Raw genomic sequence first — 53483 nt, 5'->3', positions numbered from 1 at the left:
CACCAACTTCTTGTATGATAGCACTCACAGCTGAGGATAACTCTTCATCACTCATTTGAGCAGGAAGATAAGGCATATAAAAAGCAATTTCATCAAGTTCTACTTGCATTAAATCATCACGACCTGCCACTTTATATTGTACGATTGAATCATTTCTACTTTTTACTTGTTTTTGGATTATTTTGATGACATCTTCATCGCTTAACTCTTTTCTTTCATCTACTTCTATTTGTTTAAACGCAGATGTTAAAAGTCTTAATGCATCTCTTTTTTTTGTATCTTTTGCTTTCATAGCAGTCTTTACATCTTGGTTAATTGTTTCTCTTAATAACATGGGTACAGCCTTTGTCTTGGAACTAAATTTGCTAGAAGTATAACGAAACAAAGACTAGAATCAAAGAGATATGAATGATAAAAAACTTACTCACCACTATGACACTATTTTGTGCTATACTTTTTTTAAATGGATGTACAGCAGGATTAACTGAGCCTGAGATAAATTTTGAACCACCTCCTTATGTTGAACAGATGCCAGCTAAAGAAGATAAACGAGATTATACTTCAACTGGAAGTATTTTCGGTCAAGGTGAAAATCCTTTGTTTTCAGATCATAAAGCTATGCACAAACATGATATAGTAACAGTAATTATTTCTGAAGCTGCACAAAGTTCTAGTACAGCTGCTAAAGCTTTAACTGAAGATGACACGATGACTTTGGGTGGAGGTGTATTTACTTCTCCTGGTGCTAATGGAGCTGTGAATTCTGCTGTAAACACGCTCAATGGCTTTTCAAACATAGGTTTTGGATCAACAAGTGGTAGCGCTTTTTCAGGCGCAGGAAGTGCAACAAATGATGCTTCATTTACTACAACTGTTTCGGCAAGAATCGTAAAGGTCCTGAGTAATGGAAATTATTTTATCTCTGGTAGTAGAGAAATTTTAATTGATAAACAAAAACAGATAATTAAATTAAGTGGTGTAATTCGTCCATATGATATAGATCAAAACAATAATATTAATTCAGCTCAGATGAGTGAAGCAAAGATACTTTATAAAACACAAGGGGATATTGACCGTGCAACAGAACAAGGTTGGGGAACAAAAATTATACAAGCGGCTTGGCCATTCTAGTTTACTTTTAGTATTAGTATTGACAGCACTTATTTCACAACTGCGTGCAGAATCCTTTGCAGATTTTCGTCGAGACCAATCAAGTGGATTTAAAAACTATAAAGAAGAAAATGATCGTATATTTACTTCTTACTTAAAGTCTGATTGGGAAGCGTATTATCTCAAAGATCCTCTCTCTACATATAAAGAAAAAAAACCTCGCGAGATTTACCCTGCTAGAAACATTGTTGTGAAGAAACAAGGTCCACGTGTTAATATCGAAGTTGAAAAAAAGAAAGCACACCTTGAAACAGTAATTCCAGTTGTAGCAAAAAAAGATATTAATTTTGATTTTTTTGGTACGAAAATAGCTTTAAATATTCCCCAAGGGATGGAAAAGGCAAAGTTTTATCCTCAATCAAAAGAGGGGGTTAGCGCATATTTTGATACTGTTGTACTCTCTCCTTATGAATCTTTAATAAAAAATATAAAAAATATTTCATATGATTTGAACCTCAATGATTGGGGAAAGTATATGTTGATTACAAAGTTAAGTGATGCTATCTTTGTAAACCAAGATGAATCTAGGTTACTGTCATGGTTTATATTTAACAAGCTTGGCTATGCGGTTCGTGTTGGTTTAGCTAACAGACACGTTGTAGTAATGCATTACAGTGAAAAAACTATATACGCAACACCAAACTACAATATTGCAAAGAAGAAGTTTTACATAGTTTCTAACTATACCAAAGGAAATGCAGGTAAAGTTTTTACCTATAAACAAAACTATCCAGAGGCAGATAAGCCATTAGATTTATCGATGAAGTCTTTACCAAAATTTGTACAAAAGAGAATGGAAAAAACATTACACTTTATGCAGTACGGTGAAAGATACGATATAAAATATACTTACAATCAAAACCTAATCGATTTTATGGCTACATACCCACAGGCTGATTATGAAACATTTTTTAATGCCCCTCTTGATAACTCTTCATATAGAGAAATAGCTGCAGAGTTAAAAAAATATATCAATGCTAAGCAAGCAAGTGTAACGCTTAATTTTGTTTTAAATTTTGTTCAAAACGCATTTAAGTATGAAGTTGATTCTCAGCAGTTTGGTCGAGAAAAAGTAATGTTTGCACAAGAAACACTTTACTATGATAAATCAGATTGTGAAGACAGGGCAATATTATTTTCTTATCTTGTTAAAGAATTATTTCACATTGATGTAGTGGGCGTAAAGTACAAAGATCATATGGCAACTGCTTTATACATTCCAATTAAAGGTGATGGAGTTAAGATTTATAATAAAAAGTATATTATTGCAGACCCAACATATGTTAACGCTTCTATTGGTCAAAGTATGCCTAAGTATAGAAAGATTAAACCTAATAGCTTTATTTTTGTAAAGCGAAAAAAAGAAAAAGAATAGAAGATTGATTATTCTCAAGGTTACTTTGACGGTAAGCCCTTGAGAATATTAAAGGAAATTCAGTTTAGTAATTAAATGCTACTTTATATGTTGGATCATCTTCTTCGTAAGAACAGTGTGGTCCAGCAAGTTTGAGGATAGCTTTACAGTCAGCTGACAAGTGACGAAGAAGTAAATTTTTCCCTGCTTCTTCGTATTTTTTTGTAATCATATCAATTGCTTCAACACCAGATGCATCCATAACTCTTGCTTCTTTAAAGTCAATCACAACTTTAAGAGGATCATTAGCTATATCGAAATTATCGCCAAATGTAGTAGCACTACCAAAGAAAAGTGGACCATCAAGTTCATAGACTTTTGTTCCATCTTCTTCTGTATGCTCTTTTGACCAAATTTTTGCATGCTTCCAAGCGAAAGCAAGTGCAGACATAATAACACCAGCTATTACTGCAATAGCTAAATCTTCAACCACAGTAATAATTGTTACGGCTACCATTACAAAGGCATCAGTACGTGGCATTTTGTTGAGTCTAGAGAAGCTTGACCATTCAAATGTACCGATACTTACCATGAACATGATTCCAACAAGAACTGCAACCGGAATGGCATTTAAAACACCACTCATTGAAACAACAAGGATGATAAGACCAACTGCTGCTACAAATGAGGAAAGACGTCCAATACCACCAGAAGTGTAGTTAATGATTGATTGACCGATCATCGCACAACCAGCCATACCACCAAAGAAACCACATGTGACATTTCCAGTTCCTAAAGCAATACACTCTTTGTTAGCAGAACCACGTGTATTACTAAGTTCATCTAAAACAGAAAGTGTAAGAAGTGATTCGATGACTCCAACCATTGCAACTATTACAGCATAAGGAAGAACAAGTAAAATTGCATCAAAAGAAAAGAGATACATAGGCATTTCAAAAGCAGGCATTTGCCCAGTGTATTTACTCATATCATCTAAGCCACTTAAAAGTAGTGTATTTGCACCAGTTAGGTAAACTCCTAAAGTTATAGCAACTATTGCTACGAGACCAGCTGGAATTGCTTTTGTAAACTTTGGTAATATAAACATAATGGCCATAGTTGCGGCTACAAGAAGATACATCATATACCCTTGACCTTCAAAGAATGTAAACTGAGCAGTACCGATAACAATCGCTAAACCATTTACAAATCCATGAATAGCAGGAGTAGGAACAAGACGAATAAATTTACCAAGTTTGAGTGCTCCAATTGCTATTTGAATAAGTCCAGCTATAACAGTGGCAAGAAGTATATAATGAAGAATTCCCATTGCAATAGCATCTTTATCAAGCCCTTGTGCTGATAAAATACCATTTGCTTCAAGTGATAAACCAACAAGTACAACGGCAACAGAACCAGTAGCTCCTGAAACCATTCCTGGCTTTCCACCAATAAGGGCAGTAATAAGACCTAGAATAAATGCAGTGTAAAGTCCGACTATCGGACTAACACCTGCAATAACAGAAAATGCTATGGCTTCAGGAACTAAAGCAACGGCTACAACGAGACCAGAGAGAATATCATTTTTAATATTACTTGCTGAATATTTTTTTAAATCAAACAATTTTAGTACCTTAAAATAGAATATTTATTATTTGCGAATTATATCTAACTGGCTATAAATATTTACTTTTTAATCTCCAATTTACTTAACTAATTGTAAATTATTAAATTTATTTAATAGTTTAGAACATTTACCGATAGTATTAATTGCTTATATATTTAAAAGGTGTACTATGCAATTATCAACATCCCTTCAAAATACTTTTCCTATCCCATTAGGTACAATATTATCACAGCAAACTTCTATTACTCCAACAGAACAAATAAATGAAAAAACAAATTCAATAAATAAAAATGCATATGACTATTTTGATTTAGGTACTGATTTAAGCCAAAATATGACAACTGATTTAACACAAGAAAAGACTAATAAAGAGCTTGTAAATTATCTTACTAGTTTAATGAATAATTCAACTAGTGAAGGTAAAAATAACTTAAATGCTTTTGATACAAAATATAGCTCTACACTTTTTTTTCAACTTACAAAAGTAGAGTCACTTGGAAGTAAAATAACATCTGAGCTAATGCTTGAGTATGAAAATCATAAAGCTATTTCATATGAAGAACTTGATAATTTTACGATCATAGGCTATGGTGGAGAAAAAATCTCCAACATGAATAGAGATGAAGTATTTGAATTTTTAGGAGATGATGCAGAAAAATTAATTAAGAGATTTGGAACAGTAATTGGTGTTGATTTTGATGATAGACAAAAACAATATGCTCATGAACAAGCCACACAGGAATATATTCCTGATCCAGATAAGATAAAGTACTTCAATAACTTTGAAGAGATTACTAAAGATGAAGATTACAAAATAAGATTAAATGAGTTTAAAAATCTCTACTCATTGAGTGATGAGTTTTCTCAAACACAAGAGTTTAAAGAGAATTATGAAGTTTACCAAGAACAAGTATCTCAAACAATTAAAGAAGCACATAAAAATAAACAAGATATTAAAGATTACGTAGGAGCAGAAAGTTTTATAACTTCTGAAGTAGTAAAAAATAGTTATTCAAGATCAGAAGTGATTGAAGACTATACCAATAGAAGAGATGCCCTACAAGAACTCTTACAATCAGATAGAGATGATTCTAGTCGGAATATTGGTGCTACCTATGTTAAAAAAATAGAGGATGCTATTTCTATGTATGACACAATGGTAAAAGATTTAAAAGATATGTGGGGATATGGAAACCTAGATATTAACAATTAATAATATTTATTAATTTAAGAATTGTTTAAGTTCTATTTAGTGATAATATATGAAATATTTATTCAAAAGGTATTTTAATAAATAGGAGTTACCATGAAAAAAATCATATCCATTTTCTTAGTTCTTAGTGCAACACTTTTTGCTAGTACAGCCTATATAATTCAAGTTGTTTCTGTTACCGACGGCTATACTTTATTATAATATTTCTACTAAGTCTGATAATATAAGTGTCTCTACACCTAAACAGATTGTTTCAGAACTAGTAGAAATAGATTATACTAACAAGGTATCAGAACCGATTAAAATAGATTTTACAGAGAAAGTACTAGAAATTAAAGCAAAAATAGATGATAAAAAATATATTTTATCTAGCTCAAATGTTGGTACCTATCAAATATCGCTATATAGTTATTCTCAAGGAGTGGATACAAATCAGACAGAATCTTTATTTTGTATATTAAAACTAAGAGAAGAAGATCTTGTATTTACATTAGCTATCAGTAAAATACAGATTAAATATGCAGATGAGTTATTTATTAGCGTAACAACAGATAAAGTACATACAGTTATAGAAGATGCCTATATATTGAAAAATATAGAAGGAAATATACAGTACTCTTTAGAATTAATTTTATATGATGATTATGTGGATTTGGCATTAAACAAGTTAGGTAAAAAATTAAAACCCAATTTAATTATAAACCCTAATATTAAAAATAATTTAACACGTTTATCTTTCCCTAAAGATGAGGGTTTCCCCACAGAGCTTGCTGATACTGAGAAGTTGATAAAACCAACTCAATTTAAAATGTTACAAAAGTAGCAAAAATAAAATAACACTCGTTGTCTAATATATTTAGGAGAGCGTTTAATTATTTTTTGCTGTTTCTTTTTCTCTAAGTTTATCTTTTTTACTCTTTTTCTTTCCCTTTACCGGGGCAGGGCCTTTTTCTTTTTTTCTTACTTCAGCACTTAATTCAAAACTTTCAATCGTTTCACGCTTAAGTGTAATATTTGAGCGCTTTTCTATAAGTGTAAAATGAGCTTCACTTTCATAATCTATAAAAGAGATGGCTAAACCAGATTTTCCTGCACGAGCAGTTCTTCCAATACGGTGAATATAATCAGTAGGAGAACGTGGAAGGTCAAAGTTAATTACACAAGAGATATCATCTATATCTAAACCACGAGAAACTAAGTCAGTGGTGAAGAGTATATTTATTTTTTTGTCTTTAAACGCTTGTAAGGTTATATTTCTTTCTTCTTGATCTAAGTCTCCATGAAAAGATTGGGCATTCAATCCATGCTTCTTAAATTTCATAGCAATGTTATCTGTTGCACGTTTATTTGCCATAAAAACTAAAGTTTGCCCTAGTTTTTCTTCTTTAATGAGATGTCTTAAAAGTGGGGAACGGTTTTCATTATTTACTAAGATAACTCTTTGTTTTATTTTATCTACTGTTTCTTCTTCACCCTCAATACTTACATTGACAGGGTGTGGAGTAATACGACTTGCAATGTTTAAGACTTTTTCGGGGTAGGTTGCTGAAAAAAGAAGATTTTGACGTTCTTTAGGAATTTCTTGTAAAATAGCGTCAAGTTCCTCTGCAAATCCTAAATCAAGCATTTTATCTGCTTCATCTAAAACTAAAAATTCTAAATGAGATAAGTTCATTTGCTTTTTAGAGAAGATATCAAGAAGTCTTCCTGAAGTGGCTACAACAATATCACAACCTTGTTGTACATCATAGAGTTGTTGTCCAATTCCTTCACCACCAATAAAAGATACAACTTTTACTTTTTGACTTAAATAGGTACTAAAAGTTTCAAAAGTTTGGCTAATTTGAAGCGTTAGTTCTCTTGTTGGAGTTAAAACAAGAACTCTAATTCTTGACTTTTTATAATCGTCTTTTGCTTTTCTTTGCTGAAGTAGTTCCAAAATAGGCAGAACAAAACTAGCACTTTTTCCAGTTCCAGTTTGTGCTTTAGCCATAATGTCTTCACCCTCAAGGATAAGCGGTATGACTTTTTCTTGGATAGGAGTTGGTGTGATTATATTATTTAATACAAGGGCTTTATTTATATTAGCAGATAATTTTAATTGTGAAAATGATGGCATAGCTTCATCCTAAAATAGTTTGTGCCATTGTAGCTAATGCGTACTAAAACTGTTCATAATTTCTCGATATGGGTCTCTTTTAAAAACACCTAATAATTTGACTTCATCTGCGAAAAATCTTAATTCTTCCAAGGCAAGTTTTAATCTGTTTTCATCTATATGAGCATCAATGTCTACATGAAATTGGCTTGCATCCATACATCCAGTCATAGAATAACTTTCAAGTTTAATGAGATTAATTCCATTTGTTGCAAAACCACCTAAAGCTTTATATAAAAATGAAGGTATATTTCTAACATTAAATACAAGCGACGTAATATAAGGGATATTTTTATCGTAAGTTGGAATGATATTTTCTTTTGAAAGGATGAGAAATCTTGTGGTATTACCTTTATAATCGCCAAAATCATTATCTAATATTTCTAAATCATATAACTGTGCAGCTAGATTTGATGCAACAGCAGCATGCTGTTTATCGTTAAGCTCTTTTAACTCTTGAGCTGCACCTGCAGTATCAAATTTTGCAATTACTTCAAACTTATGTTCTCTTAACTTTTTATGGCATTGGGCAAGGGCTTGGGGGTGGGATGAAACATACTTTATATCTTCAATGCTTGCACCCTTTAAAGCTACTAAACAGTGGTTTACAGCTTCAAAGTGCTCATCTAAAATATGTAATGACATCTTAGGTATTAATCTGTATATCTCTTCTACTCTACCAGCTGAAGAGTTTTCAATAGGTATCATTGCTAAATCTGCTTTGCCATTTTCAACTAATTGTAATGCATCTTGAAAAGTATCGCATGCGATAGCTAACGAGTCAGGAAAAACATTTTTATACGCAAGGTGAGAATAAGCACCTTGAATACCTTGATAAGCAATGATTTTATTTTTCATTTTAAACCTACTCTAGAGAAGTTAGTTGTTCTTGAACCTTCACTTGTTTTGTTTTTGCATCTTCAAGTGCTTCACGATTTTTTGCTAAAACATCTTCTGGTGCATTTGCTACAAATCTTTCATTTTTAAGCATACCACCAACTTTATCTATCTCTTTTTGCAGTTTTTCATCTTGTTTTGTAAGTTTAGCGATGATAGAACTTAAATCAATTGAGTCAGTTGGTATAAAAGTCTCACAAGTATCAGCAATATCACTTACTGAGTTTTCTATTTTTATGTCTGTAAATTCTACATCTGTAACTTTTGCAAGTCTAAGAATAAATGGAAGCATCGCAGTTTTATCTTGCTCACTTATCCCATCAATTTTTACAAATGCTTTTTCAATTTTTTGGTTTGCTAAATCAACAAGAACCTTCGCACGACGAATTGATACAATCGCATCCATGATGATTTCAAATTTACGTTCTTCTTTCTCTCTCTTTTTTGTTTTATGAGGATATGGCATTAGCATGATAGATTCGCCAGTCTCAAGTGAAGTTCCAGAAAGCTCATGGTAAAGATACTCTGTAATGAACGGCATAAATGGGTGAAGTAACTTCATAGCTTCTTTAAAAATAGCTCCAAGTTCTACAATAGAGTCTTTGTCAGCTTTAGAAAGCTCAATTCCCCAACCACAAAATTCATTCCAGATAAATTTATAAAGAACAAGTGCCGCATCATTGAATTTATACTCATCCATATATGAACGAACTTCTTTAGTAGCAAAATTTAGACGAGATGCCATATACTTTCCAAGATCTGTCTCTAAACAAAATCCACTTAAGTCTGGAAAAGTTTCAACATTCATTTGTAGGTATTTACTTGCATTGTAAAGTTTGTTCGTAAAGTTACGGTTTTGCTCTAGTTTATCTGTACTCATACGGATATCACGACCTTGAGCTGCAGAAACTGCTAAAGTGAAACGTAAGATGTCAGCAGAGTAAGTATTTACCATATCAAGAGGATCAATTACATTACCCTTTGATTTAGACATCTTGTCGCCTTTTTCATCACGCACTAGAGCATGAAGATAAATATGATTAAATGGAAGTTGACCGTTAAAGTGTTCACCCATCATCATCATTCTAGCTACCCAGAAAAACAAAATATCAAAACCAGTGATAAGAAGCGTATTTGGATAAAAGTCTTTCATATCATTTGATTGAAACAATTTATCCATTTCTGTATCACCATTTCCCCAACCTAGAGTTGAAAAAGGCCATAGAGCAGATGAGAACCATGTATCTAAAACATCAGGATCTTGAGTTAGATTTTTACTAGAACATTTGGGACAGTTTGAAGGCGCATCTTCTTGTGAAGCAAACTCATGATCACAATCATCACAGTAAAAGATTGGAATCTGATGTCCCCACCATAATTGACGAGATATACACCAATCACGTAGTTCACCCATCCAAGAGTTGTATGAGTTTATCCAATGAGGTGGAAAAAATGTAGCTTCACCAGCATTTGTTTTAGCGATTGATTTATCAGCTACTTCTTTGCGTAAAAACCATTGTCTAGATATGTATGGCTCAACAATATTTTTACATCTGTAACAATGTCCAACTTGATGTTTATGATCTTCTATCTTCACCATAAAACCTTCTTCTTCAAGACGTTTTACAATGATTTCACGAGCTTGTATTCGCTCTAAACCTTTAAATTCACCAGCATAATCATTTAAAATACCTTTTTCATCAAACACTGTGATAAATTCTAAATCATGACGTTTTCCAACTTCATAATCGTTTTGATCATGTGCCGGAGTTACTTTAACAACACCCGTTCCAAAATCCATGTCAACATGAGTGTCGGCGATGATAGTTACTTCACGATCAAGCAATGGAAGACGAATTTTTTTACCTAGTAAAGCGGTGTAACGTGTATCATCAGGATGAACCATAACCGCGGTATCGCCAAAGTATGTTTCAGGTCTTGTCGTAGCTACTTCAACGTGACCACTTCCATCAGCAAAAGGGTACTTGATGTGGTAAAACTTCCCATCATGATCTTCATGTTCTACTTCGATATCACTAAGTGCGCCATCATGTGTACACCAGTTCACCATGTAGTTTCCACGAATTATGAGACCTTCGTTATAGAGATGAAGGAAAGATTCTTTTACAGATTTTTGTAAACCCTTATCCATAGTAAAACGCTCTCTCTCCCATGAAGGAGAAACACCCATATGACGAAGTTGTTCTGTCATAATTCCGGCAGATTCTTCTTTCCAAGCCCACACACGTTCGAGAAATTTCTCACGTCCAAGTTCTTCTTTTGTAGTTCCTTCAGCTAGAAGTTGTTTCTCTACAACATTTTGTGTAGCGATTCCTGCATGGTCTGTTCCTGGTTGCCAAAGAGTTTTGTAACCATCCATACGTTTGTAACGAGTGATGATATCTTGAAGTGTGAATGTAAGTGCATGACCAATGTGTAGACGACCAGTGACATTTGGTGGTGGCATCATAATAGAGAAGTTTTTTCCCTCTTGTTGAATCGCTTTGTTTGCGTCAACTTCGAAGTACTTTCGCTCTTCCCATATTTTATAAAACTTGTTTTCTGTATTTTGTGGTTCGTAAGCTTCTGATGCCATATAATTACCTTAAAATTTCTAATTTAATTCGCGATTATATCTAAAGTGAGGAAAGTGTTTGCTTAGAGTGGGGTTTTAGTCTATCCCTGTGATTCTTTTTTTGATTTTTATCTTATCTTTATACATATTTTTATCTGCATGTTCAATGACGGAAGCTAACAAATCACCTTTCTTAAATTCGTAGGTACCTATGGAAAAACTTATTCTAAATGAGTGCTCTTTAGTTTTTAATTTTTTTGCAATGATCTTTTCTCTAATTGCATCAATCTTTTTAAAAGCTGCATCTTGGTGGACCCCTTGGGCACAAAGAACAATGAACTCATCCCCACCATATCGCACAACATTTTCTTTAGCAGATTTAAGTTGGTTTGCCATAAAAACTAAAACTTTATCTCCGACAACGTGACCATGAGTATCGTTTACAAGTTTAAAAAAATTTAAATCAATCATAACTAAAGTACCGTCTTTGGTAAAACTGTCAGAACTATTATCAATAAACTTATCATGCATCCATTTTCTATTGTACGCATGTGTTAATTCATCTCTATATACAGCTTCTTTAAGTTTTTCAATTTCTTGTCTCAATTCGTTAGTTTCTTGTAAAACTTGAGTTAAAAGAGCTTCATCTTTATCCTTGATGGCGGTAATAGCTTTATTTGTATTGGTACTTAGTTTTTTTGCATTATCTAAATTTCTATCATCGAAGATTTGAGCTATTTGAATTTTTTGATTTAAAAGTGTATTTGTTAATTTTTCTTCATCCTCTAAAGGTGTTCCATGTGTTGTAGCATGTTTTTCAAAAAAAGATTTATATATGCTTGGAGTAACAATACTTATATTATGGACTGAGTCTATAGTTTCATTTGAGATGATTTTCAATATATCGTTATTATTTTCCATTATATAAATTACCTTTAATATTAGTTGTAAATAATTATATCACAAAAAATAATATTTGTTATATTTGTAAAGACAATTTGTGGATAATATTGAAAATTTGTGACTTCAGAGATAAGTTTAAAATAGAAGAGGTATAATCTCATTCTTAAAATCCAAATGTAGGAAGTATTTATATGCCACTATCACGTCTTAATAAAGAACAATATGCAGCGGCAACTTCCTCAGACTCTGAGAATCTAATCATCGCTTCAGCGGGTACTGGAAAAACATCTACCATTGTGGGTAGAATAGGGCATCTTTTAGGTTCTGGAGTTAAACCACAAGAAATTTTACTTCTTACTTTTACAAACAAGGCTGCCGCAGAGATGGTTGAGCGTGTAGCTGAGTATTTTGGTAAAGATGTAGCTTCAAAAATTGATGCAGGTACTTTTCATGCCGTGTCCTATAGATGGTTGAAAAAACAAGATCAAAAAGTTGTTCTAAAACAGCAACGTGAACTTAAAACTCTTTTTAGAAGTGTATTTGAAAAACGAAACTTTATGAATATAGAAGCAGAAGTTACACCTTATGGTGGTAATTATTTGTATGATGTATATTCTTTTTACCAAAACACAGAACTTGAACGTGATTTTGAAGCTTGGGTTGGCGAAAAATATGAAGAGCATCAACAATTTGCAATGATATATGCAGATATTGTTGATGAGTTTGAGGCTTTAAAAAAAGAGTATGGCTTTGTAAATTTTAATGATTTACTTCTAAATTTTAGAGATATTTGTAAAACAAAAGACTTAGGTTATAAAGAAGTCTTAGTTGATGAGTACCAAGATACAAATGCACTTCAAGGTACACTTATAGATGCAATAAAACCACCATCACTCTTTTGTGTTGGGGATTATGATCAGAGTATTTACGCTTTTAATGGTGCAGACATTTCCATAATTGGTTCATTTTCTACAAAATTTCCAGATGCAAAAGTGCATACACTAACAAAAAATTATCGCTCTACTTTACCTATTCTTTCTCTTGCGACAAAGGTAATAGAACATAATGAAAGAATCTATCCTAAACAGTTAGAGGTAACAAGGAATGCACCTGCCCAAGCACCAAAACTTTTAGCTTATGATGAATTATTTGATCAGTACCATGCAATGGCAGCAAAGATTAGAGACTCTCAAACTCCACGTGAAGAGATAGCTGTCATCTTTAGAAACAATTCATCTGCTGATGGGATAGAAGTAGGACTTCGTGAATTAGACATTCCATGTAAGCGTAAAGGTGGAACAAGCTTTTTTGATTCTAAAGAAGTAAAAGCGGTACTAGATTTATATACACTTCTTGTAAATGAAGCGGATATGATGAGCTTTATTCACCTCTTTGAGTTTGCACGTGGAGTTGGTTCTGCTATGGCTAAAGAGATGTACCTTGCACTTAAAAACTTAGGTCATGGAAGTATATTTTATGGTTTGTATGCAGCAGATGAGTCTATTAAAAATCCATTTGAGAAAAGGAAGGTTTCACATCAACTTGGTCTTTTTGATGAGTTTTTAGAACTGGGTGCTGTTGGTAAGTTCGCTAAACTTGGGTTTGAAGCGAAGTTTATGAAAAACCCTATACTTAAGCATCCAAAACTTACAAAAGATGGGGCGAGTTTCTTACACGATTTTTACTTGTTATATCGTGACTTAAAAGGGATGAAGCAACCTCGTACTATCATACGTAAAATCGTAGCTTCATCTATGTATAATCGTATCTCAGATGTACTCTCAAGCAAACGTGCACAACTAAAAGATGGAAGTATAGATGAGAAGCAAAAAACAGAATCACTTTCTCGAATCACAAGAAAAATGTTACTTTTAGAAGAATTATCTAAACCGTATTCAGAACATGAAAGATTTTTAAATGCTATGATTTTAGGTTCATCTGACTTAACACAAGGTGAGGGGGTCAATCTTTTAAGTGTTCATGCTTCCAAAGGATTAGAATATAAAGAAGTATATGTAATTGACTTGATGGATGGAAGATTTCCAAATCGTAAGCTTATGCAAAAGGGTGGTTCTCTTGATGAGGAAAGACGACTTTTTTATGTGTCTGTTACAAGAGCAAAAGATATTTTGTATCTTTCTTTTGCAAAGTATGACAAGATGAAAAAACTAAACTTTATGCCTTCGCAGTTCTTATACGAAGCTGGACTTGTTCCAAAAGATGAAGCCTATAGAGCTTTGGTTTTAAAAGAAGCAGAGAAAGAAGAAAGTTAAGCTTCTATAGTCGCTTCACTCCCTGCTATTTTTCTTGCCTCATTCTCTCTCATTTCTCTAATACCGGTGAAGTAAGTATTTCCTAAATAAATTACATAAAATATTGCTCCAAAAAAGACTGCAAAGGGAATTAAAGATACAAGATAAAGGGCTAATGTTTTTAGTCTTAAATCAGTTCCATTTCTAAACTTCATTGTATGGTCCTCTTCTTCTGTTGCAATATTTGAAGCTACATCAAATGTCATAACCTTATGAAAGAAGTAATAAAGTGGAAAGTTAAATGCGACAATATTTATAAGTGGTATAAAATATAGAGGAATAAAAAGAATAAAGAGTAAAATCATCACGAAGGCCCATTTCACAACATAGAGTATACCTGTGAGTATGTTTGTATATCCGATCATTTCTACATCTTTATAATGTCTACGTTGCAGTTCTTTTAGGACAAAGGGTGTTAAAAATCCTATGACTAAAAGCGCTACGATAATAGAGACATACAAAGTCATAAACCCACCAATAGCGTAGATGAGAAATGTTGCAATCCATGATGTAATAGCATGGCTCATAAGAAACTTAATAATAGCAGTTCCCTCAAGTTGTGCTTCAAGTGTTTCAGTATGCGGTACACCGTTTTGCATAGTGGTTGTACTACTTTGTACATCGAGTGAACCTAGTGCATCAAGCCCAGCTCCCGCTAGTAGAAAGAAAAATGTATACATAATTAGCATAGAAATGATAAAAGGCATAAGTGCATACTTAAGCATTTGCATCGATAAAAAGTCTTTTATACTGAGAAAAAATAGATTTTGATTATTCATTTATAGCTCCTTATTTAGTAGAAATAAAAACTTTTCAATATCTTTATTTTCCATTTTACCAGACTTGAAAAATAAAACTTTACCGTGAGTAGAAAAAAGTATAATATTTGACGCATCATCAGGTAGTTGCCATTCTTTGACAAGTATACTTGCTTTGTCTTTTACGTAAATAGTATCTGGAAATTCTTCTTGCTTGGTTTGTAAGATACTTTCTATAACAAAGTTTGGTTTCCACGTTGCGGCCAAGTTAATAATAGCAATACTTGCAAATTTATTTTTATCAAAAGCTTTAGCCTTTAAAAGTTTATTAAAGTGAGAATTGGTATCTTTTTCATCTGGATCAACATAAAACAATACAAAAGTTTTGTCTTTTATAGATGTAGAACTCCATGAATTTCCTTCATCTGACACAAGCCCTCCATCATCTCCTTGTATTGTTATATTTGTAGGGATATCTCCGACATTAATGGCGAATAGATTTAGATAGACAAGTATACTAAATAGTATAATTTTCATTGTTTGCTCCATAATTTTTGATTGAGTTGTAATTCTTCTACGATACCTATACATAGGTGAAGTGACTGGACGTATTCCATCGCAATCTTATAGTCTAATAGTGAATGAAAGATAGATGGCTCAAAGAGGTCTTTGTTATACTCGATAGCCATATGGATAGATGCGCCAATAAAAGAGATGTACACATTATGTTTTGAGCGTTTTTTAAAGACAAGAAGTTTTTCCATAAGTGAATGTGAAAGAATATATCTAGCTTCTATTTGATCATTAGAGTAGACAACAAATGCTTTTTCAAACTTTGGATTATCCATTTTAACGAGTTCTTCTCTTGATATATTGTTCGATTGTAACCATCCACCTATAAAATCTCCAAAAGTACTCTGGGCAGTGTCGGGTAAAATGACAGTGGTACCTTTAAAATGTTTATGAAAATCAGCAACGATAAAAAGACCTTGAAATACAGTAGTCCAACTATCCTGATTCTTTGAACTTTTTGATTTTTTTTCAACATGAATATCGGAAAACTCTATATGAACATCATCTATCTTTCCATGTACAAAATCATTTCCCGAAAATCTATCGATTTGAGAGTTGAAAAGTTTAGAAGTTTCAAAATGTCTTTGTGAAATATGTTGCTCTGGCACATAACTAAGATTGGAATCAAGCTCTGTTATAAGTGGTAAAATGATTTTTTCTTTAAATTCTTTTGTATAGTCTTTAATAAGCATTTTATAGATAATACCACCAAGAATAAAATATCCAAAAGCAAAGAACATCATAATGTTAGATTCGCCATGTGTTGCAGAAAATATAAAGGAGTAAAGAATAAGGGTAAAGATGGTAAAAAGAATGCCAACTACAACAATTCTATGGCGTAATTGTTTTCTATTTTTCTCAAGTACTTCTAATGGCTTGAAAAGTACTTGGTAGTAAAAATTAGTGAGTTGACTAAGACTTTTCATCTAGGTGTTAAATAGCTCTTTAACATTTATGTTTTCTCTTTGGGTCTCACTAATTTCAAAAACATCCTTTTTAGTATAACGCATAGCACTTGCCATAAAGTTTGAAGGAAACATTTCTATTGCATTGTTGTAGTCAGTTACTGCTTGATTAAAGGCACGACGAGAAGCTGCAATTTGTTCTTCTACTTCATTAAGACTTCTTTGAAGATGCATAACATTTTCATTTGCTTTAAGATCTGGATAATTTTCAACGGCAACCATAATAGAGCCAAGAGCCGCTGTTACTTTTGCATCAAGATTCATTTTGTGTGCATCAGAAATATTTGGCTTATTTGCCTCAGCACGTAGTTTTGTGACTTCGGTGAAGAGAGACTTTTCATGTTCCATATATTTACTGACAGTAGCAACAAGATTTGGGATGAGGTCATATCTTTTTTTAAGTTGTGTATCAACACTTGCAAAAATGTTTTTTACTTGATTTTTCTTAGCAACAAGAGAGTTGTACATAAGGATAAGAGCAATAACAATTACTCCAAAGATGATTAAGTTTGTTGACATAAGGATTTTCCTCTTAATTTTATTTCAAAGTGTAGCATTTTTACTTAAACTTATAACTTCTTCGTTATATCTTTTGCACAAGCATTTGCACTTGCCCAGCTCCAAGCAAAGTTAAAACCACCACGACGACCGAGTACATCCAGTACTTCACCAATAAAGTAAAGATTTTTTTGTTTGAATGACTCCATAGTTTTTGGATTAACCTCTTGTGTGTCTACTCCCCCACCAGATACTTCAGCATGACGAAACCCATGTGTATCTTTTATTTCAAATTTCCAGTTGAGAATTTGGTTTGCAATTTTTTTGGATTGTTTGGTTGTAATTTCACTTAAAAGTGCTGTGTGAGAAAACTCTAATACATCGAGTATAGTTTTAGAAATTTTTAGTGGAATCAAACCATGCAACATATTTAAGATACTAAGATGTGTATTTAGTTGGGACATCTTCATGATGTATGCAGAGAGTTTTTGTGCTGTATATTTTGGGAGGAGATTTATGGATATATCTACAGCTTGAAAGTTCATTAAAGATTCTGATGCAAGTTGTGAAATATCTAAAATAGCAAAGCCAGATACTCCATAGTTCGTAAATAAAATATCGCCATTTGTTGTAGAAGCTGCTTTAGAGTTTACAATGAGTGTTACTTCACCATCTACTTTAGCGCCACTCATTTTTTCATACAGTGTTCCACTCAGTTCTAATTGTACTAAAGAAGGGTAGGTAGGGATAATAGTATGAGCAATGGATGAAGCGAACTCTAGTCCATCACGATTGCCGCCAAGATGTGAGGCAGCCTCAGAACCAGTGGCCACAACTACAGCGTCATACTTTTGACTTAAATCTTGAAGGTTTGTTACTTGTGTATCTGTATGAAAATGTACTCCAAGGTTTCTTGCATGATTTTCTAAAAGGGAAGCTACACTTTTAGCTTCATTACTCAAAGGGTAAACTTTTCCATCATTTTTTACTTCTAGTTCAAGACCAATACTAGAACAGAGTTTACTAAATTGTGTAAAAGAAAAATTTTCTAATGCCTCTTTAACAAAGTGAGGATTTTGAGAAAAATAATCGTTCTGAGAGAAAGAAGTATTTGTTATATTACAGCGTCCATTACCAGAGACTAAAATTTTTTTAGCACATTTGGAATTTTGCTCATATATATCTACATGAGTAGATTCCTTAGAACATAAGATAGAACATAATATACCTGATGCTCCTGCACCTATGATTGCTATTTTTTTCATAGTGTGACTATCTTAGCTCCAAAACCACCTAAGTGTTGAGGTGCATCATCAAAACCCTTAACTCTTGGGTGGGCTATGAGAAAGTTCTTCACAGCGTAGGAGAGTTTTCCCGTTCCTATACCATGGTAAATGATAATTTCATCCCATCCGTTTATGAGTGCATCTGATAAAAACGTATCTAAGACTTCGCAAGCCTCATCAGCTCTCATACCATGTAAGTCACATTTAAGACCAGAACGTTTTTCTACTTGAACGTTGATCTTTGTTTTAGGTTGGTGTTTCATAATTTGAGTATGTTTCAAATGCTTCGTTTTAACTCGAACACGCATACCTTCTACTTCTATAGTCGCTTCTTTTTTATCTCGCATAGAAATAATAATACCTTTTTGAGACTGGTACTTCACCTTATCCCCAACATTAAATGGGATATTTCTTGGTTCTTCTTTTGTTTGAGCTGGAAGCTTTTTATTTGCTTTATCCATTGCTCGGTGAATTGATTGTGTATCTCCAGCTCGTGCCGCTGTCTTTGCTTCACCAATAGCAACTTCATAACTACGTTTGAGTGCGAATCTTTGTTCTTCAAGCTCTTTATAAAGCGTTTCTTTTTGGTTTTTTAAATCGAGCTCTTTTTTTCGTAAATCTTCAATCTTTTCATCGACTTTAGAATGCTTTTGTTTGAGTTCTCGTTCTAGTTGCGAACCTCTCTCAATCAAGAGGCTTAACTTCTCAGAGTTATCTCCATAGACGGCTTTTGCTTCATTAACAATGGCGTTAGAGATCCCATATCTACTTGCAGTTTCAAAGGCGTAACTTTTTCCAATGATACCTTGCATGAACTCATAGGTAGGTTTTCTATGCTCTTCATCATAAATGGCTGCCATAAGCTCAACATCATCACGATCTGCCATAAGTGCTGCTAGACGTTTATGGTGGGTAGTAACAACTACTTTTTGTCCTTTTTTAATAAGGTCATCAAGGATAACTTTAAACAAAGCTGCTGCTTCATCACTATCAGTTCCAAGCTCTATCTCATCTACCCCAACAAGTGCAGATTTATGCTCAAATATACGAGAAAACTCTTGCATACGTCCAGCAAAAGTAGAGATGTCATTTTTTACATTTTGTGGATCATCGATGATGGCAAGAACACTTTTAAAAGAACCAATATGTGATTTAGCTTCATTAAGTTTCATTGGAATCATATACTTTGCCATAAATGCAGAGGCGAGGATAGCCTTAAGTAACATCGTTTTACCACCGGCATTTACACCTGTAACCATCAAAATATTTTTAGAAAAATCAACATAAATTGGTTTTGCATTATGTAAGGCTGGATGAATAAAAGAGTCTAAAACAATTTTTGAGTCTTTCTTAGATTTTATTATTTGCATACTTTTAGCACGGGCAAAAAGTACTCTTGCTTGGTAATTATCAAATTTATCAAACTCTTTGTCTATGAAGTTAATAAAAGGTTGTATTTCAGCTAGTTTAGAAGAAAATTCTTTTGCGTAGGTGTAAAAAATAGCTTCACGCTCTTGTTCTATAAAGCGAATCTTTTCCTTTGACTTTAAGATAGAGTCTGGTGAAACGTAAAAGAACCCACCTGTACTACGACCAACAACAGCACCTTTAAGTACATGATTAAATCCACCACGGACTAAGAGACAATCTTCATTGTTTACAAAGTGTACTTGTGTATCTATAAGGTATCCAGCAAGTTTGGAACTTGACATCATACGCTTGAGGGCACTACTCATGTCATTTCTATGCTCACGGATTCTTTGGCCTAAGCCAAAAAGATTCTCATCGAGATTTTCTTCAAACTTACCATCTCTAGTAAAGTACTTTTCTATTTCTGTGAATCTTTCGTCGATGATGAATTTATTCATCCACTGGCCGATGATTCCATCAAGTTCACGATTTTTAAAATAACGAAAATAGCGTACAATTTTTACAATTTCAAAAATTTGTCCAAACTGTAAAACACCACGCTTTTGAAGATGGTTTTTAATTGTCCCAAATGAGCTAATTTTAGGAGGTGCATTAAATTCTATTTGTTCTAGTGCTTGTATATATCGAAAGTGAAGTTCTTGATCTCCCTCAATATAAAGTGATGCTTCTCGTGAGAAGAAGTTTAAAAATGAATTTATATGATCATTTAAGTCAAGTTGATCGATAAGTAGATTGAGTTGGGAGGATTTTTTATTTGGCATATTTATATAGTCTTTATTTTTGATAACTTGCAAAAAAGTGTGGCACACTTGGGGTTTGATTGTCATTGTAGATTAAGAAACTTTTCTCTTGTAATGAACAATGAGTAAAAGTATCTATTTCATCTCTGTCAAGTGGAAGAGGGATAGCATCTTCTTGTTTTCCTGATAATCGGCTTCTACATGAAACGAGTATGTATGCGTCTGGTTTTAAAAAGGAGATCATTTTATCTCGAGCTAATATCCGATACTTTCCAGGGAGTACTTGAATTGTGTTACATTCATAAACAAGGTCAAAGTTCTCAGACCAAAAGGTGGGGTAGCTAAATAAATCAGCTACTATATAATCAACCTTTGTTTGAGGATAACGTTGTTTACAGAGTTTAATTGCTTCTGGGGCAATATCGAATGCGGTAACATCATAACCAAAAGCACTTAAGGCTTCTGCATCATCTCCAACTCCACAACCAATCACAATAGCTTTTTTGTTCTGAGCTTTTTGTGGAGAGTTCTCGAGCCATTGTAGAAGATAAGGACTCGGTGCTAAGTCTGCCCAAAAGACATTGTTATGGTCTCCCATGGCATCAGTGTATATGGAATTAAACCATCCGAGAGGATCGTCATTTTCTTGATAAGACTTTACCATTGCCTTATATTTGACAGGGTCGAACTTATTCGCAGTCTGAGACACTAATCATCTCTCCAGTATTTGGAGTGTTTTCTTTACCGATAAAAGTGTATGTTCCAACACTAAGTGTATAAAATTCATTTGTAATATTGAGACTATCACATTTGATATCTTTACCTTGATTGAATTTTGTTGCAATTGTACGTGTTTTTTTACTCAGGTTATTTTGGTATTCGTTAAACATTACTGCCATTGCAAGTATTGCTAAAACGATGGTAGTAACCCACCATTTTTGGGTGTTATCTAAATCTGTAAAGTAGTGAAGTGCCAAAAAGAAAAGCCCTATAACTATAATTCCGAATATATATGTCACTATGCAGTTCCTCTGATTTGGTATGTAATATCCCCAGCACCAAAACCGATAATAAGACCTTTGTCTAGAGTTTCTAAGTCTTTATCGTCTTTGATAACTGTGATTGTATTGTTGGCTCTTATAATTTTGTCAGCCATAGTTAAGTTGTATTGTTTAAATTTTTCTTCGAAGTCTATCTCTCTCACACTTTCTCCAGCTGCCCAAACAGGAAGAATAATTAATTCGCCAGCTCCATCAAAACATTTGATAAATTCTTCAAGATTATCAATAGTACGAGAGTATTTGTGTGGTTGCCAGATAGCTGTAATTTTATCAAATCCTTTAAGCGATGCATATGCTTTCACTGACTCGAAAGTAGCCCTGATTTCCGTTGGATGGTGACCATAATCATCGATAATTACGCGATCATTTGTAGATCCAACAATATCAAATCTTTTCTTTATACCTTTAAAGTTGAGTAAATTCGTACGTATTTTTTCAATACCCATAGACTCGTTTGCTGCTAAGATTGCTAAAGATGCATCTAAAGCTATATGTTTACCAAATCCCCAAACATCAAATGAACCTAAATCTCGAAGTTTGAATCTTGTGTGAGGTTCATTTTTTATGAGTACATATTCAATATCTTTAATTTCTGTACTCGGATAGAGCCATTTTGCTTGGATTTCATCTTTGAGTGTAGAGAGAAATTGATCTTCAGCATTAAGTACGCGACAAGATGCTGACTTGATAAAAGTTTTGTACGAATCATAAAAAAGGTCATAGTTGTAGTCATAATATTCCATGTGTTCGGGTTCAGCATTGATAACAATCGCACAGTGAGGATTCGAGTTTAAAAAACTACCATCACTTTCATCTGCTTCAAAAAGCATGGTATCAGTTTTTTTACAATACCTAACGTTTGATCCAAACTCTTTTGCTTCAGCGCCGATGATGGCAGAACCATTCATAATAGAGGTTAAAATCGCGGTAGTAGTACTCTTACCATGAGCTCCAGCAACAGCATAGACCTTTCTATCTCCAAGGATATATGGAAGTGCTTCTCGACGTGCAAGAACTTCAATTCCTTTTGCTTTGGCAGCAATAATTTCTGGATTGTCAGGACGGATAATTGCAGAGTGCACAACCATATCTTGATTTGTTATAGCATCCGCAGAGTGAGGAACTGTTACTTCAATGTCTAAATTACGGAGTTTTTTGGTAATGACACTATCTGCAATGTCTGAACCACTGACTTCATGTCCACGAAACTTCATATACTGAGCCAATCCTGAGATACCTATACCACCAATTCCAATAAAATGAATTTTCATATATCTACTCCGCTGTACTTTTCTTCATAACTAGCAAACTTTGTGCCTTTTTCTTAAAGCAAGAGATATAAAAAGTTTTATTTGTTTGTGTTTTTTCCATGTCAGCATAATCATCCATAAAGACTTCCAAAGATATACCTTTGTCAGCAGCTATGTAATGGTATTTTAAAGAAAGAGAAAATTCTTCATCATTTGTAATACCAGCGAGTACTTCATATAATGCACTTGCATCTTTCATCGCTCCAGCGTGGTAATGCTCCATCGCATATTCATAAAGTGCACGAAGTGTTGCAAAATCTTGAACATCATTTATATTAAATTTACTACAAGATTCTAAGGTATTTGTTAAATTCTCTAGAGCTAAGTCTAAAATATTAGCAAAAAATCCACTTAGGGTTTCTTCATCAAAAGTAGCGTGTGCCTCTTCTTGTAAGATATACATTGCTGCTATATCTGCATTTTGTTGTGCTTCTAATACTTTTACTTTTAGTTCTTTAACTTTGCTCATTTTCTAAACATTCCTTAATTCTATTTAATGCATTTCTTGTTTTATCTTCTGATTCCACGAGTGCTATTCTTACAAAACCTTTTCCAGGGTTAAAACCATTTGTATCTTCACGTCCTAAGTATTCACCTGGAAGTACTTTTACGTTGTATTTTTCATACAGTTTAGCTGTGAAGTTGATGGCATTTGGAACTTTTAACCAAATATAAAAAGTAGCCTCCGGAATTTCTGTTCCTAAAATTTCTTGCGCGATTTCAAAATTTCGTTTATATACATCTCGTGAAGCTTGAACATGATCTTCATCTAACCAAGCCTCTGCCGCTGCCATTTGAAGTGGAAGTGGTGCGGCACAACCAATGTAGGTACGGTACTTCATATACTCTTTTAAAATATTCTCATCTCCCGCAATAAAACCATTTCTTAGTCCTGGCGCAGATGAGCGTTTTGAGATAGAGTTAATGACAAGTGTATTTTTAAAAGTTACATTACCAACATGCACTGCTGCTTCTAGGAGTGAGGGAATTTGTTTATCTGTGTAAATTTCACTATAACATTCATCGTTAAGTAAAATAAAATCGTGTTTTAGTGCTAAAGATACCCATTGGCCAAGTTCCTCAAGTGTAAGGACAGATGAAGCAGGATTATTTGGAAAGTTAAGAATAACTAAATCACAACTTGCAAGTTGCTCTTCATTTATCTCAGGTTTAAAGTTATTTTTTTCCGTAAGGTTAAGATAAATTACTTGAGAGCGAGTTGCAATGGCTGCACCCTCATAAATTTGATAAAAAGGATTTGTAAAAGCCATAACTGGATTTTCTTTCTCAAATAATAAAAACTGTGGAAAGTTAAAAAGTACTTCTCTTGTTCCAAATGTTGGAATAATTTGAGAGTCAGTTAGAGTGGTGTGAAATCTATTTTGAAAAAACTCTCTTTGTGCTTCACGTAGTTTTACTTCACCAGAAGTTTTTGGATATTTTTTGAGTAGATTTGTATTGCTCGCAAGTGAATTCTGAATAAACTTAGGAGTTTCAAACTGAGGTTCACCAATAGTTAAAGCAGAAGCTTCATAAGAACTATTTGGTATAATATTTTTTAGTAAATTGTTTAGTTTTTCAAATGGATATGGTTCAAAAGTCATGTTTCTTAGTCTCTTCGTTAAATTAATGCAATTATATCCAAAAACTTTTAGGAGCAGATTAATGAAGGTATTTATAAGTGTATTACTAGTTCTGATGGCCATTTTAAGTCTTTATGCACAGGTGGATGAAAGTGCCATGCTTATTTATGAGCAAAGTTTTGAGAGGGCTGTATATTCTTTCGCTTTAGTAAAAGGACTGAATGCACTTATTTCAGTTATTCAAAGTACAGAAATTAATGTGAGTTTATTTGTTGGCGCTACAGTTGGAATTGGTCAGGTTCTTGATCCAATTAATGATCTAGTAGAGAGGTTTTCTGTAGTTATGTTAGTCTCATCAGTATCGATTGGTATACAACATCTTTTACTTCTTTTAGGTAAAAGTCTTTTTGTCAAAGTTATACTTTTTGCATCAATTATAGTTTCATTGTTAGGTGTTTGGATAAAGAAGATTAACACATCTCATATGTTTGTTTTTTCGGTAAAGTTAATGTTTTTACTCCTAGTTTTACGTTTTGGTGCCGTTGTATTTATATATTCAACACAGTTTATCTATCAAGATGTGTATGCGCAAGAATACGAGCAGTCAAATGCCTATATTCAAAGTTATAAAAATGATTTAGAAACTATTCGTGAGAACAAAAAAGATATAGATACGCTTTTAGAGCGTTTAAAATATAAAACCCAAACATTTACAAAAAAGGTGATTAATCTGATTACAATATTTATTGTAACTACAATTTTATTTCCATTGTTATTCTTATGGTTATTTGTCTTGCTTATAAAAATTATATTTAATTCAAAAACAGATTACGATATAATTTCACAATTAAAATATAAAGGTACAGAATGAAATTATTATTAGCTACAGTATTGGCTTTTTTGGTTGTTGGTTGTTCTAGTGAAGCACCAAAAGAAGAAAAAGTTGTAGATACAAAAAAGATAGAAGTTCTTGAAGAAAAATCTACTTTTAAAAAAGCAGCTGACCAAGTTACAAAAGCAAAAGATGATTTAAAAGAAAAAGTGGTAGCAGTCAAAGAAAGCATAGTTGAAAAAGTTGAAGATGTGAAAATTGACTTAGAAACTAAAGTAGCTGAGACTAAAGAATCTGTAAAAGAGACTACAACAGAAGTAGTAGATAGTGTTAAAGATACAGTCGCAGTAGTTGAGAGTAAAACAATAGATGCAGACTTACTTTATAACAAATGTTCTGGTTGTCATGGTGGTATGGGTGAGCGTGCTGCGCTTGGAAAATCTGCAGTTATTAGAAACTGGCCAGCAAAACAGATTGAACATGCACTTCTTGGTTACCAATCAGGTACATATGGTCGTACAATGAAGACTATGATGCAATCTCAAGTAAGAGGTCTCTCCGCTGCAGACATTAAAGCATTGTCAAAATATATTTCAGATAAATAATATTATAGTAGTAGGGACTCTTCATCCCTACAAGCACCTAAATTTATTTAGGTAGGCCAAATTTTTGTGTTATTAATTCTCCATCTTCATTAAAAAATAAGTAATACAAAGTATCTTTTTTTATACTCAGACCTGCTAAAAATCTTAGTGCTAAATTTGCTTGAAGTGATGCTATATGCATAACAATTGGTGCAGCAATTCCAGCAGGTGTTTTTTTGATAATTTTAAATGCATCGTTAAATGAAGATTCATTTATAAAACATACTTGACCATGAAAAGCCTCGACACTTCCATATATCCAAGGAAGATTCATCTTTTTTGAGTAAGTATTGATTTCTCCACGTGAAGGAAGGTTGTCAGTACCATCGATTATTAAATCAACTTCAATATTTTTTTTCGTCCACTCATCAAAATTACATTGATGTGCTATGGCTTTAACGAATGGACATCTTGCCTCAATGATTTCGGCATTAACAACAGCTTTATTTTTACCTTCATCCCCAGCTCTAAAAGCGATTTGACGGTGAATGTTATGATGACTTACTTCATCAAAATCTATCATATGTATTTCACCAATCCCGCTAGCACCTAATGCAAACGCTAAAGATGAACCAAGCCCACCAGAACCTACTATTGCAATACGTTTAGATTGTAAACTTCTTTGTGTGTCTTCGCCCCAGAGTTGTACTTGGCGATGGAAATATTTCATCATGTGTGTAATTCCTTTGTATGTCTTTTCGTTATGGCTTCTTTAAAACCCCAGAATCTTCTTGCGTGTACAGCCTCAGAATGATCCATATCTACAACCATAAGCTCTTCACGGTTACCTAAGTGTTCAACTACTTCACCATTTGGTGAAGCTAAGAGAGAATCTCCATAGAATTTCCAAACACTATCTTTATCTTGGTACTCACCAATTCTATTCGCTCTCAAAATATAGCAGTTATGAGTAAATGCACGAGAACAAATAAGTGATTTCCATCTCTCGAATGAATCAAATGTTGAAACACTTGGTAGTAAGATACAGTCAATATTTTTAGAAGATAATTTGGAAAACACTTCATCAAAATGTAATTCAAAACCATTCATAAGTGCAAACTTAAAACCATGAATATTAAATATAAAAGGCGATTCTAAAGGCTTTACTTCATTATCAAAAAACTTTTCTTCATTCCAGTGGCTATAATTGATGAGAAGTTGTTGTTGGTAGTAAGAGGTAGAAGAGGGTGCAAATTTTGCAATCGTTTTATAGAGTTTTTTTTTCTTTTCCAGTATCAAAGGAGCTACAATAGTCATGTTGTAAGTAGTAGAAAGCTCTTTTAGAATTTCGCTTTGTTGATGCGATTGTTCTTTTATCATTGCTTGTGACATAGATTGAAGTTCTTTAAAAAAAGGGTTTAAGATATACTCCCCAAGAAGCAAAACTTTTACACCTTGTTTATGAGCGATTCGAACATAGTTATATAACTTTGTTGAACTCATGCCTTGGGCATTGAGTTGAAGAACAGCGGCTCGCATTTAAGAAGCTTTTATTTGTGTGATTTTAAGTTGCGCATCTTCTAGAATTTTTTGTGCGTCACTTAATTCTTTCATCCCTTTTTCATATGCTTTTACACTCTCAGCAAGTGTGATTTCTGGATTCATTAAAACTTCTAAAGTTTTTTTCGCACCCTCTAGTTTTGTTTCGAAGTCACTTTTAGCCATTGAACATCCTTTTTTTAGTCTAATACTTTTTTGACATAATCTTCAAATTTATCTAACTCAACAAGAAAAGCATCATGACCATAATTACTATCAATATCAATGTAGTAATGATTTTTATTTCCTACTTCACTTAAAACATCGTGGAGTACTTTCATCTCTTTGTTTTTAAATAAAATATCATCTTTAAAACTTATAAGATGAAGCTCTGCTTGTACCTTTTTTATGGCTTCTTCAAGGGAATCAAAACCACGCGAGAGGTCAAATATATTGATAGCTTTTGTGATATAGAGATATGCCAATGGATCGAACCATTTAGTAAAGTTATAGCCATTATATTCTAAGTATGATTCAACTTGGAACTTTCCAAAAAGTTCATAAAGTCCATCAGTTCTTTTGTACTCACGTCCAAATTTACTTTGCATTGACTCATGGGATAAAAAGCTAATATGCCCAGCCATACGACCTACAGCCATTCCAGCTAAACCGTTTTCAGCGATCACTTGGGGATCATAATACCCTTGTTTAAAATCAGGGTCTTTTAGAATTGACTCTTGTGCAACTTTATTAAAAGCAATAGCCCAAGGTTGCGTTGCATATGTAGCTGCTAAAGAGATTATTTTTTGTGAAAAATTTGGATAATGGATTGCAAATTGAAGTGCTTGCATACCACCCATAGAACCACCGACAATCGCATAAACACGGTGAATATCAAGTCTATCAAAAAGAATTCTTTGTGCTTTAACCATATCTTTGATTGTAACAACTGGGAATTTATAACGGTAATGGTCATGGTGTGGATGTTGCATACTCATCGGCCCTGTAGAACCAAAGCAAGAGCCTATAACATTTGAGCAAATTACAAAATATTTGTCAGTGTCAATTGCTTTACCTGAACCGATAAAACCATCCCACCATCCAGCTTTACTTTCCCCTTCATATACACCAGCTGCATGGTGTGAACCTGTAAGTGCATGACATACAACTACAACGTTACTTTTATCATCGTTGAGTTCACCATACGTTTCATAGCTAATATCATAAGGCTCTAGTATACGTCCACTCTCTAGATAGAGTGGATTAGTAAAGTGTTCTGTATGTGTTTGTATGTTTAAGTTCAAATCTATACGCTCTTTTAAAAAATATGATGTTATTTTAGCGAAAATGACTAAGGACAGTATTAAACCTGTTTATTTTTTACAATGTACATACTTTGTTTCTACCACTTTCTTTAGCATTGTAGAGAGCTTTATCAGACCTTTCTATAATATGTTCTATAGTCTTATCTTTATAAAAGTCTATACAAGATATACCGATACTAACTGTTATCTTAGAATCATAACAGGGGTCAAACCAAACATCTTCTTTTTCTACATTCACTCGTATCTTCTCAGCTAAATGTTGCGCTATTGAAATATCTGCTTGTGGAAGCAAAATAATAAATTCTTCACCACCATAACGAGCTGTTATATCAGTTTTTCTTACAGTTTTTCTGAAAATATTTGCAATACTACTAATTACTAAATCTCCAAACATATGACCACAATTATCATTAATACGTTTGAAATAGTCAATATCAATCATTAGCACTGAAAGTTCATCTTTATAGTGCATTGCATGCTCAAAATGTGTTTGGGAGACTTTAAAAAAGTATCTACGATTATACAAATTACTTAAGACATCTATTGTTGCTTCTTTTGTTAGGAGTTCATTATTATGTTTTTCTTCTAGTAAGGCATTTTGTGCAAGTGTTTTTTCAGTACATACAGTTCGATACCTATTTGTAAGTATGAGTGTAAATAAAAGTATTTCAATAAATGCTCCTCCTAAAAATGAGTAACGAGTAAAATCATTATTTGCTAATATGGTATTGAAGTCCATAGCCATTATTGCCATAGCAGGTAAGTAGAGCATAAGGGCAACAAGATAATATTTTGCTCCTGAAAAACCGGCTCGTATTACTTTAATAGAGATTGTAATTATGGTAATAAGAACGCCACAGAAAAATATATTACTTAGGATACTAGAATAGGGAATATTTTGTGAAAGTAAAAGGGCAAAAAACAATGAAATAACAGCTAAGAAATAAAAAACTTTTTTCATGAAGGGATATGTTATTTTTAAGTTTAAAAATTCTATAGAAAAGAGTAAAAGGGTAAATAAAGTTAATTGTCCAAGAGTGTGTAAACCCTCTTTCCAATGAGGAAATCCAAATCGAATGTGGATACCACTATGCATAGAACTAAATATAATAAATACAAAAACATATCCTATGTAGTAAGCATAAATAGCTTCCTTTGTTGCAATAAAGTTATACATATTTAGTATAATGAAAGTAAATAAAACAAAAGTATAAATTGTATACCATTCTGATAGTGTCATTCGGCTTGGATTGAAAAATTCTCTTTTTGTATAGAGTTTAAATTCTCCTATTTGACTTGAAATAGTGCTACCCTTGACATAATATATAGCTTTTACCTCAGAGTGAATATGTATGTTAAATGCAGGAAAAGTATCCTGTATATTTCTTTCTTGTAAAGGAATATTGAGTCCATTTTTTTCTACCTTCCAAGAACCATCTAGCTTGGAGTATAAATCTAAGCTAGACCAAGTAGCTTCTGTAAAAGAAAGAATGAAATCTTCATGGCTACTATTATTATAAAATTCTAATTTAAACCATGCATTTGCATACTTGTATCCTTGTGTAAATTGACTGGGTATATTTTGTTTAAAATTTATATCTTGGATTTCTTTAATTGTGAGAGAGGAATTTTCATCATAGAGGTATTGAATTGCGAAATTTTCATATTTGTGAGTAGCATCTTGAAGCGTAAGTGTTGCATTGAGTGAAGTGAAGAGTAATAAAAATAAAATAAATAATTTATTCATGATTCCCTCATTTAAGTTTTATAATTGTAACTTATAAAACTTAAATTTATCATAAAAATGTGATTTTTTATTAATACTTATGAGTTGAGTGCTTGCTCCATATCTGCTATTAAATCATTGATAGATTCTAGACCACATGAGATTCTAATAAGACCAGAAGGAACTCCACAAGCTTTTAACTCTTCTTCGTTAAGTTGCTGATGTGTAGTTGAAGCTGGATGTGTAATGATAGACTTTGAATCTCCTATGTTTACAACAAGGGAATAAAGTTCAGTCGCATTTACAATTTTTGTAGCTTCTTCAAGTGATGCAACTTCAAAACTAAGTAGTCCTGAACATGCTCCATCTTGAAAGTATTTTTGACCCATTTTGTAATTTTCATTACTTTTTAGTCCTGGATAGTTTACTTTATTTACTTTTGGATGTGCTTCTAAATACTCAGCTAATTGTAAAGCATTTGAAGAGTGCTCACGCATACGTAAAGATAAATGTTCTAGACCTTGGATAAATAACCAAGAGTTAAATGGTGAAGAAACAGCACCAATATCACGAAGTAGAGAAAGTCTCGTTCTGAGAGTAAAAGGAGGCAGTGGAACATCGACATAAACCAGACCATGGTACGAAGCATCAGGTTCATTAAAGTGAGCGTAACGAGGATTTCCTTTTAACTTTTCTACTAGTTCTTTTCTCTCCACTAAAATTCCACCAATAGCAAGACCTTGTCCAGTTGTATATTTTGAAGCACTATGTACTGTGATATCTGCTCCAAATTCAAAAGGACGACAAAGAATAGGTGTTGCAACAGTATTGTCTACAACAGTTAAAATTCCATGTTTATTTGCAATTGCAGTTATAGCTTCTATGTCGGCTACATCAATACTTGGGTTTGTTAAAGATTCAAAAAAGATAATTTTAGTTTTATCATCAACAAGTGCTTCAATAGACTCAGGATTGTGTACATCAAAAAATCTTGCTTCAATTCCAAATCTTTTCAATGTATGTGCTGTAAGTGTTAAACTCCCACCATAGAGTTGTCTCGCACAAACGATATTATCGCCAGCCTCGGCAGCGTTTGCAATAGCAAAAAATGTAGCACTCATACCACTTGACGTTGCAATAGCGGCTGCTCCACCCTCAATTTCTGCAAAACGTTTTTCAAATACATCTGTTGTAGGGTTATTAAGGCGAGTATAAATATTCCCTAATTCTTTGAGAGAAAATAGGTTTGCAGCGTGTTCAACATCACGAAATTCATATGCCGTTGACATATAAATAGGAACTGCCATTGTTCCTTGAGAGTCTTTTTCATAGCCAGCATGTAAAGCTTTTGTTTGTAATTCCATTATTTTTCCTTATAATTCATTGTTGGATTTTATATTTGATATTCTATCTAAAATAATGTTCTTGTAGGTCAATAACAATGTTATTATAGAAAATGTGCTAGAATTAAATATAATTAAAAGGATAGCTATATGTCAAATAATAATAAAATTCCATGGGATGATAACTATAAAATTGGGATTAAATCTATTGATGATCAACATAAGACCTTGTTTAATTTAGTTAACAAACTATATGACTTGGATGAAAGTACACATATGAAAGATGATCTCAAAAGCATCCTATATGAATTTAGCGATTATATGAAAATTCACTTTAGAGATGAAGAGAAATATATGCTCTGTATTTCTTATCCATTACTTGAAGAACATGAAAAACTACATCTAGGTATTATTGATACTCTTACAAATATTATACAAACTCCTGCAAGTTTAAATATTATAAAATCAAAGATGAGAATTATTGCAAAACGTGCATTGGTTGATCATATTACGCAAGAAGATATAAAAATTAAACTATATGCTACTAAAGAAGGGATAGAAGAAGTGTTTGAATTATAGATTACTTTTCTTCGTAAATAACAGCAGTAGATGCTAGTAAATCATGTAGTCCACACTTATCTTGTCGAAATGCAACCATAATAAAACCTATACCTAATGAAAAGATTGACGCGAACATACCTATTATCCGAGTAAATGCTTGTTGATTGTCAACTTCTAGGAATGTTTTAGCATCAACAATTTTAATGCCAACAAATTTTTTACCTGGAGTTGCACCTTTCCATTTTCTCCAAAATAAGATTGTTATTAATACAACTGTAAGTAGGTTGATAATTTCCCACATTGCAGATGTTTTTGGTATATTTACTAAAGCTTTTTCAGCATTCCCACTCATCGCATACTGCATGTTTTGTTGGTACTGCGAAAAGTCAAACCAATTTCCATCACTTAAAAAGTAGATGAAAACTGCAACTGGAAGTGCCAGAAATAGGGTGTCTAAAAAGGAAGCTAAAAAACGAATCCAAAAACCTGCGTATTTTATATTTTTCATTATGAAATTATATCCTCAAGCTAATAACGAACGCTACTTTATTTGTCTTAATATTATCATGATAAAGCAAATAAATGAGAGTAAATTATAGTAATCCCCAGCTCTCTGGAGCTTTAGGTTCTCCATAATAATACCCTTGAAGGTAATCAATTCCAAGTTCTCTAGCAGTGTCAGCTAAATCCTCTGAACTTACAAATTCCGCAATAGTCTCTATATTAGCATTTTTTGCATAGCTAAGAAGCCCTTTTATCATGTGCTTAATATTATCATCTGTATTTAGTTTCTGAATTAATGAACCATCGAGCTTTAGATAGTCAATATCGAGTTTTATTAGGTTGGTAAAGTTAGAATAGCCTGAACCGAAATCATCTATTGAAACTTTACATCCATAGGTCTTTACCATTGTTATAAATGTTTCAATAATAGTATAGTCTAAAATATCTTCAGATTCTAAAATCTCAAAAGTAATACCATTCCCACCATATTTCTCTAGTCTATTTTTAATATAGGAAACCATACTCTCAGAGTTAATGTTTTCATAGGATATATTCATGGATATAGCAACACTATTTTTTGCAAAGATATTGAATACTTTTTGCATCATTTGTCTTGTAAAGTTTTCAAATGTTTTGTCTTCTTTTGCAGCATCTAGAAAATAATAAGGAGATATAATTTCGCCATCATCTGTTCTTATTCTAGCTAAAGCCTCATACTTTATGAGAGAAGCATCTGAGGCTTTTACTATAGGTTGAAAATATGGAATAATATTACCTGTATGTAAGGCATTTTTATAAATTTTAAGTTTACTCAAATTATCTAGTTGGAGTTGTTTTGCTGATTGATTGTTTTGATACACTTTATAACTAATTTTTGATAGTATGGCTTCTTGAAGTATTAAGTCTGCTTGGTTAAATATTTTTTGTACTCCATAGGAGACACCAGCTGTAAAATCTGTTTGGATACAATCTTCTTTAATATTACTACACGCATCTATTGGTGCTAAAATTGAGTGTTTTAAAAGTAAAAGGTATTTTTCAAATAATTTCTTTTCAGTTATTAAGATAGCAAATTCTTGAAGGTTTAAGGTATATAAATTACTCTCTTGATCGTTTAAAATATCTTGGAGATTGATCGACTTAGCAATAAGAATATTACTAGTAAATGCAAAGCCATAGAGTTCTTGGAGGGAGTTTAATTGATTTATATGCAAAATAATAAGCATCGCTTCATTTTTCAATATAGATAAATCATAAAGAAGGGTATTTCTATTAGGAAGTTTGGTAATATTGTCAATATTCTTTAAATTAGCTACATATTCTTTGTTGAAGTTAGAAACGATTTGATCTCCACCTGCTTTTCTTGCAGCAGATAAATTTGCGTCGGCAATATTGTATAAGTCGTTACATGTAAGAGTATATTGAGTGGTGTCTAAATTAACTGTACCTATAGAACAAGATAAGGAGTTGTATAAATCTCTTTTTGTATCCTTCATCTTTCTAAATAATTCAAGTATTCCTTGTGTGAATTTTTGTATATACTTATCATCTTGATTTAAAATAATGACACTAAATTCTGACTCAGATGTTTTAAAAATTTCTTGTATATTTAGATTTGGTTTTATATGTTTTTTGAGTACCTTGGAAAGATGTAATAATAATTTATGAGATGTATTATGTCCATATTTATCTTTATAACTAGGAAAGTCATCTATCTCAATAATTGATATAGCAATTTTTTCTTTTGTAGATTTTGATCTGTTAAGTTCTTTTTTTATGTAATAATCAAAATGCCTTTTATTGTGTAATAATGTAAGTTGGTCTTGACTAGAGAGTTCTTCAAGTCTTTTATTAGTAGTTATATCTTCTTTTATGGATATATAACCAATTTTATTATTATCTACATCATATATGGGTTCTATAATAGTTTTAATCCAGTATTCTGCACCTGTGATTTTATTATTTTTTAATTCCCCCGTCCATACTTTATTTTGTAAAATTGTTTCCCAAAGATTTTTAATGACTTCTTTATCTATCTCTGAAGTACGAAATACTTTATGATTTTTCCCTATAACATCTTCACGCTTATATCCTGTAAAGTTTAAATAAGCTTGAGATATATCTATGATTTTTCCATACGGATCAGATACGGTCATAAATACATGTTCATCAATGATTTTAGTTTTTTGTTTGAGCAGGAATTGTTGATTTTCAATTGTAGAAAGCAACTGAGATTTTGTATCATCTTTATTTGACATTAAATATTCCTTTTATGTACAGAATTATATACAAAGAAATATTCAAGTTACATAAAAGTGATAAATAAGTTATTTTTATAATATTTTAGCCAGAATTGCTAAAATATTATACGTGGTAGTTAGGAGCTTCTTGAGTGATTATAACATCATGAACATGAGACTCTTTAAGTCCAGCAGATGTAATCTCTACAAATTCAGCCTTATCCCAGAACATTTCAATAGTTTCACTTCCACAGTAACCCATAGATGCACGAAGTCCACCCATCATTTGGTGAACTATACCTGCAATTGAACCACGAAATGGAACACGACCTTCAATTCCTTCAGGGACTAATTTATCAGCAGCAGTTCCTTCTTGGAAATATCTGTCAGTTGAGCCTTTTTGCATAGCTCCTATACTTCCCATACCACGGTATGATTTGTACTGCCGACCTTGAAACATTATAGTATCTCCAGGTGCTTCTTCCGTACCAGCTAGAAGTGATCCAGCCATTACACAAGATGCTCCAACAGCTAAAGCCTTTGCAATATCTCCCGAGTACTTAATACCACCATCTGCGATAACAGGTACCCCATGTTTACGTGCTGCTTGTGCACACTCGTCAATTGCAGAGATTTGGGGAACACCAACACCAGCTACGATACGAGTTGTACAAATCGATCCAGGTCCAATTCCAACTTTAACAGCATCTGCTCCAGCTTCAATGAGAGCTTCAACAGCTTCAGCAGTAGCAATGTTTCCAGCGATTATATCTACTTCCATCGTTTCTTTAATTTTTTTCACTGTATCAAGGATACCTTTTGAGTGACCATGTGCAGAATCAAGAACTAAAACATCAACACCTGCATCGACAAGAGCTCTAGCACGCTCGTATTGACCAACACCTATAGCAGCGCCAACTACAAGTCTTCCAAAAGCATCTTTGTTTGAGTTAGGGTACTCGATACGTTTTTTGATATCTTTAATAGTTACAAGACCTTTTAAAAAGCCTTCTTCATCAATAATAGGAAGCTTTTCAATCTTGTTTTTATGCATGATATCGCCAGCTTCATCAAGTGAGATACCTTTTGTAGCGGTAATAAGTGGCATAACAGTCATTGTTTCACTTGCAAGTTTACGCATGTCTTTTTCAAATCTCATATCACGATTTGTAAGAATACCTAAAAGTTTGTTATGACCATCAACAACTGGAACACCAGAAATTTTAAACTCTGCCATAAGTGCATCAGCTTCAGCTAAAGTAGCATCAGGGTGAACAAAGATTGGATCTATAATAATTCCACTTTCAGATTTTTTAACACGTGTTACTTGTTTACATTGTGTTTCGATATCCATATTTTTATGGATGATTCCGATACCACCAAGTCTTGCCATTGCAATAGCTGCACGGTGTTCCGTTACTGTATCCATCGCTGCAGAAACCATAGGTATCTTAAGTTTTATATTACGAGTAAGTTTACTTTCTATTGATACTTCTTTTGGTAATACTTCAGAATATTGTGGTACTAAAAGTACATCTTCAAATGTGAGGGCTCTTTTGCGAATCTTCATAGGTTTCCTTTTGTCGGTAAGTAATTATAGTTCATTACTTAAAAGTCTGTTTTCTAAAATTCATTGGATTATAGCTTTTTAGTTGTTAAAAAGAGGTAAAAGATTTATGCATTACATGAAAAGAAGTTTAATAGAAAAAATGTTAGATAGTATATCTTTTAATTAAGTCTAAAATATTCACATGAATATACGCCAAGACTAAGTAAAAATAATTTGGAAGTCAAGAATCATAAGTAGAGTTTTCTCTACTTATGATTCTACTATCTGAATGTCTGAAGCAATTATAAATAGTGGTGCACTATGAACATGTACCATTGAAGAAGCACTTCCTATTGCAAAACCATATAAATTATTTTCTTTAATAAGACTAATACCGCTTGTCATATCAAGATATGATAATACACTGTCTACTAAAATTTTTGAATCATTGATATTTTTAAATTCTACTTCTACTGTGTTAAGGTCTTCTCCATCATCATCTTGCACGGCAATCGTAAGAATTTTTGATCCATCTAAAAGTTGTTGCACTGAGCGAAGTTGAGCATATTTGAAGTTGTCATATTTTTCTAATAGGGGGCTTATTTTTTCCATTATTTTCCTTTTACGTGATTATACTAAAAAAGTATACAAGTAATTTAATATATATTTTTTTCAAATGAGTATAAGGATAGTATAATATTAGACAGACAAAAATTAATGGGTTTAGTCTTTATCATCCTCATATTGCTCAGAGAATTCAGATAAAACAAAATCTACACTTTCCGAAATGCCACTGTCTAGTTCTTCTGAGTCTAATTCAAGAAATTCACTTACAAGATAGCTAATGACAAATACAGTTGCTTTATTATCTCTCAATGTTTGGGCATCTTCACCGAGTGCTAATTCTACATAGACATAGTGGTTATCTTCACCTTCAATCTCTTTAAAAGTCATCATAAGTGTTGGACTATCTTGCTGATCTGTTTTAATACCATTTTTTAAAAGTGTAGCTCTCATTTTTTCTTTTGTTTGTACGACTACTTTTGGATCAAGAAAAGGAATTTCATTAACGATGTAGATATTCGCTTTAGTTACTCCTGTTAAGGTCCAAAATCCAGCTGAGAGTAGGTATACACTGCTGAGACAAACTAGTAAGATAATTTTCATTACTTACTCTTCTTATAAAGTACTTGAGAGTTTGTTACAATCTCTGCAAACTCTTTTTTCTTTGTGTATCCTACACTTTTTGTAAGTATACTCTCATCTTTTGGGTTAATGAAAAATACATAAGGTGTATATTTAGTTTTATATTTTTCTGGAAAAGAATCTACATCATACTTACTATCTACAACAAGTGTAACAAGCTCTTTATTTAAACGAGGTTGAATGAGTGGAGACTTTAGGGTTCTGTTCTCAAACTTTCGACACCATGGACAGTAATCAGAACTAACAACCATCATTAAAACTTTATTTTCTTTTTGTGCTTGAGATAAAGCAGTTTTATAGTCTCTTTGAAATTGCATCTCTTTGGCAAAATGATCTATATTAGCAGAAAACACTAAAGAGCTTAACAGAAGTAATAAAAATAACTTTTTCATTACTCCCCCAATCCAAATACATTTGAAAGTGTGTTGATATAATTAAAATAACCTGTAATTGAAACAGCTTCTAATATCTGAAGATCAGTAAATCCCATATCTTTTAGTTCATCTATCTCTTCTTTTAGAATTTTATAACTATCTTTTTGAGATGCTTTAATACAAAAATTTAGGAGTGCTTTTTCTGCATCTGAGGTATTAATAGAATCTACGCCTTGAAGTATTTCTTCAATTCTTTGCTCACTTACTCCTAGCATCTTTGCTATGCCTTTATGTACATCTATACACATTTTACAGCCATTTTCTTTAGAAATTAAAAGTGCGATAGCTTCTTTTATATCGTAAGATAGTGTAGTTTCATCAAGTAAGTATGATTGAATCATCATATCCGTAGCATTATATATTTTTTCATCCATTGCTATGAGTTTAAAGATTTCACCGAGTTGGCCGGTTTTTTCTAAAATAGGTCTAGCTTTATCTTGAATTGCAGGGGACATGTCTTCAAATTCTGGTAGTTTTATATGTGGCATATATTTTCCTTTTTTAAAACGTATAGTGGTACTTATCGTTTAGAAGTATATGGTATAATTCTTAATCGAAAATAAATAGGTTGATGTATGGAATATAAAATATCCGAACTTGTAGCAAAAAGTAATACGCCAAAATCTACTATACTTTACTATATTAAAGAAGGCTTATTACCCCAAGCAAAAAAGCTAAAATCAAATGTTCATAGATATAACGAAGAACACGTAGAGTTGATTAAATATATAAAATATATGAAAGATGAGATGGGTAGTACTAATGAGCAGATTAAGGTAGCCTTGTCGCAGAAGAATAATTCATTCTCAAGTTCTTATACAATGTTAGAGCCATTGATGAATACACTTAGTGGTATAGTAGTGAATTCACAGCATTACACGAAAGATGAATTTATCGTTCATTTTGATATAAATGTAAAATTGTTATCGTGCTTATTAGAAGATAATATTTTGATGCCAATTACTGAAAACGATTACACGCAAAAAGAAGCATCTGTTATTAATTTGATAGAAAACTTCATAGAGGTTGGGATAGAGTACGAGATAGTAAAAGAGTATGTAAAACAGGCCACAATACTTGCCGGCCTTGAACATACTATGCAAAAGCAGTTATGTAATATAAGAAGTGAAGAAAATTTTTCAACACTTTGGAAAATTATGTTTGAAACACTGTTCAATACAAAAGAGTATATCTTTAATCGCTCTACATATAAAGTACTCCATAGAGCTTTAAAAGATGAAATCAAAGGAACTAAAATTGGATAACCCATTTGAATCAGGGCATATTAAAAATTACATGTTATTGTATGGCAGTGTGGTGGTAATTATGGTTTTATTTTTCATTGCTTCAACACTATTTAATGATGTTAAAGATTTAGAAAAGAAGGTTTTTAGTACGGAGATGAAAATCGAAGAAACTAAAGAGACTGAGATTGAATCACAAGAGGATGAAAAACCAAAATTTAAATTATTGGAAGTAAATCCACAGAATTATAGTAGAAATAAATCGAGTTCAGAAGTTAAAAAATCTCAATAATCTAACTAATGAAGGCATAGTTACTCTTTTGTAACTATGTAAAGTTGTTCGTGACCTAATCGCTTTAAAATATCCATAACACTTACGAAATCTTGGAACTTAGACTCTTTATCGCTTCTAAGAATCACTGTTTGAGTCTTTTGAATTTGGGATAATTTTTCTTCAAGAATAGATGCTGTAACTTCCTCTTTTTCAAAAAACATCTGACCCTTATCATTTACATAGACAGTAACTTCATTTTTGATTTCTTCTTTGTCTGCCGTTTTAGCTTCTGGAAGATTAACTGGTATAACGCCTTGTTTAATAAATGTTGCAGTAGTTAAAACCATCACTAAAAGAACGAGCATAATATCGATAAAGGGGATAACATTTATCTCATCAAAGCGTTTTCTTTGTTTTTTAAATTTTGGCATATGTAAACTACTTTTTCTTTTCTTGTTCTATATCAAAACGTGTAAGAATTCTTTCTACTTTTCTTAAAGTAATTGTGTATGTAACAATGGCTGGCATTGCAACAACAAGACCCATAGCCGTAGCTTTAAGAGCAAGAGCTAAGCCCATCATAATTTTCTTAGCATCAACTGCTCCAGCATCACCTAGCGTGTAAAAAGTGATCATAATTCCAAATACAGTTCCAAGTAGACCAACATAAGGAGCATTTGTTCCAATAGCACTAATTACTCCAATATTATTTGTTAAATCGAGCTCTAATGCATCACGGTGTTGATAATCATCTATGCGTACACTAGAATAAAACATCATTCTTTCAATAAATAACCAAAGAGTCACAACACTCATCAGAATTAAGACACCCATTACACCTATATCAAGAGCATTCTCTGCATATAACATTAAACTTTCTATTTCCATATAATCTATCCCTTTTATTGTTTAAATTTTAGTAGTACAGTTGTTCCATCATTTGGTTGTGATTTAAAACTGAGTCGTATGCCTTGTTTATCACAAAACCTTTTTACTAAAGAAAGACCTATCCCAAAACCTTGCATATTACTATCACTTTGATAGTAGTTGTCAAATATGTTAAGTAGCGCAACTTCATCCATCCCACAACCATAATCTCTGATACTTAAAGTATGATTGTGTAACTCTATATCTATTATATTACTATTTGGTGAGTATTTTACAGCATTATCTATTAGGTTGTCAATAACTTTAGAAAGTCCAATAGAATCATTTAGTATTTGTGTAAATTCTATGTTGGTATTAAATGTAACCTGCGGATAAAGAGGAGATAAAAATTCGATTCTTTTTGAAAGAAGCTCGCTTAGGTCAACATTTTCTTTTATATTGTCTGAAGTTTGTGTCTTAATCATATACTCTAACTCATGATACCTTTGTTCTAGCATAGTACATGCTGTATCTATCCTACCCAGTCTTTTAAGTGCTTTCTCATCGTCAAGATTTTTTTTAATCATTTGAGAATTAGTTCTAATAGTGCTGATTGGTAAATTAAGTTCATGCAATGTTTCTTTAGAAAGGTTTTGAAGATTTGTAACATACTCTTTGAGTGGATCAATTGCAAGATTTGATAGGATAATAGCCGCATAAGAGACAAAGCTTAATAAAATAGTCGCTACAAGGTATGTGTTTTGAAGCTCTAATACATTGAGTAAAAAGTGTAATATCCCTAAAAAAATAGCTACAGTAACAAAGTAATATATGAAAATATTAAATTGTAGGCTACGAAACAAGTTTATAGCCTATACCACGTATATTCTCTACTTGAAGGGCTGGAAGTAATTGTTTAATACGGTTAATATATACCCGTACAGCACCATCACTTCCAGATTCAGCACTACTCCAAAGCGCATCAATAATCAACTCTTTTGGAACAGGTGCATTTACATGAGTCATAAGAAGCAAAAGTAATTGATACTCTTTTTTTGATAATTCTAGTTCTTGCTTATCGTAGAAAATCCTATGGTGAACTTCATCGTGACAAAGCTTTGCCACACATTCATTCTGTTTAGGTTTATTTCTTCGTACAAGCGCATTTATTCTAAAAATGAGTTCATCATTATCAAAAGGTTTTGTGATGTAGTCATCGCCACCACTCATAAATCCATTTTTGAGCATCTCTCTATCTTTATGTGATGTCAAAAAAATGGCAGGGGTATTATCACTAGATTCTCTTAGTTCACCTAAAAGTGTAATACCGTTAATGAGCGGAACATTGATATCCAGAAGATACAAATCGAATTTATTCTCAAAGATAATATCAAGTGCTTCTTGACCATTTGGGGTATGCACTACATTAAAGTTTTCATCTTCTAGTAAATCTGTGAGAGACTCTGCAAAAAGCAAGTCATCTTCAAGTAAAAGTATTTTAATCGACACTCTCAATAGCCCATGCGATTGCTTCGCCTGCATACATTGGCACTACACCAGAATAATTTTCTGGTACTACAAATGTTCTTTTTTCTAATGTAATTTCTTTGAATTCTGGACAGATCCCATAAATGCTTTGTGCATTGTCACTCACAAATGCTTGCAAATTGTCAAGCTTGTCGTATTGTTCAAATATCTCACATAAAAGTTGTAAAGAAATCGGCGCTGTAAAAACTCCAGCGGCACAACCACATGATTCTTTTTTATGTTGAGGGTGGGGTGCTGAATCTGAACCAAACATAACTTTTGGATGCGCTGCAAGTGCTACATTTAAAAGAGCATCTAAATCTTCTGGACGTTTTGCAATAGGTTTACAAAATAGGTGTGGCATCATCATCCCGCCAATTACATCATCGAGTGTTAGAATAAGATGGTGAACCGTTATAGTTGCATAAAGGTTCTTATGCTTATCTAACATATCAACAGCTTCTTTAGTTGTGATATGCTCCATAATAATTTTGAGCTCAGGGAATGAAGTAGCTAGAAGCTCATAAATAGACATAAACTCAGCTTCTCTATCCATAACAAAACCATCAGTTTCGCCATGTACACAAAGTGGAATCTGCATATCACTCATAGCTTGGAGTGTAGGTCTCATCTCTTCTATGTCAAATGAACTCACACCACCTTCGGAGTTTGTAGTAATTCCTGCAGGGTAGAGCTTTATTGCTGTTATATCATCTACAACACTTTCTAAGAATGCTTTGTCATAGTTCTTGTAGAAGAGTGTCATATATGGTTCAAAAAAATCATTTGGTACAGAAGCCATAATACGTTGCTTATATGCAATAACATCTTCTTTTGTATTTACCGGAGGTACAAGGTTCGGCATAACTATTGCACCACTATACGAGTAGGCAGTAAGAGGAGCTACATTTTCAAGCATAACACCATCACGTAGGTGAAGATGCATGTCAAGTGGCATTAAAAGAGTATGAGTTTTCATTGAGTTCCTTGAAGTTTTATATTGTAGTATTATAACAAAATAAGGTTAAGGGTCCTTAAAATGTAATCAAGATAACTTTAGCTATCATGGTATTACTAAATCTAATAAAGGTACATTATGAAAAATTACAAATCACAATTTTTATATATACTTCTGGCTTTGTATGCAACACTTTTAAGTGCTCATTGCCCACCTTTTGATGCAAATGAATGTTCGGTTCATGGGATGGATGACACTTCGAAACCTAAAACAGTCTTGGAAAAAATCCAGGAAAAAGAAACTTTAAATGTAGTTATTTTAAATTCTCCAACTACGTATTATGCTGGAGCCGAAAAAGAATTAGGTTTTGACTATGAACTAATATCTGCCTTTGCAAAAAGCATACATGTTGATGTGAATTTGTCAGTTGTGTTTACTGTAAGTGAAGCTTTACAAAAAAGTAGAGAGGGACTAGGAGATATTACTGTTTCAGGACTTACTGTTACAGATAAACGAAAAGAAGAGTTTAAGTTCGGTCCGCAGTACCATACTGTCCAAGAACAGCTTATATGTAGTAGTGAAATGTATAAAACAAAAACCTTCCCACGAAATGAAGATGATATGCGTGGACTCAAAATAATTGTTGGAAAAGATACCAGTTATGAAAGCACATTAAATACGCTCAAAGATACTATAGATGGGTTTGAATTTACGACAACCACTGAGTATTCAACGGAACAGTTACTTGATTTAACTCATAAAGGAGAAATTGATTGTACTGTTGCTGACTCAAGTATATTTATGATAAATCAGCGTTATTACCCAAAATTGGTTCGTGCTTTAGTGCTTAGTGATAGTAAAAGTTTAGCTTGGATTATTAGAGATGATACAGATAAATCTCTTAATGATGCTTTATACAAGTGGTTAAATAGATACGAACGTTCGGGAAAAATGGCTGAACTTAGGGACTATTATTTTACATTTTTGAGTATATTTGATTACTATGATACATCGATTTTTTATAAGCGATTAGAAAATAGATTGCCGCAATATAAAAAGCATTTTGTAGGTGCAGGTGAAAAACACAATATCCCATGGATGGTTTTAGCAGCACAATCGTATCAAGAATCTCATTGGAACCCTAATGCAACAAGTCATACAGGTGTCCGTGGTATGATGATGCTAACAAATAACACTGCAAAACTTTTGGGTGTAAAAAATAGAATAGATGTGAAGCAAAGTATTTATGGTGGAGCAAAGTATTTACGAGTCATAGATAGAAAACTTCCTCCTGAGATAAAAGGAAAAAACCGTTGGGCTTTTACACTGGCTTCTTATAATGTAGGGTATGGTCATATATTAGATGCACAAGGTTTAGCCAGAAAACTTAACAAAAATCCATATTCGTGGATAGATATCAAAGAAGTTTTACCACTTTTGACACAGAAAAAGTATTTTAGAAAATTAAAATATGGATATGCTAGAGGAAATGAGCCAGTAAAATATGTTGATGCAATTCAAAACTATTATGACATTATCCAAAAACATGAAGCTAAAGCAGAGATAAAAAGAGAAAGAATAGCAAAAAGAGAAGCTGAGATAGCGATTGAAAAAGCAAGGTTAAGGGAATTAAATAAAGGTAAAGTTGGTCTAACACTGCTTCCGAAAAATAAAGTTTGGATTGGATATATTGATATGAAAACGAAGAAAAAATATCAAACTATTGCAACAGAAGACTTAGAAATAGATCCAAACAAAGATTGGTTACTACTCTTTGGTGGTGGAAATATTACACTCGAAGTGAATCATGAAATACAAAAATTTTCATCTAAAAACAATATGCGATTTAAGTATGAAGATGGAAAGCTGATAAAGATTGGTATAGAAGAGTTTAAAAACTTAAATAATGGAAATAAGTGGTAGTCTTAATCAGTAGCTTACTGTTACACTGAAATTTTTAGAAGAGGTCATATCCTAAATAATTCTATATCAAGTAGACGTTTAAAAATAATTCTTTTATTTTTATTTGCTCTTATAATTGTAATTATTTTCTTAGTCTTTAATTTTGAAAAAAAATATAAGGTACAACAACATCTTGATGAGCAAGCCCAGCTTTTCAATAATGTTTACACCTCTTCTTATGATTATTATCATACTATTGCGGATACTGTTTTTGATTCTGTAGTTAATAAACAAAACGTAATTGATATTTTTAAAAATGCCTCTTTATTAGAAGAAAGAGAAAAATCTAGGAAATATTTATATGAAGCTCTTCTACCTGATTATACGCTTTTAAAAAATAGGTATATTAAGCAGTTACATTTTCATTTACCAAATAACACATCTTTTTTAAGAATGCATGCTCCAATGATGTATGGGGATGATTTAAGTACAATTAGAAAAAGTGTTGTATATGTAAATAAATATAATAAACAAATACATGGCTTTGAAGAAGGAAAGTTATCTAATGGATTTAGATTTATTTATCCTATGTTTGATAAAGAAAAATATATCGGGAGTGTTGAAATATCTTTTAGTGCTCTTAGTATACTGACTAATATTATGAAAAATTATGATGTATTTACAAATATGCTCGTTAGAAAAAGTGTCGTAGATCGGATAATTTCGAAAAAGGAACAAACCTTTTATATCTTAAGCCCTCTCAAAGATTTTTACTTTGAAAAAAGGCTCATAAAAGAGCTTGGAGCAAAATTTAATAGAAATGAAAATGCTAAAGAGATGCAAAAAAAAATAAGTCCAAGATTAATGAATGGAGAACTATTCTCGGTATATAATAAATTTCAAGATAGAGTCATAACCTTCATCCCAATACATCATACTTTAACAGATGAATTGCAAGCATATATTATACTTAATTCACATAGTGATTACATTGATAATAAAATCACATCTTCAATCATTTTTATTGTGCTTAATATCGCATTATTTGGTATTATATTACTTTATATATATAGAGGGATTATTTCTAAAAGTAGACTTAAAACTAGCGAAGAAAAAACAAGAACAATTTTAAATAGTACTGCTTCGATGATTATTCTCTCAGATGGGAAAAAGATAATTGAAGTAAACGATACATTTTTTAGTTTTTTTACGCAACATGATACAGTAGACAGTTTTAATAAAGAAAATGAAAATTTTTGTTCAGTACTTAAGCCGATGGAAGGGGAGAACTTTATTGCATGTAGCATTAAGGATACAAATAGTTGGTTTAGTGATATAGTTGACAATGAAAAAGTAACTTTTAAAGCAGTAATAGAAAAAGATGATGAATTATATTATTTTATTTTGAATGTTAAATCAGCATATATTGAAGAAAATAAAATGTACATAATCGAGCTCACAGACATAAGTAATGAAATAATCCTAGCTGAAAAAGTAAAAACAAAAGATTTACAACTTTATGAAAAACATAAGATGGCTCAGATGGGAGAGATGATAAATAACATAGCGCATCAGTGGAGACAACCATTAGCAATAATAAATACAGTTATTGCAATTATGAAAGAAAAATCTTTACAAGATAAGCTAGATAAAAGTGAAATTGCTAAAAAATTAGAATCAATAGAAAGTAATACGACTTATATGTCTGATACTATTGAAGACTTTTTAAATTTTCATAAACCGATGAAATGTAAAGAAAATTTTAGTATTAATGAAACTATAAGAGCAACTTTAAATATTATATCTCCATCGCTAGAAGTAGAAAATATAGATGTACATACTGAGTGTGAATTAGAATTTATTACACTTGGCTATGAAAGAGAATTTTCTCAAGCATTATTAGCTATTGTATCTAATGCTAAAGATGCTTTATTGTCAAAAAATATAAAGAATCCATGGATTCTTATTAAACTTGCTAAAATTGATAATTTAATAGAGCTTATTATAGAAGATAATGCAGGTGGAATTGAAGAAAGTGTTAAGCTTAAAATATTTGAACCCTATTTTACTACTAAAAGTTTAGAAAAGGGTAGTGGTATCGGTTTGTATATAGCAAAAATGTTAATTGAAAATAGTATGAGTGGTTCTATTGATGTAGTAAATACAAAAAATGGTGCAAAATTTATTATCAGGTTTAAATATGAGTCATAAAGAGGTATCTATTTTAATTGCTGAAGATGATAAAGAGTTAAGAGAGTTATATGTTGAATATCTCGAGTTGTTTTTTAGTAAAGTCTATCAAGCTAAAGATGGTTTAGAAGCTTTCGATATTTATAAAAAGGAATCTCCAAATATTATTATTTCAGATATAGGCATGCCGAGACTAGATGGGCTTTCGTTAATACAGAGAATTAGAAAACAGGACAAAAAAACTTTAATCTTAATTTTATCAGCCTACACTGATAAAGAAGTACTTCTAGAAGCTGTAAAGTTACACCTTTTCGAGTATCTTGTCAAACCAATTAAAAGTCATGAATTAAAAGATACTATATTGAAAATGATTAAATCGATTGAATCTGATGACACTTGTATAAAAATGAGTGATGGATATAGATGGGTAAAGGAGAGTCAACAACTTTATAGCAAAAAAATACATATTGAATTAAAAGAAAGTGAAAAAAAACTTTTAGAAATACTACTAAAATCTTTAAACTCGAATGTTAGCTGTGAAAGTATATATCAATATGTTTACCATGACTTACCGGATAAAGAATATAGTTTGAATTCTGTTACATCTCTTGTAAAGAGGTTGAGAAAAAAACTTCCTCAAGGAACTATATCTACTAATTATGGGAGTGGATACAGACTCAATATTTACTAATTTCATTTTTGACAAACTTTGACAAACTCCTTCGTTATGATTTCGTAATTTAAAAAATAAAGGAGTAGTGATGAATAGAGTACAGAAAATACTTTTGTTTGTTGTGGGTTTTATAGTTACAGGTTCAAGTGTAGAGGCAACATCAATTTTTGCTAGACAGTACGATATGAAATGTAGTGGGTGTCATGTTGGTGGAGTGCCACCAATGATGAACAGCACAGGGATGCAGTTTTTACGTAATGGTTTGCGTTTCTCCAAATCTGATGTTACAACACTGAAAAAAGCGCTAGATGGGGAAGTGATTCCTGTAGGATTCTTTATAGGGGCTGGAGTTAAGGATGCGAGCTTGATTGCTCAAGTTAAAAATCCAAAAACAGGTAAGCCTATGACTATCAAACAAGATGGTAAGCCTGAAAACCTTATTAGTAATCTTTTTTTATCTGGTTCATTAACTGAAGAATTATCTGGATTTATGGGTGGAAAATTTGCTTATACTAAAGATAAAGTAACTGGTAATAGATCAGTTGAATTGCTTGGTTCAAAAGTATATCTACAATATAATATTAATGAAGCGCAACATGTTGTAAGAGCTGGTGTGATTTCACCATACACACAATTTGGAAATGTAAGTAAAGCTTCTGAAAATGCAGGTGTTGATGATGTTCCAAACTTCTTTAGTTCTCCAATATCAATGGCAAATAAAATATCTATATATGGTTTGGATTATACATATTTAACTGATGATGGAATCATGTTTTTAGTAGCCGGTGGTGTACTTGAGAATACTAATGATGAATCAAATATAGTTCTTGGTGTTAATTATGATAATGGAAAAAACTTTAAAATAGGTGCCATTTTAAATAGTATTAAAGATACAGTCTCAGCACAAGAAAGAAGTACATATTTACCATCAGAAGCAATTCTTGGAGAACGTACAACACTTATGGTGCCAGTAGAGTACTACTTTGGTCAAGGATATTTTAATACTGCTGTAGTCTACTCAACAGATGCTGCAGATAGATCTGGTAATACTACAAAAGATTACTATGGGTCAGAAAGTGCATTAACGATTCCATTGTTTGAAGCCGCAAAAGTTCGTTTGGTTTATACAACGGACAATAACAGTGGCAAGTCTTATGCCTTCAGTTATTCTCAATTATTCTTTGATAGTGTAATGTTGGGTGCGAATGTAGCCAAAGTGAAAACAGATAAAGCAGAGTTTGATTCGATGAGCGCATCAGTATACTATATATTTTAAATAATGCTTAGCCCTTCTATAGCCAGAAGTTATAAAGACTTCTGTGCCTGAAGGATTAAATCATTTATTGCTTTTTCGTAAGCTATAGCTTTTTCTTGTGAAGTTGATTCAAAGCGTGTTACTAGAACAGGAGTTGTATTACTTGCTCTCACTAACCCCCAGCCATTCTCAAAGTTGATTCGAACACCATCTACATCTATTATATTTTTGATAGTTGGAAATGATGCCGGAGGATTTTGAAGTAAAATTTTAACAGCATCTATAATTTTGAATTTTTCATCTTCAGTTGTTTTGACTTTTATCTCTTCAGTAGAGAAAACTTTTGGAAGTTTTGCTAACTCTGCATCTAAGTCAATGCCATCGTGTATAAGTTCTAGCATTCGAAGAGTTGCATAAATCGCATCATCATAACCGAAGTAACGATTTTTAAAAAATACATGACCTGAAACTTCACAGGCTAAATCTGCATTTGTTTCTTTCATTTTCACTTTGAGGTTAGAGTGACCTGTTTTATACATTATTGCTTTGCATCCACGACGTTCGAGTTCATCATACATTACTTGAGAACACTTTACTTCACCAATAACAGTTGGTTTATCCATTTTCATAGAATATAAAAGAGCCATCATATCGCCCTTAATATTATTCTTATGAGTCAAAACTGCAATTCTATCTGCATCACCATCGTAAGCAAAAGCAATGTCATTTCCATCAGATAAAAGTTTTTTAACATCAACAAGATTATGTTCATCAGAAGGATCTGGATGATGATTTGGGAATGTACCATCAGGATCAATATAAAGACCTGTAGTTTTAAGCTCAAGGGCTTTAAAAATGTCTTCAGTTACAACACCAGCAACACCATTCCCACAGTCATAGGCAATCTTTGTGTCCATAGATTTTAAGTGTTGGAATTCACTCACTAAAAAATCAACATAGCGAGTAACTGCATCTATCTCAGTTACTTCTCTTAACGTTGCTTTTGGAATCGTAGTCATAGCTTCACATTCATCTCCAAGAGCATAAATAGCATCACTGAAAAATGGAGCCTTGTCAACAGTAATTTTAAAACCATTGTATTCACTAGGGTTATGTGAACCTGTAATCATTACAGATGCATCTGGTGTAATTCCATCCCAGTCTTGATAGTTGGTGAAGTAGTTTACCGGAGTAGGGACAAGACCCATACCAAGAACTTTTTTCCCACCTGCGTTAAGACCTGCAACTAGGTACTCAAAAAGGATAGGTGAATGACTCCTTGCATCATAACCCACAGCAACATAGTCGCCTTTTATTTTAGAGGCTAAGACGAAACCAATACGTGTAACACTTTGTTCATTTAATTCTTTTTCGTAAATACCACGTATGTCGTACTCTCTGTAGATGCTCATTCTAATCTCCTTAAATCTTGTCAAATTTCGTTGGCAAGGGTCTTTTTGAGGTTTCTTATCTTATAGTTTAAGTCCATATATTGCGGGACTTTGTCAAATTTATTCAAATTCACGGGACTCTATCGGGACTCAAATAGGCTTGAAAAATTATATTTTTTATATTTAGGAAGTGAAATGATACAGTTAAAAACATTAAATAAAAGAATTGCTACAAAGTCAAAAGGTGTTTTCTATAAGCAGATAGTAGATGAGAATAATAAGGAGGTAGATAAGGTATTTTAGAAAGTAACTTTGCTGAATTCCTGTCTTAAATATTCAGGCCATTATAAGTCAAACTATAAATATTGATAAAGTAGGTAATGGTGAAATTTTTTGTTTCTAATATATATAAAGTTATACGTATTAGAGCAGCTAAACTAATGAGGATACTTTATAGCACCTATAATATTATAATCCCCACTCTCTGTGGGGATTTAGAAATATGTCCACGTTTTTATTACTTCAAAAAATAAGTAAAGGCCTACCAAACGGTACTTTTGCTTTTCTCGATAATGCCCAAAGAACTTCATAGGTTGGAGGATACTTTGGAAACCATCCATCCCCATCTGTAAAATATAGAAGCATTGTATTCATTGGCATGTTTGCATCTATATAATCAAATACAGGTCTATAATCAGTACCACCACCACCCTTAAGAGTAAAGTCCATTTTTTCTCCACCTTGGAATGTATAATGTGCCTGTACTTTTGCATCAGCTATGATGAGTTCTATTTTCACAGCGGGAAAGTTTTGCATAATATTTTTAAACTCTTCTATAAAAGCACCTAAAAGTTCAGCATTAATTGAACCAGAGGTATCTACTGCAACAGTTAAACTAAGCGTGTCACTGGTAAGAGAGGGCAGACAAAAACCACGATAAAGATGCTTTTTATTTGGTGGCATAAAAGCATAGTTATTTCTCATGTGACGATTAATAGCATTGTAAAGTTCAAAATGCCAGTCAATATCGTTTATTTTAACTTTTTTAGCGAGTCTTTCAAATCCTGAGGGCATAACACTTTTACGCATTGCCAATTCTTTTGAAACGGACGATGCATAATCCCACTCAGACTCTGTTGTAGGGTCGAGTTCATTGTCTATGTTATCAAGATTTGAAAATTCATCTGAATCTTCTGTTTTTCCGGAAGAATTCGGAACGAGATTTTCATTTGGTATTTCACTATTGTCATCATCAAACGCATTATCTAAATTGCCATAGAAATCCTCTTTTAGAAGCTCGTAAATCTCTTCTGCAAACATACCCTCGTACTCTTCGTTAAAGTTTGCACCTTGAGGAATACTAACACCATTTTTAAAAAGTAAGTTGTTGATAGCATAGTCGGTAGCGAGTTGCCATAAAGAACCATGACGATTGAGGCGACGTTGTTGGTGTGAGAGTATATGGTGCATAACGCAGTTAGTTAAAATAAACATGATTTCTTCGATGCTTCGCCTACTAATAAATTCAGGGTTATATAAAAACTTCACGCCATTGCTCGCGTAAGCACTAATTTTTTCACTACTTTCATGTTTGAGACGTGAGGCTAGCATACCAAAATATGGATGTTTTAACGTAAGCTTACTTTTAGCTTTTATAAGTAGTTTTTCACTCTGCATTAGTGTAGTAGATTATTGAATTTACGCATCCAAAGCGTCCAACTCTCAACATGGTCAAGTTCAATATGTCGCTCTCGAAGATCTTGAATAATCATAACGGCAAACTCCCCTGGAAGTTCGAGCGAATACTTAACAAGGTTGTTTAGTTTTTTAGTAGATGTATTTTCATTTACTCTCATTGTTAATGCAGCACATAAGATGTGTAATGCAGAAGCATCGCTGGGAACATCGCTACATGAACCATCAAAAATTGAGTCTAAGTCTGGTATATCTCCAGCAACAGAACGAAATCCTAAATAAGAAGCTGCAAGTTCTTCACCAATAGCTCCACTTACCATCGGCATGATTAAATCTTCATCTGGAGAAGAAGATATTATTTCATTCACATATGCCCAAGTACGAGGTGTTGCAAATGAACGGTTGTCATTTTTTGTGTCAAATGCAAAAAGTGCATCAGGACGATGAGTAATAAAAGCTATTATAGTAGAATCAATTTCTGCTCCTATCGCCCAATTTTTCCAATCATCAAGATTAGCTTCCATTTCTAAATGGACAAAACGGTTAGCAAGTGGAGCTGCCATACGAAATACAACTCCTCTATCACTTTCACGATTTCCAGCAGCAACTATAGACCAACCATCAGGTAGTGTATATTCTCCTATCTTTCTATCGAGAATGAGTTGATAAGCAGAAGCTTGAACCATTGGCGCAGCAGTATTAAGTTCGTCAAGAAATAAAATCCCTTTTTCTTGACTACCATCAGGTAAAAAAGATGCTGGAGCCCATAAAGCTGTGTTTTCCTTAGGATTAAAAAAAGGGATTCCTCTTAAATCTGTTGGATCAAGTAAAGATAAGCGTAGGTCTATACAAGCTATACCTTGTTCTTTAGCAATTTGCGCAACTATAGAAGATTTACCAATACCAGGAGGTCCCCATAAAAATACGGGTACTTTTTTTTCACATAAGTGAGCGAGTGATCGTTTAGCACTTTGAGGATTCATACATTACCTTTTTGTTATGTTTACATAAAGGAATGCAATTATTATGCGAAGAGTTGAAATATCATCTAAAGAAGACAAAATTTTTCTTAATTTACAGAATATAACAAATTATTTGTATAAAACCGACAATTTTGTCGTGATTTTGCATTTTAAGTATGTTTATTGCATATCTTCGTATTTTTCCTAAGAATAATATATGTATTAGTACTTGTAAATTAGGTGCGAGCCATTAAAGGATATAAAATGTATACAAATGACATAATAGAG

Annotated in this window: 52 protein-coding genes; 14 read left to right on the top strand and 38 right to left on the bottom strand. The window is 32.6% G+C overall.

Annotated features, from left to right (window positions below; all coding sequences use genetic code 11):
* Window positions 1–334: GatB/YqeY domain-containing protein (locus ACI9TV_RS04940; RefSeq protein WP_415249653.1), on the bottom strand; the 334-nt coding region annotated here is incomplete at its 3' end.
* 74 nt (window positions 335–408) lie between these two features.
* On the opposite strand from ACI9TV_RS04940, the gene flgH reads away from it, so the two are divergent.
* Both flgH and ACI9TV_RS04930 read left to right on the top strand, forming a co-directional pair.
* On the top strand, window positions 409–1131 hold the full coding sequence (gene flgH / locus ACI9TV_RS04935) for a flagellar basal body L-ring protein FlgH (protein WP_415249652.1): 723 nt from the start codon (window positions 409–411) through the stop codon (window positions 1129–1131).
* On the top strand, window positions 1076–2545 hold the full coding sequence (locus ACI9TV_RS04930) for a hypothetical protein (RefSeq protein WP_415249651.1): 1470 nt from the start codon (window positions 1076–1078) through the stop codon (window positions 2543–2545). Before flgH ends, ACI9TV_RS04930 begins: the two co-directional genes overlap by 56 nt.
* A 64-nt stretch (window positions 2546–2609) precedes the next feature.
* On the opposite strand, the gene ACI9TV_RS04925 is transcribed toward ACI9TV_RS04930, so the two are convergent.
* On the bottom strand, window positions 2610–4148 hold the full coding sequence (locus ACI9TV_RS04925; protein WP_415249650.1) for a SulP family inorganic anion transporter: 1539 nt from the start codon (window positions 4146–4148) through the stop codon (window positions 2610–2612).
* A gap of 172 nt (window positions 4149–4320) precedes the next feature.
* On the opposite strand from ACI9TV_RS04925, the gene ACI9TV_RS04920 reads away from it, so the two are divergent.
* Both ACI9TV_RS04920 and ACI9TV_RS04915 read left to right on the top strand, forming a co-directional pair.
* A complete protein-coding gene (locus ACI9TV_RS04920; RefSeq protein WP_415249649.1) occupies window positions 4321–5364 on the top strand; it encodes a hypothetical protein in 1044 nt (347 codons plus the stop codon).
* A 166-nt stretch (window positions 5365–5530) separates the two neighbouring features.
* Complete coding sequence (locus ACI9TV_RS04915) at window positions 5531–6187, top strand: hypothetical protein (RefSeq protein ID WP_415249648.1); 657 nt, start codon at window positions 5531–5533, stop codon at window positions 6185–6187.
* A 45-nt stretch (window positions 6188–6232) separates the two neighbouring features.
* Here the strand turns inward: ACI9TV_RS04915 and ACI9TV_RS04910 are convergent, their stop codons facing one another.
* The 4 genes from ACI9TV_RS04910 to ACI9TV_RS04895 all read right to left on the bottom strand — a co-directional run bounded on the left by ACI9TV_RS04910 (window position 6233) and on the right by ACI9TV_RS04895 (window position 11915).
* Entirely contained in the window at window positions 6233–7483 is a 1251-nt protein-coding gene (locus ACI9TV_RS04910; RefSeq protein WP_415249647.1) for a DEAD/DEAH box helicase, read from the bottom strand.
* Between the two features lie 33 nt (window positions 7484–7516).
* A complete protein-coding gene (locus ACI9TV_RS04905; protein WP_415249646.1) occupies window positions 7517–8380 on the bottom strand; it encodes a prephenate dehydratase in 864 nt (287 codons plus the stop codon).
* Between the two features lie 7 nt (window positions 8381–8387).
* A complete protein-coding gene (locus ACI9TV_RS04900) occupies window positions 8388–11015 on the bottom strand; it encodes a valine--tRNA ligase (protein ID WP_415249645.1) in 2628 nt (875 codons plus the stop codon).
* A gap of 75 nt (window positions 11016–11090) precedes the next feature.
* Window positions 11091–11915, bottom strand: a complete 825-nt coding sequence (locus ACI9TV_RS04895; protein WP_415249644.1) for a GGDEF domain-containing protein — start codon at window positions 11913–11915, stop codon at window positions 11091–11093.
* 173 nt (window positions 11916–12088) lie between these two features.
* Between ACI9TV_RS04895 and ACI9TV_RS04890 the strand changes: the two genes are divergently transcribed.
* A complete protein-coding gene (locus ACI9TV_RS04890) occupies window positions 12089–14170 on the top strand; it encodes an ATP-dependent helicase (RefSeq protein WP_415249643.1) in 2082 nt (693 codons plus the stop codon).
* On the opposite strand, the gene ACI9TV_RS04885 is transcribed toward ACI9TV_RS04890, so the two are convergent.
* The 11 genes from ACI9TV_RS04885 to ACI9TV_RS04835 are packed head-to-tail and all read right to left on the bottom strand — an operon-like array spanning window position 14167 to window position 24435.
* Entirely contained in the window at window positions 14167–14988 is an 822-nt protein-coding gene (locus ACI9TV_RS04885) for an EI24 domain-containing protein (protein WP_415249642.1), read from the bottom strand. The genes ACI9TV_RS04890 and ACI9TV_RS04885 overlap by 4 nt on opposite strands.
* On the bottom strand, window positions 14989–15504 hold the full coding sequence (locus tag ACI9TV_RS04880) for a YtfJ family protein (protein WP_415249641.1): 516 nt from the start codon (window positions 15502–15504) through the stop codon (window positions 14989–14991).
* The gene (locus tag ACI9TV_RS04875; protein WP_415249640.1) at window positions 15501–16466 is read right to left on the bottom strand and encodes a DUF3137 domain-containing protein; all 966 of its coding nucleotides are present in this window, start codon (window positions 16464–16466) and stop codon (window positions 15501–15503) included. Before ACI9TV_RS04875 ends, ACI9TV_RS04880 begins: the two co-directional genes overlap by 4 nt.
* The gene (locus tag ACI9TV_RS04870; RefSeq protein ID WP_415249639.1) at window positions 16467–17024 is read right to left on the bottom strand and encodes a LemA family protein; all 558 of its coding nucleotides are present in this window, start codon (window positions 17022–17024) and stop codon (window positions 16467–16469) included.
* A gap of 50 nt (window positions 17025–17074) precedes the next feature.
* A complete protein-coding gene (locus tag ACI9TV_RS04865; RefSeq protein WP_415249638.1) occupies window positions 17075–18268 on the bottom strand; it encodes an NAD(P)/FAD-dependent oxidoreductase in 1194 nt (397 codons plus the stop codon).
* Window positions 18265–20481: an endonuclease MutS2 gene (locus ACI9TV_RS04860; protein WP_415249637.1), complete on the bottom strand. Its 2217-nt coding sequence runs from the start codon at window positions 20479–20481 to the stop codon at window positions 18265–18267. The genes ACI9TV_RS04865 and ACI9TV_RS04860 overlap by 4 nt, the downstream gene beginning before the upstream one ends.
* 13 nt (window positions 20482–20494) lie before the next feature.
* Window positions 20495–21169, bottom strand: a complete 675-nt coding sequence (locus ACI9TV_RS04855) for a class I SAM-dependent methyltransferase (RefSeq protein WP_415249636.1) — start codon at window positions 21167–21169, stop codon at window positions 20495–20497.
* Window positions 21150–21479: a hypothetical protein gene (locus ACI9TV_RS04850; RefSeq protein ID WP_415249635.1), complete on the bottom strand. Its 330-nt coding sequence runs from the start codon at window positions 21477–21479 to the stop codon at window positions 21150–21152. The genes ACI9TV_RS04855 and ACI9TV_RS04850 overlap by 20 nt, the downstream gene beginning before the upstream one ends.
* A complete protein-coding gene (gene murC / locus ACI9TV_RS04845; RefSeq protein ID WP_415249634.1) occupies window positions 21479–22792 on the bottom strand; it encodes a UDP-N-acetylmuramate--L-alanine ligase in 1314 nt (437 codons plus the stop codon). The genes ACI9TV_RS04850 and murC overlap by 1 nt, the downstream gene beginning before the upstream one ends.
* 4 nt (window positions 22793–22796) lie before the next feature.
* Window positions 22797–23300: a hypothetical protein gene (locus tag ACI9TV_RS04840; RefSeq protein WP_415249633.1), complete on the bottom strand. Its 504-nt coding sequence runs from the start codon at window positions 23298–23300 to the stop codon at window positions 22797–22799.
* Window positions 23287–24435 (bottom strand): succinyldiaminopimelate transaminase, encoded by a 1149-nt coding sequence (locus tag ACI9TV_RS04835; RefSeq protein WP_415249632.1) that lies wholly within the window; start codon window positions 24433–24435, stop codon window positions 23287–23289. Before ACI9TV_RS04835 ends, ACI9TV_RS04840 begins: the two co-directional genes overlap by 14 nt.
* 61 nt (window positions 24436–24496) lie before the next feature.
* Here ACI9TV_RS04835 and ACI9TV_RS04830 point away from each other — a divergent pair, with 61 nt between their 5' ends.
* Both ACI9TV_RS04830 and ACI9TV_RS04825 read left to right on the top strand, forming a co-directional pair.
* Window positions 24497–25285: a hypothetical protein gene (locus ACI9TV_RS04830; RefSeq protein WP_415249631.1), complete on the top strand. Its 789-nt coding sequence runs from the start codon at window positions 24497–24499 to the stop codon at window positions 25283–25285.
* Window positions 25282–25851 (top strand): c-type cytochrome, encoded by a 570-nt coding sequence (locus ACI9TV_RS04825; RefSeq protein WP_415249630.1) that lies wholly within the window; start codon window positions 25282–25284, stop codon window positions 25849–25851. The genes ACI9TV_RS04830 and ACI9TV_RS04825 overlap by 4 nt, the downstream gene beginning before the upstream one ends.
* Window positions 25852–25894: 43 nt before the next feature.
* On the opposite strand, the gene ACI9TV_RS04820 is transcribed toward ACI9TV_RS04825, so the two are convergent.
* The 6 genes from ACI9TV_RS04820 to ACI9TV_RS04795 all read right to left on the bottom strand — a co-directional run bounded on the left by ACI9TV_RS04820 (window position 25895) and on the right by ACI9TV_RS04795 (window position 31784).
* Window positions 25895–26563 carry a HesA/MoeB/ThiF family protein gene (locus ACI9TV_RS04820; protein ID WP_415249629.1) on the bottom strand — a complete coding sequence of 223 codons (669 nt, stop codon included), beginning with the start codon at window positions 26561–26563 and terminating at the stop codon, window positions 25895–25897.
* A complete protein-coding gene (locus tag ACI9TV_RS04815; RefSeq protein ID WP_415249628.1) occupies window positions 26560–27369 on the bottom strand; it encodes a carbon-nitrogen hydrolase family protein in 810 nt (269 codons plus the stop codon). Before ACI9TV_RS04815 ends, ACI9TV_RS04820 begins: the two co-directional genes overlap by 4 nt.
* Window positions 27370–27555: an exodeoxyribonuclease VII small subunit gene (xseB, locus tag ACI9TV_RS04810; protein ID WP_415249627.1), complete on the bottom strand. Its 186-nt coding sequence runs from the start codon at window positions 27553–27555 to the stop codon at window positions 27370–27372.
* A gap of 14 nt (window positions 27556–27569) precedes the next feature.
* Window positions 27570–28673 (bottom strand): homoserine O-acetyltransferase MetX, encoded by a 1104-nt coding sequence (metX, locus tag ACI9TV_RS04805; RefSeq protein ID WP_415249626.1) that lies wholly within the window; start codon window positions 28671–28673, stop codon window positions 27570–27572.
* 76 nt (window positions 28674–28749) lie between these two features.
* A complete protein-coding gene (locus ACI9TV_RS04800) occupies window positions 28750–30441 on the bottom strand; it encodes a diguanylate cyclase (RefSeq protein WP_415249625.1) in 1692 nt (563 codons plus the stop codon).
* Window positions 30442–30518: 77 nt separating this feature from the next.
* Window positions 30519–31784 carry an O-acetylhomoserine aminocarboxypropyltransferase/cysteine synthase family protein gene (locus ACI9TV_RS04795; protein ID WP_415249624.1) on the bottom strand — a complete coding sequence of 422 codons (1266 nt, stop codon included), beginning with the start codon at window positions 31782–31784 and terminating at the stop codon, window positions 30519–30521.
* 129 nt (window positions 31785–31913) lie between these two features.
* Between ACI9TV_RS04795 and ACI9TV_RS04790 the strand changes: the two genes are divergently transcribed.
* Entirely contained in the window at window positions 31914–32342 is a 429-nt protein-coding gene (locus tag ACI9TV_RS04790) for a bacteriohemerythrin (RefSeq protein ID WP_415249623.1), read from the top strand.
* 1 nt (window position 32343) lies between these two features.
* Here ACI9TV_RS04790 and ACI9TV_RS04785 read toward each other — a convergent pair whose 3' ends face one another.
* The 7 genes from ACI9TV_RS04785 to ACI9TV_RS04755 form a co-directional block, all read right to left on the bottom strand.
* The gene (locus ACI9TV_RS04785) at window positions 32344–32832 is read right to left on the bottom strand and encodes an RDD family protein (protein WP_415249622.1); all 489 of its coding nucleotides are present in this window, start codon (window positions 32830–32832) and stop codon (window positions 32344–32346) included.
* 85 nt (window positions 32833–32917) lie between these two features.
* Window positions 32918–35086 carry an EAL domain-containing protein gene (locus ACI9TV_RS04780; RefSeq protein WP_415249621.1) on the bottom strand — a complete coding sequence of 723 codons (2169 nt, stop codon included), beginning with the start codon at window positions 35084–35086 and terminating at the stop codon, window positions 32918–32920.
* A gap of 106 nt (window positions 35087–35192) precedes the next feature.
* Window positions 35193–36638 (bottom strand): IMP dehydrogenase, encoded by a 1446-nt coding sequence (gene guaB, locus ACI9TV_RS04775; protein ID WP_415249620.1) that lies wholly within the window; start codon window positions 36636–36638, stop codon window positions 35193–35195.
* 249 nt (window positions 36639–36887) lie between these two features.
* Window positions 36888–37229, bottom strand: coding sequence for a hypothetical protein (locus ACI9TV_RS04770; protein WP_415249619.1), 342 nt, complete (start codon window positions 37227–37229; stop codon window positions 36888–36890).
* A 111-nt stretch (window positions 37230–37340) separates the two neighbouring features.
* Window positions 37341–37784 carry a hypothetical protein gene (locus ACI9TV_RS04765; RefSeq protein WP_415249618.1) on the bottom strand — a complete coding sequence of 148 codons (444 nt, stop codon included), beginning with the start codon at window positions 37782–37784 and terminating at the stop codon, window positions 37341–37343.
* On the bottom strand, window positions 37784–38215 hold the full coding sequence (locus ACI9TV_RS04760) for a thioredoxin family protein (protein ID WP_415249617.1): 432 nt from the start codon (window positions 38213–38215) through the stop codon (window positions 37784–37786). Before ACI9TV_RS04760 ends, ACI9TV_RS04765 begins: the two co-directional genes overlap by 1 nt.
* Window positions 38215–38745: a carboxymuconolactone decarboxylase family protein gene (locus ACI9TV_RS04755; protein WP_415249616.1), complete on the bottom strand. Its 531-nt coding sequence runs from the start codon at window positions 38743–38745 to the stop codon at window positions 38215–38217. The genes ACI9TV_RS04760 and ACI9TV_RS04755 overlap by 1 nt, the downstream gene beginning before the upstream one ends.
* 87 nt (window positions 38746–38832) lie before the next feature.
* Here ACI9TV_RS04755 and ACI9TV_RS04750 point away from each other — a divergent pair, with 87 nt between their 5' ends.
* Both ACI9TV_RS04750 and ACI9TV_RS04745 read left to right on the top strand, forming a co-directional pair.
* Window positions 38833–39522: a MerR family transcriptional regulator gene (locus ACI9TV_RS04750; protein ID WP_415249615.1), complete on the top strand. Its 690-nt coding sequence runs from the start codon at window positions 38833–38835 to the stop codon at window positions 39520–39522.
* Entirely contained in the window at window positions 39515–39793 is a 279-nt protein-coding gene (locus ACI9TV_RS04745) for a hypothetical protein (RefSeq protein WP_415249614.1), read from the top strand. Before ACI9TV_RS04750 ends, ACI9TV_RS04745 begins: the two co-directional genes overlap by 8 nt.
* A 20-nt stretch (window positions 39794–39813) precedes the next feature.
* Here ACI9TV_RS04745 and exbD read toward each other — a convergent pair whose 3' ends face one another.
* Genes exbD through pyrC form a run of 5 tightly spaced genes read right to left on the bottom strand, consistent with a single transcriptional unit; the run spans window position 39814 to window position 43148 of the window.
* A complete protein-coding gene (gene exbD / locus ACI9TV_RS04740; protein WP_415249613.1) occupies window positions 39814–40206 on the bottom strand; it encodes a TonB system transport protein ExbD in 393 nt (130 codons plus the stop codon).
* Between the two features lie 7 nt (window positions 40207–40213).
* Window positions 40214–40663, bottom strand: a complete 450-nt coding sequence (exbB, locus tag ACI9TV_RS04735; RefSeq protein ID WP_415249612.1) for a TonB-system energizer ExbB — start codon at window positions 40661–40663, stop codon at window positions 40214–40216.
* A 14-nt stretch (window positions 40664–40677) separates the two neighbouring features.
* On the bottom strand, window positions 40678–41505 hold the full coding sequence (locus ACI9TV_RS04730) for a sensor histidine kinase (protein WP_415249611.1): 828 nt from the start codon (window positions 41503–41505) through the stop codon (window positions 40678–40680).
* Entirely contained in the window at window positions 41495–42151 is a 657-nt protein-coding gene (locus tag ACI9TV_RS04725) for a response regulator transcription factor (RefSeq protein ID WP_415249610.1), read from the bottom strand. The genes ACI9TV_RS04730 and ACI9TV_RS04725 overlap by 11 nt, the downstream gene beginning before the upstream one ends.
* Window positions 42141–43148: a dihydroorotase gene (gene pyrC / locus ACI9TV_RS04720; protein WP_415249609.1), complete on the bottom strand. Its 1008-nt coding sequence runs from the start codon at window positions 43146–43148 to the stop codon at window positions 42141–42143. Before pyrC ends, ACI9TV_RS04725 begins: the two co-directional genes overlap by 11 nt.
* Before the next feature lie 117 nt (window positions 43149–43265).
* Here pyrC and mltF point away from each other — a divergent pair, with 117 nt between their 5' ends.
* The 4 genes from mltF (at window position 43266) to ACI9TV_RS04700 (ending at window position 49168) form a co-directional block, all read left to right on the top strand.
* Window positions 43266–45050 carry a membrane-bound lytic murein transglycosylase MltF gene (mltF, locus tag ACI9TV_RS04715; RefSeq protein ID WP_415249608.1) on the top strand — a complete coding sequence of 595 codons (1785 nt, stop codon included), beginning with the start codon at window positions 43266–43268 and terminating at the stop codon, window positions 45048–45050.
* Between the two features lie 30 nt (window positions 45051–45080).
* Window positions 45081–47240 carry an ATP-binding protein gene (locus ACI9TV_RS04710; RefSeq protein WP_415249654.1) on the top strand — a complete coding sequence of 720 codons (2160 nt, stop codon included), beginning with the start codon at window positions 45081–45083 and terminating at the stop codon, window positions 47238–47240.
* Window positions 47230–47910 (top strand): response regulator transcription factor, encoded by a 681-nt coding sequence (locus ACI9TV_RS04705; RefSeq protein ID WP_415249607.1) that lies wholly within the window; start codon window positions 47230–47232, stop codon window positions 47908–47910. Before ACI9TV_RS04710 ends, ACI9TV_RS04705 begins: the two co-directional genes overlap by 11 nt.
* A gap of 70 nt (window positions 47911–47980) precedes the next feature.
* Window positions 47981–49168 (top strand): hypothetical protein, encoded by a 1188-nt coding sequence (locus ACI9TV_RS04700; RefSeq protein WP_415249606.1) that lies wholly within the window; start codon window positions 47981–47983, stop codon window positions 49166–49168.
* Between the two features lie 29 nt (window positions 49169–49197).
* Here ACI9TV_RS04700 and ACI9TV_RS04695 read toward each other — a convergent pair whose 3' ends face one another.
* The 3 genes from ACI9TV_RS04695 to ACI9TV_RS04685 all read right to left on the bottom strand — a co-directional run bounded on the left by ACI9TV_RS04695 (window position 49198) and on the right by ACI9TV_RS04685 (window position 53216).
* On the bottom strand, window positions 49198–50559 hold the full coding sequence (locus ACI9TV_RS04695) for a phosphomannomutase/phosphoglucomutase (RefSeq protein WP_415249605.1): 1362 nt from the start codon (window positions 50557–50559) through the stop codon (window positions 49198–49200).
* Window positions 50560–51060: 501 nt separating this feature from the next.
* On the bottom strand, window positions 51061–52215 hold the full coding sequence (locus ACI9TV_RS04690; protein ID WP_415249604.1) for a DUF2201 family putative metallopeptidase: 1155 nt from the start codon (window positions 52213–52215) through the stop codon (window positions 51061–51063).
* On the bottom strand, window positions 52215–53216 hold the full coding sequence (locus tag ACI9TV_RS04685; protein ID WP_415249603.1) for an AAA family ATPase: 1002 nt from the start codon (window positions 53214–53216) through the stop codon (window positions 52215–52217). The genes ACI9TV_RS04690 and ACI9TV_RS04685 overlap by 1 nt, the downstream gene beginning before the upstream one ends.
* Between the last annotated feature and the right edge of the window lie 267 nt (window positions 53217–53483).

The sequence above is a fragment of the Sulfurimonas sp. genome (assembly GCF_047622445.1).
Classification (GTDB): domain Bacteria; phylum Campylobacterota; class Campylobacteria; order Campylobacterales; family Sulfurimonadaceae; genus Sulfurimonas.
This window is presented reverse-complemented; position numbering and strand designations above follow the sequence as displayed.

Excerpts from the sequence above, each read along its gene's own strand:
- ACI9TV_RS04695 (WP_415249605.1), bottom strand. The coding sequence starts at position 50,559 with ATGAGCATCTACAGAGAGTACGACATACGTGGTATTTACGAAAAAGAA.
- ACI9TV_RS04755 (WP_415249616.1), bottom strand. The coding sequence starts at position 38,745 with ATGCCACATATAAAACTACCAGAATTTGAAGACATGTCCCCTGCAATT.
- ACI9TV_RS04900 (WP_415249645.1), bottom strand. The coding sequence starts at position 11,015 with ATGGCATCAGAAGCTTACGAACCACAAAATACAGAAAACAAGTTTTAT.
- ACI9TV_RS04685 (WP_415249603.1), bottom strand. The coding sequence starts at position 53,216 with ATGAATCCTCAAAGTGCTAAACGATCACTCGCTCACTTATGTGAAAAA.
- ACI9TV_RS04705 (WP_415249607.1), top strand. The coding sequence starts at position 47,230 with ATGAGTCATAAAGAGGTATCTATTTTAATTGCTGAAGATGATAAAGAG.
- ACI9TV_RS04870 (WP_415249639.1), bottom strand. The coding sequence starts at position 17,024 with ATGTCAACAAACTTAATCATCTTTGGAGTAATTGTTATTGCTCTTATC.
- ACI9TV_RS04690 (WP_415249604.1), bottom strand. The coding sequence starts at position 52,215 with ATGCAGAGTGAAAAACTACTTATAAAAGCTAAAAGTAAGCTTACGTTA.
- ACI9TV_RS04815 (WP_415249628.1), bottom strand. The coding sequence starts at position 27,369 with ATGCGAGCCGCTGTTCTTCAACTCAATGCCCAAGGCATGAGTTCAACA.
- ACI9TV_RS04885 (WP_415249642.1), bottom strand. The coding sequence starts at position 14,988 with ATGAATAATCAAAATCTATTTTTTCTCAGTATAAAAGACTTTTTATCG.
- ACI9TV_RS04770 (WP_415249619.1), bottom strand. The coding sequence starts at position 37,229 with ATGGAAAAAATAAGCCCCCTATTAGAAAAATATGACAACTTCAAATAT.
- ACI9TV_RS04875 (WP_415249640.1), bottom strand. The coding sequence starts at position 16,466 with ATGAAAAGTCTTAGTCAACTCACTAATTTTTACTACCAAGTACTTTTC.
- ACI9TV_RS04905 (WP_415249646.1), bottom strand. The coding sequence starts at position 8,380 with ATGAAAAATAAAATCATTGCTTATCAAGGTATTCAAGGTGCTTATTCT.
- ACI9TV_RS04920 (WP_415249649.1), top strand. The coding sequence starts at position 4,321 with ATGCAATTATCAACATCCCTTCAAAATACTTTTCCTATCCCATTAGGT.
- ACI9TV_RS04825 (WP_415249630.1), top strand. The coding sequence starts at position 25,282 with ATGAAATTATTATTAGCTACAGTATTGGCTTTTTTGGTTGTTGGTTGT.
- pyrC (WP_415249609.1), bottom strand. The coding sequence starts at position 43,148 with ATGAAAACTCATACTCTTTTAATGCCACTTGACATGCATCTTCACCTA.
- ACI9TV_RS04860 (WP_415249637.1), bottom strand. The coding sequence starts at position 20,481 with ATGCCAAATAAAAAATCCTCCCAACTCAATCTACTTATCGATCAACTT.
- ACI9TV_RS04840 (WP_415249633.1), bottom strand. The coding sequence starts at position 23,300 with ATGAGCAAAGTTAAAGAACTAAAAGTAAAAGTATTAGAAGCACAACAA.
- ACI9TV_RS04830 (WP_415249631.1), top strand. The coding sequence starts at position 24,497 with ATGAAGGTATTTATAAGTGTATTACTAGTTCTGATGGCCATTTTAAGT.
- exbD (WP_415249613.1), bottom strand. The coding sequence starts at position 40,206 with ATGCCAAAATTTAAAAAACAAAGAAAACGCTTTGATGAGATAAATGTT.
- murC (WP_415249634.1), bottom strand. The coding sequence starts at position 22,792 with ATGAAAATTCATTTTATTGGAATTGGTGGTATAGGTATCTCAGGATTG.
- ACI9TV_RS04820 (WP_415249629.1), bottom strand. The coding sequence starts at position 26,563 with ATGATGAAATATTTCCATCGCCAAGTACAACTCTGGGGCGAAGACACA.
- ACI9TV_RS04835 (WP_415249632.1), bottom strand. The coding sequence starts at position 24,435 with ATGACTTTTGAACCATATCCATTTGAAAAACTAAACAATTTACTAAAA.
- ACI9TV_RS04910 (WP_415249647.1), bottom strand. The coding sequence starts at position 7,483 with ATGCCATCATTTTCACAATTAAAATTATCTGCTAATATAAATAAAGCC.
- ACI9TV_RS04795 (WP_415249624.1), bottom strand. The coding sequence starts at position 31,784 with ATGGAATTACAAACAAAAGCTTTACATGCTGGCTATGAAAAAGACTCT.
- ACI9TV_RS04880 (WP_415249641.1), bottom strand. The coding sequence starts at position 15,504 with ATGAAAATTATACTATTTAGTATACTTGTCTATCTAAATCTATTCGCC.
- mltF (WP_415249608.1), top strand. The coding sequence starts at position 43,266 with ATGAAAAATTACAAATCACAATTTTTATATATACTTCTGGCTTTGTAT.
- ACI9TV_RS04700 (WP_415249606.1), top strand. The coding sequence starts at position 47,981 with ATGAATAGAGTACAGAAAATACTTTTGTTTGTTGTGGGTTTTATAGTT.
- ACI9TV_RS04785 (WP_415249622.1), bottom strand. The coding sequence starts at position 32,832 with ATGAAAAATATAAAATACGCAGGTTTTTGGATTCGTTTTTTAGCTTCC.
- ACI9TV_RS04800 (WP_415249625.1), bottom strand. The coding sequence starts at position 30,441 with ATGAATAAATTATTTATTTTATTTTTATTACTCTTCACTTCACTCAAT.
- ACI9TV_RS04790 (WP_415249623.1), top strand. The coding sequence starts at position 31,914 with ATGTCAAATAATAATAAAATTCCATGGGATGATAACTATAAAATTGGG.
- xseB (WP_415249627.1), bottom strand. The coding sequence starts at position 27,555 with ATGGCTAAAAGTGACTTCGAAACAAAACTAGAGGGTGCGAAAAAAACT.
- guaB (WP_415249620.1), bottom strand. The coding sequence starts at position 36,638 with ATGAAGATTCGCAAAAGAGCCCTCACATTTGAAGATGTACTTTTAGTA.
- ACI9TV_RS04865 (WP_415249638.1), bottom strand. The coding sequence starts at position 18,268 with ATGAAAAAAATAGCAATCATAGGTGCAGGAGCATCAGGTATATTATGT.
- ACI9TV_RS04750 (WP_415249615.1), top strand. The coding sequence starts at position 38,833 with ATGGAATATAAAATATCCGAACTTGTAGCAAAAAGTAATACGCCAAAA.
- ACI9TV_RS04895 (WP_415249644.1), bottom strand. The coding sequence starts at position 11,915 with ATGGAAAATAATAACGATATATTGAAAATCATCTCAAATGAAACTATA.
- exbB (WP_415249612.1), bottom strand. The coding sequence starts at position 40,663 with ATGGAAATAGAAAGTTTAATGTTATATGCAGAGAATGCTCTTGATATA.
- ACI9TV_RS04760 (WP_415249617.1), bottom strand. The coding sequence starts at position 38,215 with ATGAAAAAGTTATTTTTATTACTTCTGTTAAGCTCTTTAGTGTTTTCT.
- ACI9TV_RS04780 (WP_415249621.1), bottom strand. The coding sequence starts at position 35,086 with ATGTCAAATAAAGATGATACAAAATCTCAGTTGCTTTCTACAATTGAA.
- ACI9TV_RS04890 (WP_415249643.1), top strand. The coding sequence starts at position 12,089 with ATGCCACTATCACGTCTTAATAAAGAACAATATGCAGCGGCAACTTCC.
- flgH (WP_415249652.1), top strand. The coding sequence starts at position 409 with ATGATAAAAAACTTACTCACCACTATGACACTATTTTGTGCTATACTT.
- ACI9TV_RS04765 (WP_415249618.1), bottom strand. The coding sequence starts at position 37,784 with ATGAAAATTATCTTACTAGTTTGTCTCAGCAGTGTATACCTACTCTCA.